Annotated in this window: 53 protein-coding genes and 1 pseudogene; 23 read left to right on the top strand and 31 right to left on the bottom strand. The window is 64.5% G+C overall.

Annotated features, from left to right (window positions below; translation table 11 throughout):
• Positions 1-324 precede the first annotated feature (324 nt).
• From CH266_RS03780 to CH266_RS03770, 3 genes and pseudogenes are all read right to left on the bottom strand, one after another.
• Positions 325-1,722, bottom strand: a pseudogene (locus CH266_RS03780) (LLM class flavin-dependent oxidoreductase); the annotation flags it as partial.
• A gap of 69 nt (positions 1,723-1,791) precedes the next feature.
• Entirely contained in the window at positions 1,792-2,079 is a 288-nt protein-coding gene (locus CH266_RS03775) for a hypothetical protein (RefSeq protein WP_032368847.1), read from the bottom strand.
• A 101-nt stretch (positions 2,080-2,180) separates the two neighbouring features.
• Positions 2,181-4,778, bottom strand: a complete 2,598-nt coding sequence (locus tag CH266_RS03770) for an AMP-binding protein (protein ID WP_080731056.1) — start codon at positions 4,776-4,778, stop codon at positions 2,181-2,183.
• A gap of 134 nt (positions 4,779-4,912) precedes the next feature.
• Between CH266_RS03770 and CH266_RS03765 the strand changes: the two genes are divergently transcribed.
• The 4 genes from CH266_RS03765 (at position 4,913) to CH266_RS03750 (ending at position 9,441) form a co-directional block, all read left to right on the top strand.
• On the top strand, positions 4,913-5,572 hold the full coding sequence (locus tag CH266_RS03765; protein WP_032385566.1) for a response regulator transcription factor: 660 nt from the start codon (positions 4,913-4,915) through the stop codon (positions 5,570-5,572).
• 1 nt (position 5,573) lies between these two features.
• A complete protein-coding gene (locus CH266_RS03760) occupies positions 5,574-6,989 on the top strand; it encodes a sensor histidine kinase (protein ID WP_255175833.1) in 1,416 nt (471 codons plus the stop codon).
• A gap of 123 nt (positions 6,990-7,112) precedes the next feature.
• Positions 7,113-8,477, top strand: coding sequence for an MFS transporter (locus tag CH266_RS03755; protein ID WP_032372988.1), 1,365 nt, complete (start codon positions 7,113-7,115; stop codon positions 8,475-8,477).
• Positions 8,478-8,502: 25 nt separating this feature from the next.
• Positions 8,503-9,441, top strand: coding sequence for a TAXI family TRAP transporter solute-binding subunit (locus CH266_RS03750; RefSeq protein ID WP_081371416.1), 939 nt, complete (start codon positions 8,503-8,505; stop codon positions 9,439-9,441).
• 18 nt (positions 9,442-9,459) lie between these two features.
• Here CH266_RS03750 and araA read toward each other — a convergent pair whose 3' ends face one another.
• The 9 genes from araA to CH266_RS03705 form a co-directional block, all read right to left on the bottom strand.
• Positions 9,460-10,944, bottom strand: coding sequence for an L-arabinose isomerase (gene araA, locus CH266_RS03745; protein WP_176456999.1), 1,485 nt, complete (start codon positions 10,942-10,944; stop codon positions 9,460-9,462).
• Positions 10,945-10,979: 35 nt separating this feature from the next.
• Positions 10,980-11,657: an L-ribulose-5-phosphate 4-epimerase gene (locus CH266_RS03740; protein WP_032401214.1), complete on the bottom strand. Its 678-nt coding sequence runs from the start codon at positions 11,655-11,657 to the stop codon at positions 10,980-10,982.
• Complete coding sequence (gene araB / locus CH266_RS03735) at positions 11,654-13,327, bottom strand: ribulokinase (protein WP_094714747.1); 1,674 nt, start codon at positions 13,325-13,327, stop codon at positions 11,654-11,656. Before araB ends, CH266_RS03740 begins: the two co-directional genes overlap by 4 nt.
• Complete coding sequence (locus tag CH266_RS03730; protein ID WP_255175832.1) at positions 13,317-14,378, bottom strand: LacI family DNA-binding transcriptional regulator; 1,062 nt, start codon at positions 14,376-14,378, stop codon at positions 13,317-13,319. Before CH266_RS03730 ends, araB begins: the two co-directional genes overlap by 11 nt.
• On the bottom strand, positions 14,375-15,400 hold the full coding sequence (gene yjfF / locus CH266_RS03725; RefSeq protein ID WP_080729065.1) for a galactofuranose ABC transporter, permease protein YjfF: 1,026 nt from the start codon (positions 15,398-15,400) through the stop codon (positions 14,375-14,377). The genes CH266_RS03730 and yjfF overlap by 4 nt, the downstream gene beginning before the upstream one ends.
• Positions 15,401-15,408: 8 nt before the next feature.
• Positions 15,409-16,473, bottom strand: coding sequence for an ABC transporter permease (locus tag CH266_RS03720; protein WP_080730100.1), 1,065 nt, complete (start codon positions 16,471-16,473; stop codon positions 15,409-15,411).
• Positions 16,470-18,101, bottom strand: coding sequence for a sugar ABC transporter ATP-binding protein (locus tag CH266_RS03715; protein ID WP_094714746.1), 1,632 nt, complete (start codon positions 18,099-18,101; stop codon positions 16,470-16,472). Before CH266_RS03715 ends, CH266_RS03720 begins: the two co-directional genes overlap by 4 nt.
• Before the next feature lie 10 nt (positions 18,102-18,111).
• The gene (locus CH266_RS03710; protein WP_094714813.1) at positions 18,112-19,110 is read right to left on the bottom strand and encodes an ABC transporter substrate-binding protein; all 999 of its coding nucleotides are present in this window, start codon (positions 19,108-19,110) and stop codon (positions 18,112-18,114) included.
• 116 nt (positions 19,111-19,226) lie between these two features.
• Positions 19,227-20,237: an aldose epimerase family protein gene (locus CH266_RS03705; RefSeq protein WP_176456998.1), complete on the bottom strand. Its 1,011-nt coding sequence runs from the start codon at positions 20,235-20,237 to the stop codon at positions 19,227-19,229.
• 207 nt (positions 20,238-20,444) lie between these two features.
• Here CH266_RS03705 and fdhA point away from each other — a divergent pair, with 207 nt between their 5' ends.
• Together fdhA and CH266_RS03695 are read left to right on the top strand one after the other, a co-directional pair.
• The gene (gene fdhA, locus CH266_RS03700) at positions 20,445-21,662 is read left to right on the top strand and encodes a formaldehyde dehydrogenase, glutathione-independent (protein WP_027496167.1); all 1,218 of its coding nucleotides are present in this window, start codon (positions 20,445-20,447) and stop codon (positions 21,660-21,662) included.
• A 105-nt stretch (positions 21,663-21,767) separates the two neighbouring features.
• Entirely contained in the window at positions 21,768-21,974 is a 207-nt protein-coding gene (locus tag CH266_RS03695; RefSeq protein WP_032368853.1) for a zinc-ribbon domain-containing protein, read from the top strand.
• 56 nt (positions 21,975-22,030) lie between these two features.
• Here the strand turns inward: CH266_RS03695 and CH266_RS03690 are convergent, their stop codons facing one another.
• A complete protein-coding gene (locus tag CH266_RS03690; protein ID WP_094714744.1) occupies positions 22,031-23,188 on the bottom strand; it encodes a beta-ketoacyl synthase N-terminal-like domain-containing protein in 1,158 nt (385 codons plus the stop codon).
• Positions 23,189-23,379: 191 nt separating this feature from the next.
• On the opposite strand from CH266_RS03690, the gene CH266_RS03685 reads away from it, so the two are divergent.
• Positions 23,380-24,987 (top strand): diguanylate cyclase domain-containing protein, encoded by a 1,608-nt coding sequence (locus CH266_RS03685; protein ID WP_032408124.1) that lies wholly within the window; start codon positions 23,380-23,382, stop codon positions 24,985-24,987.
• A 112-nt stretch (positions 24,988-25,099) separates the two neighbouring features.
• On the top strand, positions 25,100-26,002 hold the full coding sequence (locus CH266_RS03680) for an arabinofuranosidase (RefSeq protein ID WP_094714812.1): 903 nt from the start codon (positions 25,100-25,102) through the stop codon (positions 26,000-26,002).
• Between the two features lie 14 nt (positions 26,003-26,016).
• Here CH266_RS03680 and CH266_RS03675 read toward each other — a convergent pair whose 3' ends face one another.
• The 3 genes from CH266_RS03675 to CH266_RS03665 form a co-directional block, all read right to left on the bottom strand.
• Positions 26,017-27,036: a phosphotransferase family protein gene (locus CH266_RS03675; RefSeq protein ID WP_094714743.1), complete on the bottom strand. Its 1,020-nt coding sequence runs from the start codon at positions 27,034-27,036 to the stop codon at positions 26,017-26,019.
• Positions 27,033-28,241 (bottom strand): acyl-CoA dehydrogenase family protein, encoded by a 1,209-nt coding sequence (locus CH266_RS03670; RefSeq protein WP_094714742.1) that lies wholly within the window; start codon positions 28,239-28,241, stop codon positions 27,033-27,035. Before CH266_RS03670 ends, CH266_RS03675 begins: the two co-directional genes overlap by 4 nt.
• An 82-nt stretch (positions 28,242-28,323) precedes the next feature.
• The gene (locus tag CH266_RS03665) at positions 28,324-28,953 is read right to left on the bottom strand and encodes a TetR/AcrR family transcriptional regulator (RefSeq protein ID WP_094714741.1); all 630 of its coding nucleotides are present in this window, start codon (positions 28,951-28,953) and stop codon (positions 28,324-28,326) included.
• 154 nt (positions 28,954-29,107) lie between these two features.
• On the opposite strand from CH266_RS03665, the gene CH266_RS03660 reads away from it, so the two are divergent.
• The 4 genes from CH266_RS03660 to CH266_RS03645 all read left to right on the top strand — a co-directional run bounded on the left by CH266_RS03660 (position 29,108) and on the right by CH266_RS03645 (position 33,295).
• A complete protein-coding gene (locus tag CH266_RS03660; protein WP_094714740.1) occupies positions 29,108-30,745 on the top strand; it encodes a class I adenylate-forming enzyme family protein in 1,638 nt (545 codons plus the stop codon).
• A complete protein-coding gene (locus CH266_RS03655) occupies positions 30,742-32,034 on the top strand; it encodes an MFS transporter (protein WP_094714739.1) in 1,293 nt (430 codons plus the stop codon). The genes CH266_RS03660 and CH266_RS03655 overlap by 4 nt, the downstream gene beginning before the upstream one ends.
• A gap of 70 nt (positions 32,035-32,104) precedes the next feature.
• Positions 32,105-32,440: a DUF2834 domain-containing protein gene (locus CH266_RS03650; protein WP_135046238.1), complete on the top strand. Its 336-nt coding sequence runs from the start codon at positions 32,105-32,107 to the stop codon at positions 32,438-32,440.
• Between the two features lie 30 nt (positions 32,441-32,470).
• Positions 32,471-33,295, top strand: a complete 825-nt coding sequence (locus CH266_RS03645) for a dienelactone hydrolase family protein (RefSeq protein ID WP_094714738.1) — start codon at positions 32,471-32,473, stop codon at positions 33,293-33,295.
• Between the two features lie 41 nt (positions 33,296-33,336).
• Here CH266_RS03645 and CH266_RS03640 read toward each other — a convergent pair whose 3' ends face one another.
• On the bottom strand, positions 33,337-33,702 hold the full coding sequence (locus tag CH266_RS03640; protein WP_094714737.1) for a DUF1330 domain-containing protein: 366 nt from the start codon (positions 33,700-33,702) through the stop codon (positions 33,337-33,339).
• 159 nt (positions 33,703-33,861) lie between these two features.
• On the opposite strand from CH266_RS03640, the gene CH266_RS03635 reads away from it, so the two are divergent.
• Positions 33,862-34,761 (top strand): 3-hydroxyacyl-CoA dehydrogenase, encoded by a 900-nt coding sequence (locus CH266_RS03635; protein ID WP_094714736.1) that lies wholly within the window; start codon positions 33,862-33,864, stop codon positions 34,759-34,761.
• A 113-nt stretch (positions 34,762-34,874) separates the two neighbouring features.
• On the opposite strand, the gene CH266_RS03630 is transcribed toward CH266_RS03635, so the two are convergent.
• A complete protein-coding gene (locus CH266_RS03630) occupies positions 34,875-36,077 on the bottom strand; it encodes a helix-turn-helix domain-containing protein (protein ID WP_143547391.1) in 1,203 nt (400 codons plus the stop codon).
• A gap of 128 nt (positions 36,078-36,205) precedes the next feature.
• Between CH266_RS03630 and CH266_RS03625 the strand changes: the two genes are divergently transcribed.
• The 6 genes from CH266_RS03625 to dctA all read left to right on the top strand — a co-directional run bounded on the left by CH266_RS03625 (position 36,206) and on the right by dctA (position 43,386).
• Positions 36,206-37,870 (top strand): FAD-binding dehydrogenase, encoded by a 1,665-nt coding sequence (locus tag CH266_RS03625; RefSeq protein ID WP_094714811.1) that lies wholly within the window; start codon positions 36,206-36,208, stop codon positions 37,868-37,870.
• Positions 37,867-38,802 carry an MBL fold metallo-hydrolase gene (locus CH266_RS03620; RefSeq protein ID WP_255175831.1) on the top strand — a complete coding sequence of 312 codons (936 nt, stop codon included), beginning with the start codon at positions 37,867-37,869 and terminating at the stop codon, positions 38,800-38,802. Before CH266_RS03625 ends, CH266_RS03620 begins: the two co-directional genes overlap by 4 nt.
• A gap of 114 nt (positions 38,803-38,916) precedes the next feature.
• Positions 38,917-39,963 carry an ABC transporter substrate-binding protein gene (locus tag CH266_RS03615; RefSeq protein ID WP_032388834.1) on the top strand — a complete coding sequence of 349 codons (1,047 nt, stop codon included), beginning with the start codon at positions 38,917-38,919 and terminating at the stop codon, positions 39,961-39,963.
• Between the two features lie 59 nt (positions 39,964-40,022).
• A complete protein-coding gene (locus tag CH266_RS03610; RefSeq protein WP_080729059.1) occupies positions 40,023-41,012 on the top strand; it encodes a FecCD family ABC transporter permease in 990 nt (329 codons plus the stop codon).
• Positions 41,009-41,788 (top strand): ABC transporter ATP-binding protein, encoded by a 780-nt coding sequence (locus CH266_RS03605; RefSeq protein WP_027496184.1) that lies wholly within the window; start codon positions 41,009-41,011, stop codon positions 41,786-41,788. Before CH266_RS03610 ends, CH266_RS03605 begins: the two co-directional genes overlap by 4 nt.
• A 167-nt stretch (positions 41,789-41,955) precedes the next feature.
• On the top strand, positions 41,956-43,386 hold the full coding sequence (gene dctA, locus CH266_RS03600) for a C4-dicarboxylate transporter DctA (RefSeq protein ID WP_052055108.1): 1,431 nt from the start codon (positions 41,956-41,958) through the stop codon (positions 43,384-43,386).
• On the opposite strand, the gene CH266_RS03595 is transcribed toward dctA, so the two are convergent.
• The 7 genes from CH266_RS03595 to CH266_RS03565 all read right to left on the bottom strand — a co-directional run bounded on the left by CH266_RS03595 (position 43,308) and on the right by CH266_RS03565 (position 49,534).
• Entirely contained in the window at positions 43,308-44,588 is a 1,281-nt protein-coding gene (locus CH266_RS03595) for a PP2C family protein-serine/threonine phosphatase (RefSeq protein WP_080730096.1), read from the bottom strand. The genes dctA and CH266_RS03595 overlap by 79 nt on opposite strands.
• Positions 44,589-44,605: 17 nt before the next feature.
• A complete protein-coding gene (locus tag CH266_RS03590; protein ID WP_032368860.1) occupies positions 44,606-45,040 on the bottom strand; it encodes an ATP-binding protein in 435 nt (144 codons plus the stop codon).
• On the bottom strand, positions 45,037-45,426 hold the full coding sequence (locus CH266_RS03585) for an STAS domain-containing protein (RefSeq protein ID WP_027496186.1): 390 nt from the start codon (positions 45,424-45,426) through the stop codon (positions 45,037-45,039). Before CH266_RS03585 ends, CH266_RS03590 begins: the two co-directional genes overlap by 4 nt.
• Before the next feature lie 31 nt (positions 45,427-45,457).
• Entirely contained in the window at positions 45,458-45,808 is a 351-nt protein-coding gene (locus CH266_RS03580) for an STAS domain-containing protein (RefSeq protein WP_141214482.1), read from the bottom strand.
• A gap of 157 nt (positions 45,809-45,965) precedes the next feature.
• On the bottom strand, positions 45,966-47,558 hold the full coding sequence (locus tag CH266_RS03575; protein WP_032388799.1) for a phytoene desaturase family protein: 1,593 nt from the start codon (positions 47,556-47,558) through the stop codon (positions 45,966-45,968).
• On the bottom strand, positions 47,555-48,925 hold the full coding sequence (locus tag CH266_RS03570) for an APC family permease (RefSeq protein WP_094714734.1): 1,371 nt from the start codon (positions 48,923-48,925) through the stop codon (positions 47,555-47,557). Before CH266_RS03570 ends, CH266_RS03575 begins: the two co-directional genes overlap by 4 nt.
• 171 nt (positions 48,926-49,096) lie before the next feature.
• A complete protein-coding gene (locus CH266_RS03565) occupies positions 49,097-49,534 on the bottom strand; it encodes an SRPBCC family protein (protein ID WP_027496188.1) in 438 nt (145 codons plus the stop codon).
• A 238-nt stretch (positions 49,535-49,772) separates the two neighbouring features.
• Here CH266_RS03565 and thiD point away from each other — a divergent pair, with 238 nt between their 5' ends.
• The 3 genes from thiD (at position 49,773) to CH266_RS03550 (ending at position 52,526) form a co-directional block, all read left to right on the top strand.
• Positions 49,773-50,564: a bifunctional hydroxymethylpyrimidine kinase/phosphomethylpyrimidine kinase gene (gene thiD / locus CH266_RS03560; RefSeq protein ID WP_032364704.1), complete on the top strand. Its 792-nt coding sequence runs from the start codon at positions 49,773-49,775 to the stop codon at positions 50,562-50,564.
• 154 nt (positions 50,565-50,718) lie between these two features.
• Positions 50,719-51,024 carry a membrane protein gene (locus CH266_RS03555; RefSeq protein WP_032364705.1) on the top strand — a complete coding sequence of 102 codons (306 nt, stop codon included), beginning with the start codon at positions 50,719-50,721 and terminating at the stop codon, positions 51,022-51,024.
• Complete coding sequence (locus CH266_RS03550) at positions 51,021-52,526, top strand: Mur ligase family protein (RefSeq protein WP_094714733.1); 1,506 nt, start codon at positions 51,021-51,023, stop codon at positions 52,524-52,526. The genes CH266_RS03555 and CH266_RS03550 overlap by 4 nt, the downstream gene beginning before the upstream one ends.
• A gap of 11 nt (positions 52,527-52,537) precedes the next feature.
• Here CH266_RS03550 and CH266_RS03545 read toward each other — a convergent pair whose 3' ends face one another.
• The 6 genes from CH266_RS03545 to CH266_RS03520 form a co-directional block, all read right to left on the bottom strand.
• Positions 52,538-52,753, bottom strand: coding sequence for a hypothetical protein (locus tag CH266_RS03545; RefSeq protein WP_027496191.1), 216 nt, complete (start codon positions 52,751-52,753; stop codon positions 52,538-52,540).
• A 28-nt stretch (positions 52,754-52,781) separates the two neighbouring features.
• Positions 52,782-53,039 (bottom strand): lipopolysaccharide assembly protein LapA domain-containing protein, encoded by a 258-nt coding sequence (locus CH266_RS03540; RefSeq protein ID WP_176456997.1) that lies wholly within the window; start codon positions 53,037-53,039, stop codon positions 52,782-52,784.
• A gap of 88 nt (positions 53,040-53,127) precedes the next feature.
• Complete coding sequence (locus CH266_RS03535; RefSeq protein ID WP_027495724.1) at positions 53,128-53,298, bottom strand: CsbD family protein; 171 nt, start codon at positions 53,296-53,298, stop codon at positions 53,128-53,130.
• A 114-nt stretch (positions 53,299-53,412) separates the two neighbouring features.
• Positions 53,413-54,219, bottom strand: coding sequence for a transglutaminase-like domain-containing protein (locus tag CH266_RS03530; protein WP_094714732.1), 807 nt, complete (start codon positions 54,217-54,219; stop codon positions 53,413-53,415).
• A gap of 84 nt (positions 54,220-54,303) precedes the next feature.
• Positions 54,304-55,323, bottom strand: coding sequence for an LLM class flavin-dependent oxidoreductase (locus CH266_RS03525; protein ID WP_027496194.1), 1,020 nt, complete (start codon positions 55,321-55,323; stop codon positions 54,304-54,306).
• An 80-nt stretch (positions 55,324-55,403) separates the two neighbouring features.
• A complete protein-coding gene (locus CH266_RS03520; protein ID WP_230074079.1) occupies positions 55,404-55,985 on the bottom strand; it encodes a TetR/AcrR family transcriptional regulator in 582 nt (193 codons plus the stop codon).
• 93 nt (positions 55,986-56,078) lie between these two features.
• Here CH266_RS03520 and CH266_RS03515 point away from each other — a divergent pair, with 93 nt between their 5' ends.
• Entirely contained in the window at positions 56,079-57,221 is a 1,143-nt protein-coding gene (locus CH266_RS03515; protein WP_032383940.1) for an acyl-CoA dehydrogenase family protein, read from the top strand.
• Positions 57,222-57,377 lie beyond the last annotated feature (156 nt).

Here is a 57,377-nt window from a genome sequence, read left to right as displayed (position 1 = left end):
GACTGCGAGCAGGTCCACCTGACGGATGGTCGGCGGCTCGGCCAGAAGCTCCTGCTGGCGTTCGCGAAGCGACTTCACGATGCTGCCGTGCAGGTGGTCTTGGCGTCCGTCCTCGTCGGGGAACGTGTCGTAGATCGCGAACGTGTTCTCGCTCAACTTGATTGCATACCAGGTTGTGGTGCCCGGCTCGTCGAGTGCGTGGGTGTGCATCTCGGTGAGCCAGTTTTCCAGGGCGTCTGCCGTGTCGGGTTTGGCGGTGAGGGTGACCAGGAGTCCGACATTGCGGGGTGCGACACGAATGGTCGTCGGCGGGGCCGGACGGGGACCCGTCGTCGCGGCGGGCCGAAATGCCGCGCCGGGATGGTCGTCACGCAGACGCGGCTGCCCCAGCACCAGTTCACGCAGGGAGGTGGCCTCGGTGCGGTTGGTGTCGGGAATCAAGCCGCGGCGACGGAGTTCGGGGGTGATCAATTCACCGAAGTCGCGGAACGTCTCGAAGTTGGTGACGCGAGCGATGTTGAAGCCGTCGACATCGGCGATCTCGATCCACTCCTCGAAGTGATCGACGATCGTCTTCGGTGAGCCCACGATGCTCGCGCTCATGCCGCCCACGCACAGCCACTCCGCCAGTTTGCTTGGTGTCCATACCAATTCGCTGTCGACCCGAGTGAGCATGTCGCTGAACGCACGGATGCCGTCGCCTCGGAACTGGTCCAACGGCTTGTCGGGGTCGGCTCCCGAGAGATCGACTCCGGTCCATCCGCCCCACAGTGCCAGAGCGGCGTCGACCTGGGCGTGCTTCTGAACCTGCAGCAGTTTTTCGTGCGCGGCCTCGTCGGTCTCGGCGACGATGGGGGTGAGCATCATGATGATCTTCAGGCTTCGCGGATCGCGTCCCTGCTCGGCGGCCAACATGCGGTACTGGTCGACGATGGGGCGAACGTCGTGGGGGTTGACTCCGACGAGGAAGACCGCTTCGGCGTGCTTGGCGGCGAACTTGCGCCCCCGGGCCGACGCCCCGGCCTGGAACAAGAACGGCGTGCGTTGCGGGGACGGTTCGCCCAGATGCGCACCGGGAACGGTGAAGTACTTACCGGCATGGTCGATGTCGTGCACCTTGGACGGCTCGGTGTAGACGCCACGAGCGCGGTCGCGCACCACCGCGTCCTCTTCCCACGAGCCCTCCCACAGCTTGTAGCAGACCTCCATGAACTCGTCGGCGATCTCGTACCGTTCGTCGTGCGAGATCTGCTGCGTCAGGCCGAGATTGACTGCTGCGCTCTGCTGGTAGGACGTCACGACGTTCCACGCCACCCGGCCTTTGGTGAGGTGATCGAGTGTCGTCATGGTCTTGGCGAACTTGTACGGCAGCTCGTAGGTGGACGAGACCGTCGCACCGTAACTCAGCGTCTTCGTCGCCGCGGCCATGGCCGAGATCGTCAACAGCGGATCGGCTACTGGCGCCTGTGCAGCGGTACGCAGTGCGGCGTCTCGGTTGCCGCCGTACACGTCGTAGAACCCCAGGACGTTGGCCAGGAAGAGGATGTCGAAACCCGCCGCTTCCAGCGTCTGGGCCAATTTCACCCAGTACTCGATGTCGGTGTAGCGGTGAGTCTGGTCATCGGCGTCGGTCCACATGCCGGGGTTCTGGTGCACCACGCACGCCATGTCGAAAGCGCTCAGTACCAGCTGCTTGCGTGCGGTGTCGGGCCCTGCGTTCATGTTCGGCTCTTTCGATCAGCGGGTCGGAGTACTGGGGTGAACCTGCTGCTCATCGCAGGTCGGTCGACATCAGACCTTGGAGGCGAGCACGTCGAACGACTGCACCGACGGCGCGTGCGCGAGCAGGTCGTCGGACAGTCGGGTGAGCACCGGATGGCCGTCCTGGCCGAGGGGTGGCTGACTCTCGGACGAACCGAAGATCCCGAACTCGGTGTTGGTGATCCGATACGCGTACCACGTCGCGGTCTGCGGATCCCGCGCCACCGATCCGAGTGCTTCGCCCAGGATCGCGGCGACCTCGTCCTGCTTTCCCTCTCGTGCGACCAGGTGGATCAGAGTTCCGTTGTTGAGCGCCATGCGGTGCGACTGTCCTCACTGTTGGGCAGACCGACGTCTACCACGGCTCGAGCATCGTTACCGAAGCTAACCCGTCCGAGTCCGTGCAGCGACGGTTCGAATCACCCTGATTCGAAGCCTGGCCAGCGGTCGCCGAGCGTGCGAAAGCGGCGACTCGAGTCGGCCGATGTCGCGGTGGGGCTCCTCTTGGCCTGTCGAGCGCGGTTCCTGACACGTCTGTGCAGAGCGAGTGCGAGGTCGACCGCCTGCCAGTACAGAATTCCGACGATGATCGACAGAACGAATGCCAGCACGGGGTGGTCGTCGCGGAGTGGCAGGTAGACCTGAAAGTGGGTCAGGTAGATGTAGAGCGAGGCGCTCGCCAACACTCCTGCCACCCGGCTCAACATCATGGGGAATGGAATCGACGACAGCCATACCAACATGCACAGGCCGGCAGTGACGATGACTTCTCGTTGGGTGTCACCGAAGAAAAATCCGGGCACCGTGCCAACGATGGCCGCCGTCACCCACAGCTGCTGCTGGACAGTGTCCGCTTGCGCCGCAGCCCAACCCAAGGCGAACAACCAGAAGACCACCGACGCGGTCAGAATGCGGTTGGGGCTGTCGTCGATGTCGATCAGGCCGTAGCGGGCGACGAGTCCCAGGCCCACGAGTCCCATCGGGAACCAGAACGGGTGACAGCGTTCGAGACGATCGACGAACGGCACGAAAAGCAGAGCAGCTACGGCGAGAACGATGTACACGATCGCTTCGACGAACCAGTACCGCCATTCCGCAGACCACCCGTCCGGGCCGAGGATTCCGTTGAGTAGAAATGCACTGGTGATTCGATAGTCCCCGGTGAGGGCGATGACAGATCCGATCCACAGCATGCTGGGAACGGCTATTCGGGCGACGCTCCTCAGTACACGCCGCAACCGCTCGTTGCGGTCGGCTGCGCCGAGGTGAAAGCGGGCGAAGTTGTAGCCGGCAATTCCGAGTAGTACGTGCGCTCCGCCGAGTACCGCGAACAGGTGAATGTGTGAGCCTACGATCAGAACGATCGCCAGGGCGCGCAGCAGAACGTTCGTCTCCACTCGGCGCCAGCCGCGGCGCCTGCGCGGCCCACGATCCAACTCACGCACCGGTGTGGTGTGCCAGTTCTCGGGGAGATGGCCCAGCATGGCCTCCAGTCGCATGGACATGCGGACGTACGACAAGGAGTCGCCGCCCGAACTCACGAATGTACTGTCGTCGTCCACCTGTGAGCAGTGCAGGATCTCGGCGAACAGCGCCTTCACGTCAGAGGTGGTCGAGACGGCGTCCGACGGGTGCCCGTGCCGGTCCGCGAAGTTCGCAACGGCACGCAGATCGGGTTTGCCGGTGGGCGTTCGCGGCAGTTCGTCGACGAGACACACTCGGACCGCGGCGTCGGGGAGGCTGCTGGTCCGAGCGGCCGTGCGGCGGACCTCGTCGACGTTTCCGCCCTCCACGACGACGACCAGCTCGTCGACACCACCGGTGCAGCACGCCGTCAGCCCGTGCTGTGCGAGTGCGGACTCGACGTGCTGCAGGTCGATACGCAGGCCGAACACCTTCGCGAATCGACTTCGGCGCCCCACCACCTCGTAGAACCCGTCGTCCGTGAGCCGCGCGAGGTCGCCGGTGTGTAGTTCGCCCGCGAGGGTGTCACCGAGGCGGAGGTCGTCGGGACCCTCTGCGTAGCCGAGCATGACGTTCGGCCCGGAGTAGACGAGTTCGCCTGTCCCACTCGGGGAGTCGTCGACTGTCTCCAGGCGAAAGGATCCTCCGGGAATCGGACGGCCGATTGTGTGCGGGTGGGTGGCGGCGAGATCGGATGGCAGATAGGCCATTCGGGCGGTTGCCTCGGTCTGCCCGTACATGACGAACAGGTCCCATCCCCGACGTCGACCCAGCTCGGCATATTTCCGGACGCGATCCGGCGGCATCTTGCCACCGGCCTGCGTGATGTAGCGCAGCTCGGGCAGATCCAGCCCTTCGAACCCCATCCGGTCGAGTAGATCGAAGGTGTACGGCACGCCGGCGAACGTTGTTCCGCGCTGAGTCCGCACGAGGTTCCAGAAGTTGGGATCGGTGACGGAAGAATCGGTCAGAATCAAGGCGGCACCGCGTAGAAGGTGGCTGTGCACGACCGATAACCCGTAGCAGTAGTGCATGGGCAGCGTCGTCACCGCTCGGTCGGTGGCGCGGATGCCGAGATACTCCGCGATCGACTCGGCGTTGGACTGCACGTTTCGGTGCGAGAGTCGGACGAGCTTGGGCGAACCGGTCGAGCCGGACGTGCTGAGCAGCAGCGCGAGGTCGGGGTGCAGGTGATGCCCAGGTTGTCGGTCGTCCTTCTCGATGACGCTGTGGCCGTCGACGGTGCGTACCACCACATCGGGCCGGTAGGCGTCGATCAGCCCGTCGAAGTGGCCGGAACTGTCGCCCGGAGCCAGCAGTACCGGATGCCCGGCCCGCAGCGCCGCCAGATACGTGACGATCACGTCGACGTCGTTGGAACCGGCGATCATCACGAGACAACGCGTCGTCCCGAGTTCCGATACCCGACGCTCGACACGTTCGTCGAGGTCACGGTAGGTAAGCGTCTCGTGTGCCGCGATCAGGGCAGCTTCGTCACCGAAGCGGCCGAGGTCGCGCGCGAAGCGCACACCGGGGCGGTCGAGGTACGTCATCTCGCTGAGCACCGACGGAGTCTATATAAGGAGTGCCGAACCTAACTAGAGGTCCTGTAGTGCTTACATCGCTCGGCATTGTCATGGTCGCTCCACGGGGGCGAGGCGGCCGATCGTGGCCTAATCTCGAGGCGATGCGAATAGCGGTGGTGGAGGACGACGACGGCGTCGGCGACGCGTTGGTGGATGCGCTGACCGAGGTGGGGCACGACCCTGTCCGGATGCGCCGCGGTGCCGACCTGCTGCTCGGGTACCACGGCATGGGTGTCGTTCTCCTCGATCTCGGCTTACCCGACATGGACGGCCTCGAGGCGCTTCGTAAGCTGCGGACCTTGAGTTCGGTGCCCGTGGTGGTGCTGACCGCGCGGGACGACGAGCGGTCGGTGGTCCGAGCTCTGCGCGCGGGCGCGGACGACTACGTCGTCAAGCCCGCTCGATTGGGGGAGTTGCACGCGAGGCTGGAAGTGGCGGCGCGGCGTCGGAGCGCAACGAGTGATGCGGCGGTGGATCGGCTCGAGTTGGGCGACGTGGTCGTCGATCTCGTCGGGCGCAGTGTCGAAGTCGACGGGCGAGACATCGGGCTGACCACCAAAGAGTTCGACCTGCTTGCGCACCTGGCGACCCGACGTGGTGAAGCGGTGAGCCGCGAACAGCTGATGGATGCGATCTGGGGCGATGCGTACGTGGCGATCTCGCGATCGCTCGACGTGCACATGACGACGTTGCGTGCCAAGCTCGGCCGACCCGGGACCATCGCCACGATCCGCGGCTTCGGCTACCGCTGGGACGGCTGACGTGCGGCGCCGGGTTCTCGTGGTGCTGATGGTCTACTCGGCCGTCGTCGTTCTCGCGCTGTCGGTTCCGCTGGGATTGTTGCTGGGGCGCGAACGCGCCCAACGATTCGGTGAGAATCGAGCTGCCGCTGCAACGTACTTCGCGGAACTGAGCTCCCGGGAGGACGAGTCGGGTGATTCTCGAATCCGAGAGTCGGTGCAGCGCTACAACGATCTGTACGGCGAGGGGATCGTGGTGGTCGACCGCACCGGAGCGGTCCGTGCTGCATCGGGTCTGGATACGACGCGCACGGACGTTCAACAGGCGGTGGCCGGTGCCCTGCGCAATCAACGCGGTGGCCTTCCGTCGAGTGTGACGCCGTGGTCGCCGTCGTCGGTACTGGTGGCAGCACCGATCGGTGGGGGAACGCAGGTCGACGGTGCCGTGGTGATTGCAGCCTCCACCGACGCGGCCCGCCGGGATGTGGCGATCGGGTGGGCGGTGATCGCTGTCGGTGCGCTGCTGATCTTGGCCACGGTGGCGCTGATCGCTGCTGCGTTGTCGCGCTGGGTCGTTCGTCCACTGACGTCGTTGTCGATGCGAGTCCAATCGTTCGGCGACGCCTTTCACGATCGCCGGCCTCTCGACGACTCGCCACGTCTCGAGTCGGACGCACACGTCGGTCCGCCCGAGGTTCGAGCGCTCTCGCGTGCGTTCGACGCGATGGCAGACGATGTGGAGAACGCGACCGCTGCGCAGCGTCGTCTGGTGGCCGACACCGCCCATGCATTGCGTAACCCGTTGGCAGCATTACGAATTCGACTGGACGTGTTGGGAATGCGGGTGCCCGAATCGGTCGCCGAAGCGCACCAGCGAACGACACTGGAGGTCGATCGGCTCGACTCCGTCGTCGAGGATCTTCTGGTTCTCGCTGCTGCCGAGACGCCGGTTCTGCATCGCGAGACCGCGTGCGACGTACTGTTCGTGCTCACCGACAGAGTCCGATTCTGGTCGAACGCACTGACAGTGGCCGGGTTGACCGTCCGTGTCGCGGATCCCGACCCGGGAGCCGATCACACTGCTGCGGTACCGGAGGAAGACCTGGTGCGCATGCTCGACGCGATCCTGAGCAACGTGACCAAGTACGCCGGTTCGGGAGCGGATGTCGACATCGACTGCCGAGCCGGCGACGATCACGTCGTGGTGTCGATCACCGACACCGGCCCGGGTGTATCCGCTGCCGAATTACCGATGATCGCGGACCGGTTCTTTCGGGCATCGAGTGCTCACGGGACCGGAACGGGGCTCGGCCTGGCAATAGTCGCGGCCCTGATCGAACGAGTGGGAGGACGCCTCGAGGTCGACGCTCATCGACCGTCCGGTTTGATCGTCCGAATGCTGCTCCCGCGTCACGGCTCGAGCGTGTCCTTGTCCTAAGGGAGTGTTAGGAAACGCGAAACAGCTTGGTTCTCGCTGTGCTGGGGGTCACAGTAGAAGGACTTCGGTTGCCGTCACGCGTTCGGCGACCCACCCGCAAGCTATCTGTGGAAGGACCTGCCCATGGCCAACGAGGCCACTTCGACCGCTGGTTCGTCTCGTGCGAACCCGCCGGTCTCGTCTCCCGCAGCCACCCGCCGCGCCGTCTACAACACACTGCGTGGGTCGTCGGGCAACCTCGTCGAGTGGTACGACGTGTACGTCTACACCGTCTTCGCGACGTATTTCGAAAATCAGTTCTTCGATTCGGCGGACAAGAATTCGACCATCTACGTTTACGGGATCTTCGCGGTCACGTTCCTGATGCGTCCGGTCGGTTCGTGGTTCTTCGGACGCTACGCAGACCGGAACGGTCGCCGAGCTGCACTGACATTCAGTGTCTCGCTGATGGCGGCCTGCTCGATGGTCATCGCGTTCACCCCCGGCCGGGAGAGCATCGGTGTGTGGGCCGCGGTCATTCTGATTCTGTGCCGTCTGGTGCAGGGCTTCGCCACCGGTGGTGAGTACGGAGCGTCGGCGACATACATGTCCGAGGCCGCCACTCGTGAGCGTCGCGGATTCTTCTCCTCGTTCCAGTACGTCACGCTGATCGGTGGCCACGTTCTGGCGCAGGTCACGCTGCTGCTCATGCAGGTCTTCTTCGAGCGGGAGCAGATCGAGGACTTCGGTTGGCGCATAGCGTTCTTCATCGGTGGCGTCGCCGCAGTGGTTGTCTTCTGGCTGCGCCGCAGCATGGACGAGTCCCTGACGAAGGATCAGCTCGAGGCAGTTCGTAGCGGTGCCGATCAGGCGTCCGGATCTCTCAAGGAATTGGTCGGAAAGCATTGGCGCGCTCTGCTGATCTGTTTCATGGTGACCGCCGGTGGCACCATCGCGTTCTACACCTACAGCGTCAACGCACCCTCGATGATCAAGGCAGCGTACGAGGACCGCGGAATGACCGGGACCTGGATCAACCTGTTCGGGCTGATCTTCCTGATGTTGCTGCAGCCCATCGGCGGCTTGATCAGCGACAAGGTGGGACGCAAGCCTCTGCTGGTCTTCTTCGGCGTCGGTGGCGTGCTCTACACCTACGTGCTCATCACGTATCTGCCGTCGGCGACGTCGGTGGTGCAGTCACTGGCGCTGGTCTGCGTCGGCTACGTCATCCTCACCGGCTACACCTCGATCAACGCGATCGTCAAAGCCGAATTGTTCCCCTCACACATCCGCGCCTTGGGAGTCGGCCTCGGTTACGCGCTGGCGAACTCCGCGTTCGGTGGTACCGCTCCGTTGATCTACCAGGCCGCGAAGAACGGTGGGCACGTCGGGTGGTTCATTCTGTACGTGACCGTCGTCATCGGTATCTCGCTCCTGGTGTACATCTTCGTGCTGCGGAACAAGACCGAGACCGTCCTCGACAGGGAGCAGGGCAAGGCCTTCGCCTGACCTATGACGACTTACAGTGAGTGACATGCTCCGGCCCGCTGCGTTGTTCTCTCGAAGAACAGCTCTGCGGGCCGGTGTCGTGTCGCTGACCGCGGCGGCCATGGGAGCCTGCGCCACGGACCCGCCGATGCAACTTCGCCTGGCGGCGGGCGAGGTGGGTGGCTTCTTCTGGGAGTTCTCCGGCCTGCTGTCCGACGCGGCTGCCGGAATGTCGGAGGTCGAGGTAGTGCCGCTCACGACATCCGGTTCTCTCGACAACCTCGACGCCTTGATCTCCGGTCGTGCCGAACTGGCGATGACGCTGATCGACGCCGCATACAGCCACCCGAGTACCGACCTGGCCGCGGTCGGATGTGTCTACGAGAACTACTTTCAGGTCGCTGTGCGGGCCGATTCGACCATCCTCGCAGCGAGCGATCTACGGGGACGACGAGTGAGTACCGGCGCGCCCGGATCGGGGGCGACGGTTCTCTCGCATCGGATCCTCGACGCGGCCGGCGTCTCGGGACCGGATGCAGTTCGTGAAGTTCAATTGTCGATGAAGGCGGCAGCGACCGCGTTGTCCGACAACGAGATCGACGCTGTGATGTGGGCGGGTGGATTGCCGACCCCGGCTTTCGCCGACCCGAGTAGCGAGATCCGGTTGCTCGAATTGGGCAGTCTAGTTCCGAACCTGCGTCGGGCGTTCGGCACCGCGTACGAGGCGGTCCCGGTTCCGGCGAACGTGTACGGCTCGCACCCGGGGGTGACGACCGTCGGAATCCCGAATCTGCTGTTGGCCCACCCCGATGTGCCGAACCGAGTTGTCGCCGCACTGGTGAGCGTTCTGCTCGACCGATCGTCGGCCCTGGTCCCCGGGCAAGCGATCGGCAGCCAATTTCTCGACGCACGCTCACTGGTCATGACGGGCGGTATTCCTCTGCACCCCGGGGCCGAAGAGGAATACCGCGCTCGACACGGTTAGACGGCGGGCACTACCAGCTCACAACCTCGCTGCGAGTCGGTGGTACGCCGCGTTCCATCGGAGAGTCTGCTGGAACCCACGCGTCGTGGTGCCGGAATCGATGGCGAGCAGCTCGACACCGATCATGTCCGAGAATGCCTCCAGCACAGGCAGACCGATGGCGGTACTCAACACCGTGTGGTGGGGTGCGCCTGCGGTCAACCACGATTCGGCCGACACCGACAGTGAGGGCTGCGGTTCCCACACTGCGCATGCCACGGGTAGTTTCGGCAGCGCCTCGTCGGGCTCGACCACGTCGATCACGTTGGCCGTCAATCGGAATCGCTCACCGACGTCGGACAGTCCGACGACGACGCCATGCCCCGGATCGGCCGTGAATCGCAGCCGCACCGGATCCTCGCGGCCGCCGATCGAGAGTGGATGAATTTCCAGTGTCGGACGAGACGTCGTGATGGACGGGCACACCTCCAGCATGTGTGCACCGAGGATCTTCTCCTCACCGGGGACGAGGTGGTAGGTGTAGTCCTCCATGAAGGACGTACCGCCCTCCAGTCCCTCGGCCATGACCTTCATGCCGCGCAACAACATCGACGTCTTCCAGTCGCCCTCGCCGCCGAAGCCGTAACCGTCGGCCATCAGTCGCTGCACCGCCAATCCTGGCAACTGACGCAGGCCGCCGAGGTCCTCGAAATTGGTGGTGAACGCCTTGAACCCGCCGTCGGTGAGGAACTGCCGCATTCCCGCTTCGACGCGTGCGCCGTAGCGGAGGGAGTCGTGACGATCCCCGTCCTTGTCGAGGCTCGGTGAGAGGTCGTAGAGCGACCGATACTCGTCGACTAGTTCCGAGACGTCCGACTCGCTGACGCTGTCGACAACGTCCACGAGATCATTGACGCCGTAGGTGTTCACGGAGACGCCGAAGCGCAGCTGTGCCTCCACCTTGTCGCCTTCGGTCACTGCGACGTCGCGCATGTTGTCGCCGAAGCGGGCCAGTTTCAGCGAACGCAATTCGGCCCGGCCGAGTGCCGCGCGCGCCCACTGTTCCGCCCGCGTCCGTACCGACGGATTGTCGACGTGGCCCGCGATGGTGGTGCGCAGTACGCCGACCCTGGACTCGATGTGCCCGAACTCGCGATCACCGTGCGCAGCCTGGTTCAGATTCATGAACTCCATGTCGATCGTGGACCAGGGCAACGACATTCCGGCCTGCGTGTGCAGGTGCAGCAGTGGAACATCGAGCGCGTCCAGGCCTGCGATCCACATCTTGGCCGGCGAGAAAGTGTGCATCCAGGTGACGACGCCGATGCAGTCCTCGGCGGCGTTGGCCTCCCGCATGCACCGCAGGATCGCGGACGCGTCGAGCAGCACCGGCTTCCAGACGACGGATACCGGTAGTGCGCCGTCGAGTTTGTCTGCGATCTCCCGTGACTGGACTGCTACCTGCTCGAGCGTCTCGGGACCATAGAGGCCTTGGCTGCCGGTGAGAAACCATACTTCGGACATGGAGATGTACCTTCCGTGGAAAAATGTGGCGCTGATCAGCGCTGGCCGTAGACGTTCTGGTAGCGGTCGTAGAGTGCGTCGACCGACGCGCGGGGGATGGGAAGCGGTTGTCCCAGTTGATATGACAGGTGCACCGATCGGGCCACGTCCTCGCACATGACCGCAGCCTTAACCGCAGATCGGGCCGACGGGCCAACCGCGAAGACACCGTGGTTCTGCATGAGTATTGCCGGAGAGCGGCTGTCTGCGAGGGTGTCGACGATGCCGCGCCCGATCGAGTCGTCGCCTATCACGGCGAACGGACCCACCGGAATGTCACCGCCGAATTCGTCGGCGCACATCGTGGTCACGACCGGAATGGGTTCTCCTCGCGCGGCCCACGCCACCGCGTAGGGCGAATGAGTGTGCACCACACCGTTGATGTGGTCGAGGTGCCGATAGACGTATGCCTGCGCCTCGGTGTCCGAGGACGGCGCGTGGTCTCCTTCGACCACTCGACCGTGCAGATCGCACACCACCATGTTGCCCGGTGTCAGGTCGTCGTAGGAGACGCCGCTCGGCTTGATGACCATGAGGTCTCGACCGGGAACGCGCGCGGACACGTTGCCCGCCGTCCACACGACCAGTCCGTAGCGCACCAGTTCCGCATGCAGTGCGCACACGTCCTTGCGAATCTCCTCGACGACCTCGCGAACATCGTCGACAACTGTCATTTCGCTTCCAGCTTCCTCGTCAGGGCTGCGCGACGCAGTGATCGCAGCCGGCGCATCGTCGGTACGTCCCGACCGAAGCGATCGTGCAGTTCCAGGTAGATCTCGTACAGCGAGTCGTATGCCGTCGACCGGGACTCGTCCGGAACGAATGCACCGCGGCGAACCTTGCCCATCGATTTCGACGCCACCGGCACGTCCGGGTAACAGCCTGCGGCCACTGCCGCGTGGATGGCGGAGCCCAAGGCGGGGCCCTGCGCGGACGCGATGACGGACAGCGGCATTCGTAGCACGTCGGCGTAGATCTGCATCAGCAGTGGGTTGCGGGCCAGCCCTCCCGCCACGACGAATTCTTCGACGGGAACGCCGCTGTCGCGGAACGTCTCGACGATGACGCGGGTACCGAACGCCGTTGCCTCGAGCAGTGCGCGGTAGGTGTCCTCGGGCCGCGTCGCGAGCGTCGATCCGATGACCAGGCCGGACAGTTCGTGATCGACCAGGATCGACCGATTGCCGCTGTGCCAGTCGAGCGCGACCAGACCGTGCTCGCCCACCTCTTGGGCCGACGCGAGCCGCGTCAGGTATTCGTGCACGGACTCGCCTGCGGCAGTTGCCGCTTCACTGTAGGACGCGGGAACTCCGGTGCGGGTGAACCACCCGAAGATGTCGCCGACCCCGCTCTGGCCGGCCTCGTACCCGTACGACCCCGCGACGATGCCGCCGTCGACGACGCCGCACATACCCGGAACGTCGTTCAACACGGTCGAACTCATGACGTGGCAGGTGGATGTTCCCATGATGGCGACCATGCGGCCCGATTCGACGGCACCCGCAGCCGGGGCCGTGACGTGCGCATCCACGTTTCCGACCGCGACGGCTATGCCCTCGGGCAATCCCGTCCATGCCGCGGCCTCGGCGGTCAACGTGCCTGCACGCGAGCCCAATTCGCCCAGTGGTTGGTCGAGCTTCTCGGCTACGAACCCACCGAACCCGGGCGCGAGCTCGGTGAGGAAATCGACGGAAGGGTACTTGCCGTCTTGATAGATGCCCTTGTATCCCGCGGTGCAGGCATTACGCACGTAGTTTCCGCACAGTTGCCAGACGATCCAGTCGGCCGCCTCGACCCACCGGTCCATGGCCTCGTAGATCTCGGCGTCCTCCTCGTGAATCTGCAGCGCCTTGGCGAATTCCCATTCCGAGGAGATCAAGCCGCCGTAGCGGGGGAGCCAGCTCTCACCGCGACGGGCGGCCAGTTCGTTGATCCGGTCGGCCTGTCCCTGCGCCGCATGGTGTTTCCACAGTTTGACGTATGCGTGTGGGCGATCGACGAACCGCGGGTCTTCGCTGAGCGGCGTGCCGTCCGCGTAGGTCGGCACCATGGTGCATGCGGTGAAGTCGGTCCCGATGCCCACCACCTGCTCCGGCGCGATGCCCGCGGCGGCCATCGCAGCGGGGACGGCGCGGCGTAGGACGTCGCGATAGTCGTCCGGCACCTGCAGAGCCCACGCGTCGGGAAGTCGCACGGTACTGCCGGGCAGGGTCTCCTCGAGTACGGCGTGGCTGTATTCGTGTACGGCAGATGCAATTTCGGCACCATCGGACACACGGACGACTACGGCACGGCCGGAGAGAGTGCCGTAGTCCACTCCTACCGTGTAGCGGTCATTGGACATGCGATTCTCCTTGTTGCGGTGCAACGGTTGTGGACGGTTTCGGTGCAGTGGTGCTGGACGATCGAACGACGAGTTCAGGATCGATGGACGCCTCGGGTGCGGCAGTGTTGTCCAGTGCCGCGCGCAGGACGTCGATTGCGCGTCTGCCGACTTCGGTGAAGTCCTGGCGGACCGTCGTCAGTGGTGGGATCAGGAAAGCAGCCTCGGGGATGTCGTCGAATCCGACGACGGCGAAGTCCTCGGGCACACGGCGGCCGCTCTCGTGGAAGGCGCGCAGCAAGCCGAGGGCCATCTGGTCGTTGGCGCAGAACGCGGCCGTGACGGTGTGGTCCTCGGCGAGGCGGAGCCCGTTCTCGTAGCCGCTGCGTGCGGACCAGTCGCCGCGGAGGACCGGTGTCCACGCCAGCCCGGCCTCGTCGAGCGCATCCTGCCACCCTTGTTCACGGCCGCGGGATTCGGTCCATCCCTGCGGGCCGGACAGATGCACGATGCGTTGGTGACCTGCCTCGATCAGGTGTCGGGTGGCCAACCGAGCGCCGCCGATCTGATCGATGCCCACAGTCCAGGTCGAGGTGGAGGGGTCACCTTCGACGACCACGACGGGAACGACGGACTCCTCCGATCGAGCCGCCGCCACAGCGTCGTCGGTGGCGGCGATCAACACGATGCCCTCGACGCCCTGGTCGTGCAGGTGATGCAGTGCGCCGACGAGTTCGTCGTGTGTCAGCGTTGCGAGACTGACTGCGCTGACGGAGAATCCGGCATCACGTGCCGCGCTCTGCACGGTGCGATGCGTGGTGCTCGGCCCCCAGAACCCGCCTTTGGAGCCGATAATTCCGATCGACGCGGAGCGTTTGGTGGCCAGTGCCCTGGCGGCACGGTTGGGACGATAGCCCAGTTGGTCGATGGCATTCTGTACCCGGTCGCGGGTTTCGGGGCGTAAGTTGTTCTGACCGTTGATGACCCGCGAGACCGTCTGATGGGATACCCCGGCCAATCGGGCGACGTCGGTCATGACGGGTGCCTTACCGTCGATCCCTGTGTTGGTCACCTCTTTCTCGCCGTCAGCAGACGTTGGGCGAGAACGAACACCAGGAGCAGCACTCCTATCGTGATTCGCGTCCACCACGAGCTCAGGGTTCCGTCGAAGGCGATGAAAGTCTGTATGGCACCGAGGATCAGGACCCCCACCAGCGAGCCGAGGACGTACCCGCGCCCACCGGTGAGCAACGTTCCGCCGATCACCACCGCAGCGATGGCGTCGAGCTCCATGCCGACGGCGTTGAGGCTGTAGCCCGACAGTGCGTAGAAGGAGAACAGTAGGCCGGCGAGCGCCGCGCAGAATCCGCTGATCGTGTAGACGCCGACTTTCACGGCCGCCACCTTGAGCCCCATCAGCAGCGCGGACGCCTCGTTGCCACCGATGCCGTAGACCGAACGTCCGAAACGAGTGCAGGCCAACACGTATGCAGCAATCGCCACCGTGACCAGCGCGATCACCACGCTCCAGGTGATGGTGTAGCCGCCGGGTAGTTCGATGACGGCGAATGCGATGGAGGAGAACGTGTCGTCGGTGATCGGGATCGACTCGACACCGATCATGTAGCACAGGCCCCGGGCGAGGAACATCCCCGCGAGTGTGGCGACGAACGGCTGAATCTGCAGGTAGTGGATGAGGGCACCCATGACGGTGCCGAGCACGGCACCGCACAGCAACACCACGGCCATGACCAGCAGCGGTGGCCAGCCCAATTGCAGTGTGCGCGCGGCGATCATCGTCGACAGTGCGACGACGGACCCAACGGAGAGATCGATTCCGCCGGTGAGGATGACGAAGGTCATCCCTACCGCGAGGACGATGAGGAACGAGTTGTCGATCAGCAGTGACAGGAACACCTGTGGATCGGCGAAGCCGCTGTAGCGGAATTCGCCGAGTCCGAACAGACCGACGAACAGCGCGAACGTGGCGATGACCGGCAGAAACCGAGACGGTGGGGAGTACCGTTTCACGCGGTCCCAGGTCGAGGGCGCGGTGCTCGGTGCTGCCGCGGTAGTCGTGGGGGGAGCAGTCATGAGGTCGCTCACGGTCGTACCGCCTTGGTGGAGTCGGTGCGGAACCACGTCCGCAGTGATGCGCGGGCTCGTGGTGACTGCAACAGGCAGACCACGATGATGACGACCGCTTTGAACAGGTAGTTGGCCTCGGAGGGGATACCGACATTGGTGATGGTGCGCGTGAGTGTGCCGATGAGCAGGGCACCGACGACGGTGCCGGCGATGGAGAATCGACCACCGGTCAGAGCAGTGCCGCCGATGACGACAGCGAGGATGGCGTCGAGCTCGATCCACTGGCCCAGACTGTTCGCGTTCACCGAGTTGGTGTTCGCAGCGATGATCAGACCGGCCATTCCCGAGCACACCGCGGCGAACACGTAGACCGTCCAGACGATCGTCCGCGACTGGACACCGGCCAATCTGCTTGCCTCCGGGTTGATTCCGACGGCTTCGACGAGCATCCCCAGTGCGGTCCGCCGGGTCAACAGTGCGGTTGCTGCCACGACCACGAGAGCGATGATCAGGGCCAGTGGAAGTCCGAGAAGCGTCCCCGACGCGAGCGTGCTGAAAGCCGGGTTGTTGACGGTCGTGATGTTTCCGTCGGTGATCAACATGGCCAGGCCACGACCGGCGACCATCAGAATGAGCGTCGCGATGATGGGTTGAATCCCGAAGACCGACACCAGAAGGCCGTTCCACAGACCCAGCAGCAGACATACTCCCAGTGCCCAGACGACAGCCATGATCATCGTCGTGGTGGCACCCTCGTCCGGTGCCGCGACGATGCGAGTACACGCAACGGCGGCAGCGATGACTGCCACTGCGCCCACGGAGAGGTCGATGCCGCGGGTTGCCACCACCAGCGTCATGCCGACGGCCACCAGAATGAGCGGCGCGGAGTTGCGTGCGATATCGACGATGTTTCCGAACAGGCCACCGTTTTCGATTCGAATGTCGAGGAAGTCCGGTGTCACAACGACATTGACGACGATCAGAGCTATCAGAGCCAGCAGCGGCCAGACGACCGGCTGGGCGAGGGCGGCACGTGCGCGAGCGGGCGCGCCGGCCGATGGTTCGAGGGTTTCGGTCATGATGCGACATTCCTGTCGGTGGTCGAAGTGGCGGCCGCGACGGGTTCGTCGGTGCGCACCCCGGCTGCGATGGTGGCGAGCACGTCGCCGACCGACACACCGTCGTTGATACGTTCGTCGATCTTGCGGTGATCTCGCATGACCACGATGCGGTCACTGAGGCGCAGGATCTCTTCGAGCTCGGCGGAGATGAACACCACCGACATTCCGCGCGCGGCCAGGTCGGCCACCAGGGTTTGGATCTGCGCTTTGGCACCGATGTCGATTCCGCGTGTCGGTTCGTCCAGAATCAGAAGTTCGGGTTCGGTGATGAGCCAGCGGGCGAGGAGCACTTTCTGTTGGTTGCCGCCGGACAGGTTGCGCATCAACGCGTTCGGATCGGCGGGCCTGATGTCGAGTGCAGAGATGTATTCCTTGACGAGCTTGGTGCGGGTGGCACGGGGGATGGGACGAAGCCATCCACGCTTGGCCTGCAGAGCGAGCAGCATGTTGTCGGCCACCGTCAGATCGGCCACCACACCGTCGGCCTTGCGATCCTCGCTGGTGAGGGCGATGCGCTGATCGGCGGCCTGGCGTGGACTGCGAATGCGGTGCTTGGTCGCATGCACTTCGATCGATCCGGAGTCCGATCGATCGGCTCCACCGAGCAGGCGAGCAAGCTCGGTACGGCCGGACCCGAGCAGACCGGCGATGCCGACGACCTGTCCCGCATGAAGACGCAGATCGGTTGCTTCCAGTGCGCCCTTGCGTCCGATGCCCAACACTTCCACGACGGGCGTCTGTTCGTCGGAAACCCTCACCGGCTCGCGGCTGTCGAGTTCGCGCAAGGTGTCCAGTTCCCGACCGATCATCAACTCGACCAACTCGAACTGCGGAGTGTCGGCGACCAGGCGCTCGGAGACGAGCTTTCCGTTGCGCAGGATCGTCATTCGATCGGAGATCCGGTAGATCTGGTCGAGGAAGTGCGACACGAAGACGATCGAGGTTCCGTCTTCCCTCAGCCGTTCGATGACGGAGTACAGGGTTTCGACCTCGTCCTTGTCCAGACTCGAGGTCGGCTCGTCCAGGATGAGGACGCGGGCGTCGACATCGACTGCGCGGGCGATGGCGACGAGCTGTTGCACGGCGATCGGATGGTCCCCGAGGACCGACGACGGCTCGATGTCGAGGCCCAGCCGGTCGAGAGTCGTTCTGGCACGGCGGTTCATCGCTCGCGTGTCGATACCGCCGATGGCCCCCAACAGTTTTCCGGGTAGGCGTCGGGGCTCGCGGCCCAGGAGCATGTTCTCTGCGACAGTCAGATTCGGAAGTAGGTTCACTTCCTGGTAGACGGTGCTGATACCTGCAGCCTGGGCCGCGCTCGGCGTCGCGAACTCGTGTTCGGTTCCGTCGATCGTGACCGTTCCGCTGTCGATCGAGTAGACCCCGGTCAGTGCCTTGATCAACGTCGATTTACCGGCACCGTTCTCACCCATCAGCGAATGCACCTCGCCGGGGAAGAGCCGCAACGACACCCCGTCGAGGGCTCGGACGGCACCGAAGGTGATCGAGATGTCTTTCATCTCCACGAGCGGAGTCGGCTCTGTGCTGGGGATCGGCTCCGCGGTGGGAACGGTGTCGGTATGCATGCGTCGACTCTCAGTACTGGCGGTCGGCGAGTACTGCTGCCGCCTGGTCGGGCGTGAAGGTGGTCTCCTCGGTGACGACCCTCTTGGGAACGTCCTCGCCCTTGACGACCTTGTCCGTGAGCTCCATCAGCTGCGGTCCGAGAAGTGGGTTGCACTCGACGATGAAGTCGATCTTCTTGTCCGCCAGTGCTTGCATTCCGTCCTTGACGGCGTCGACGGTGATGATCTTGATGTCTTTTCCGGGTACCAGCCCGGCTGCTTCGATGGCTTGGATTGCGCCCAGGCCCATGTCGTCGTTCTGGGCGAAGACGACGTCGATCTGGCCTCGGTTGGAGTTGAGGAACGACTCCATCACCTGCTTGCCGCCGTCACGGGTGAAATCGCCGGTCTGTGACGCGGTGATCGCGATGTTCGACTGGCCGCCGATGGCGTCGCGGAATCCCTCGGCCCGGTCGATGGCGGGAGCGGCTCCGGTAGTTCCCTGCAGTTCGACCACGTTGATCTTGCCGTCGCCGGTGGTGTCCGCAGTGGCGCTGTTCTGCACCAGCCAATCGCCTGCCTTCTTGCCCTCCTCGACGAAATCGGAGCCGAGGAAGGTGGCATACAGCGAATCGTCGGTGGTGTCGACGGAGCGGTCGGTGAGGATCACCGGGATGTTCGCGCGCTTGGCTTCCTGGAGGACCGGCTCCCATCCCGTCTCGACGACGGGGCTGAAAGCGATGACGTCGACCTTCTGCTGGATGTAGGTGCGAATCGCCTTGATCTGGTTTTCCTGCTTCTGCTGCGCGTCGGAGAACTTCAACTCCATGCCGGCTGCGCTGGCTGCGTCCTGGATGGAGGTGGTGTTGGCCGTGCGCCATCCGCTCTCGGCACCGACCTGGGAAAAGCCCAATACCGTTGCGCCGTCACCGCCGCCGGACGCGTCGCCGCCTCCGCTACTGCACGCACTCAGGACGATCGCACCACTCAGAATGAGCGCGCTCGCCGCAAAAATTGTCTTCGACGCCATGGTGATCTCCTCAATGTCGCCACTCCACTGTGACGTGTGCAACACAGTGTGAGCGTTAACATCGGGCCGCGTCAAGACTTGAAACGTTTGAATTCCAAAAATTTGTGAGCGTTCACTCAAGCGTGAAGTGCAGAAAATCTCCACTCGATCACGGACCGGTACGTCTGGCCCGGTCGCAGCACCGCAGAGGGAAAGTTCGGGTGATTCGGTGAATCGGGGAACAGCTGGGGTTCGAGTGCGATGCCGTCGCCTTGGCGCAGCATCGAGCCGCGTCGGGACACATCGCTGCCGTTCAGGAAGTTGCCGGTGTACACCTGCACGCCGGGCTGATCGGTCCACAATTCCAGTGTCGTTCGACTGCGCTCGGAGCTCAGGATCGCCGCACGCCGATGCCCCGTACCGTCGACGACGAAGTTGTGGTCCACACCCCGGGCGGTCAGCAACTGCGGATGAGTGGCTCGGGCCAGGTCTCCGACTCGTCCGGGCGTGCGCAGATCCAGCGCGGTGCCGTCGACGGATTCGATGGCACCGGTCGGGATTCCCTCGGTGTCGACCGGGGTGTACGTCGAGGCGAACACCTGCAGGGTGTGATCATCGATGCCATGGCCATCGAGATCGAGATACGCGTGCGACGTCAGGTTCACCACCGTCGGCGCGGTGGTCGTTGCCGTCGACTCCAGCCGCACGCGATCGGTCGTGACGGAGAACTGGGCCCGCGCACGGACTTCGCCCGGGTAGCCCTGATCGCCGTCGGGGCTGATCAACTCGAACTCGACCGAATCCGGCGATCGGCCGACCACGGTCCAGTGTCGTGAGTCGAAGCCGTCGGTTCCGCCGTGCAGGTGGTTGGTGCCGTCGTTGATCGTCAGTTGCACCGCCTGCCCATCGATCTCGAACCGGCCGTCCTTGATCCGGTTCGCGTACCGGCCGACGGTAGAGCCGAAATAGGCAGTGGACGAACGAAGCTCACGCTCGCCCGCCACGCCGACGAGAACGTCGCGGCGCTCGCCGTCTCCTCCGGTCACCGACATTCGTTGCAGGGTCGCGCCGTAGGGGAGTACCTCGACCTCCACCCCGGGCGAACGTCCGATGGTGATGGTCTCGTTGTGATCGTCGTCGGTGGGCACCGGTCGACGATAGCTCCGGGGAGTGAGATCGGTCCCCGGATTGCTTCGTGCGGCGGGCGACGCACCGTGTATTCGTAGGTGCGCATACTATAGTGTGATGCAGGCCACATCACTGCGCGTTGATTGTCTCGATGAGATGAAAAGAGCTATCGCGCAGGCGATCTCGGTCTGTCGAACGCAGCCGGACACCGTCGAACAGGAGAAATCGTGGCAGACAACAGAGCAGTGACGTACGCCGGACCAGGAAAGGTAGAGGTTCAGGACATCGCTTTTCCGGGCCTGGAATTGACCGATGGCCCCGGCGTGAATCCGGCCAATGTCGGCCGCAAATGCGAACACGGCGTGATCCTGAAGGTCGTCTCGACCAACATCTGCGGCAGCGACCAGCACATGGTCCGTGGACGCACGACGGCACCCGAGGGTCTGGTGTTGGGCCACGAGATCACCGGCGAGATCGTCGAGGTCGGACGAGACGTCGAATTCTTGAAGGTCGGCGACATCTGCTCGGTACCGTTCAACATCGCCTGCGGACGGTGCCGAAACTGCAAGGAGCGCAAGACCGGTATCTGCCTCAACGTCAACCCGGATCGACCCGGTTCTGCGTTCGGTTACGTGGACATGGGCGGATGGGTGGGCGGCCAGGCCGAATACGTCATGGCACCGTACGCGGACTTCAATCTGCTGAAGTTCCCCGACCGGGATCAGGCGATGGAGAAGATCCTGGACTTGACCATGCTCTCCGACATCTTTCCGACCGGATATCACGGCGCGGTCACCGCGGGCGTGAAACCCGGTGCGACGGTGTACATCGCGGGTGCGGGCCCGGTCGGTCTGGCGGCCGCGGTCGGCGCACAATTGCTGGGCGCGTCGGTGGTGATCGTCGGCGACATGAACGCCGACAGGCTGGCGCAGGCACGAACGTTCGGCTGCGAGACCGTCGACGTGGGCAAGGGCGCGCCGCAAGATCAGATCGAACAGATCCTCGGTGTCCCGGAGGTCGACGCTGCGGTGGACGCGGTGGGATTCGAGGCTCGCGGACACGGCGGAGACTCGTCCCACGAAGCACCGGCCACGGTGCTCAATTCGCTGATGGACATCACCACCGCGGGCGGTGGCATCGGAATTCCCGGGCTCTACGTCACCGGCGATCCGGGCGGCGTGGACGAGGCCGCACAACGCGGCGCTCTCTCGCTCAGCCTCGGCACCGGTTGGGCGAAGTCGCTCTCGTTCGCCACCGGGCAGTGCCCGGTGATGAGCTATCACCGGGAACTGATGAATGCCATTCTCAAAGAACGAGTGTCGATTGCGAAGGCGGTGAACGCAACGGTCATCACTCTCGACGACGCACCGCGCGGCTACCGTGAATTCGACAGCGGAGTCGCACAGAAATTCGTCATCGACCCGCACGGCATGATCGCGAGCTGACAGTTTTCGGCCCAGCACTCGTTCGAGCCACCGCCTCGGAACGCGAGGGTGGCTCGAACGACTGCTGCGCCGAGTCCGGCAGCCGTTCGAGCCACCTATGCTGGGATGATGTTCCTACTCTTCGGCTTCGGCAGCAAGCGCAAACACGTCGGCCCTGGCGCAACGCGAAACTGCCCGCGGTGCCATAACACGACCCAGTGGGCGAGAATGAAGCAATACCAGCAATTCACGCTGTTCTTCGTCCCGGTTGCGCGGTGGAAACGCGTCGAGTTCGAGGAATGCGGAATCTGTGGGGCCGGGGTGTCGATCTGAACGGGCTCGCGCGCCCGTGACGGTGCGGGCGCGCGAACCATCCGGCAGACCGTCGCTCACGCAGGAGCCAGCACCACCACCGAATTGTGTCCTCCCATTCCCAGTGAGGATTTCATCGTCAGACCTGGCTCGGCCGCGGTGAATCCGTCGAGCAACAGCGGGTGTCCGTCGGAGACCTGTGGGGCCGCAGGAACCAGTCCGCGATCGAATCCCATGACGGCAGAGATGGTTTCGACGGCCGACGCCGCGCCTTGGCAATGCCCGGTGAGCGGCTTTACCGAATACACCTGCGCGTGTGAGCCGAGCACCGTCTCCAGCATCTCCGTTTCCGCGGCATCGCACTGAGCGGTGCCTGGCCCGTGCGCATTGAGGTAGCGCACCTGGCGCGCCGTGGCACCGGCGTCCGTCAAGGCGGCTTCGAAGCAGTCCCGTACCTGTGTCAGGGCCGGGTCGATGGACGTCGCGTGGAACGCGTCGTGAGTCATCGAACCGCCCAGTACCCGCGCGTACGCAGCATCGCTACGGTTGGTGAGTACGAAAGCTGTTGCTGCTTCGCCCATTCCGAACCCACGACTACCTTCCTGGAACGGTCGGCAGCCCTCCTGAGGTTCCACGTCGACCACCCCGACGCCGAGCGCGACGAAATGGTCGATGTTCTCCGGCGTCAGAGACAGGTCGGTGGCGACGAAGACGACGTCGTCGACGAAGCCGGTGTCGAGCCACATCTTGGCGGTGAGAAGGCCGGCGTTGCCCGACGCGCACATGGCCGAGACGTTCATCGCCGGGCCGTGAAATCCGTGCTCCTGCATGAGCAGTGATACCGGGGTCGACGGCATCAGCGTCAGGTAGTCGCGCACCCGCCGCACACCGCCGTCCTCCAGATAGAAGTTGCGCCACTCGTCCACTTCACCCAGGACGACCGCATGCACCAGACCGACCCGCCGACCGGGCCGCCAGCCCCGAGCGAGTGCGTCGTCGATGGCCTCGCGTGCGGCGCCGCGCAGTGCGCGGCCGAAGCGGCTGGTGCCGTCGTCGGTCTGTCCGCCGTCGGGCACTTTCGCAAGCCACACCGGGTTGCGGCCCGGGTGTGACCGGTTGTGGTGCAAGGTGGCGGCAGCCTTACCGCTGGCCAGACCGGTCCACAATGCGGCCGTACCCCAGCCGTAGCCGGACACTGCGCCGATCCCACTGATGCCGATGCCGTGAGATGTCATGATCGATTCCCGTTCCTTCTCGAGTTGTACGAGCCGTTTTCGGCTGGTTCCTCGATTTAGCCCCGCAAACAAGCACTGGGTCCAGTCGGAAAACGGACATAAGCATCGAACCGTGCAGAAGATTCCGGCTCGGCCCACAGAAGTGGTTGAATCGAGTGTCGACAGACCGCCTACGAACGCGAGGACCGCAGATGGCCCCAGGGGAGCGCGACGTCGTCGGCGACCCCGAAGCCGATCCCGGGTCGCCCGGTCTCGCAGATCGTTATCGGGTTCTGATCGAACACTCGCCCGACGCGATCGTCGTCCACCGGCGAGGCAACCTTGTCTACGTCAACCCTGCGGGGCTCCGGTATCTGCGCGCCGACAGTCTCGGTGCGGTGGTGGGCCGTCCGATCACCGACTTCATCGCGGCCGCGTCGATCGGGCCGATGCTCGAGCGCATCGCCGCCCTGGACGTGCACGGAACCGCCAGTTCGGCCTCCGAGGCGGAGGTACTCGCCCTCGATGGATCGACTCTGACCATGGAGGCGGTTTCGGTCCGCACGGTGTGGAACGGAGAACCTGCATTTCAGGTCATCCTTCGCGACCTCACCGAACACAAGGCCGCACAGAAGGCGCTGCACTATCAAGCCGCGTTGGTCGAGCACGTCAGCGACGCCATCGTGGGGGTGTCCTCCGACGGGGTCGTGTCCAGTTGGAATCCTGCCGCGGAGTCGGTCTACGGACGACGCGCAGCAGATGTGCTCGGCCTCTCCGTATCGAATGCAGTGGGGGTGCCCTGCGACCCGGTGGCCATTCTCGCGGCCGGCGGCCGGCTGTGGGACTCGCATCTGCGCGCGGACGGGACGGCGTTGGCGATGGTGGTCTCCGCGGCCCAGATGCCCGACGGGTGGGTGTTGGTCTGCGCCGACCAGAGTGCCGTCCGCCGGGCCGAGGAGCATTACACCGCCGTGGTGGAATCGCTGGAGGCAGGTGTCGTCGTACTCGACCACGCCGGTCGCATCACGTCGGCGAACCTCGCGGCGAAGACGATCCTCGACATCCAGGTGGGATCGGCGACGACGGGACAGTCCGCTGTGCTGCCGTTCCGGGTGTACGGCACCGATCAGCAACCCATTCGGCGACTCGAACACCCCGTGGCCGTCACGGGCAGAACCGGGAAGCCGAGCCAATCGGTGATCGGAGTCGAACGCCGTCGGGACGGACGACATTTCTGGCTGTCTCTGACTGCGACCATGCTCAACTTCGGCGGCCCGTCACCCTCGATCGTGGCAACGTTCGTCGACGTCACCGATGCCTATCGGACGAGCATGAAGCTCGAACACGCGGCAACACACGACGACCTCACCGGGCTTCCCAATCGCCCGCTGATTCTGGCGCGGCTCGACCAGGAGCTGTCCCGGTCGAGTCGGGAGGATGCCATGGCGGTGTTGTTCATCGACCTCGACAACTTCAAGACCATCAACGACCTGCACGGACATACGGTCGGTGATGCCGTACTCGGTATCGTGGCCGCGCGGTTGACGCGGGCTCTGCCCGACGACGCATTCGTCGGACGCATCGGCGGTGACGAATTCGTGGCTGTGGTGCCGTGCTGTGTGGGGTCGGAGGCGGACGACGTCCGGGCGGAACTCGCAACCCCGATCACGACGGCAGACCGAGAACTGACGGTGACCGCCAGTATCGGCTGCGTGACCGTCGGCAGTGGTGATTCTCGCACTGCCTTGGACATTCTCGACGATGCCGACCACGAGATGTATCAGGCCAAGCCGGTGTCTCAGTACTCGGCACAGTCGTAGGGTTCGGTAACGAACAGGCACGACTGTGCACTGTTGTTACTCGTGGGGCTCGTGCGTCGTACATACTTCAGCGGTGATCAGGCCCCTGCGCAAGCACACCCTCGCCATTCCCATGACGCTCGTCGCCGCCGTCGGGCTGTTGTTCGGCGCAGCGGGGTCGGGTAGCGCTGCGCCTGCGGCCACGTACACCATGGTGGCCTTCAGTAACGACAGCGATCGCAACATGGACGTGTACCAGTCCAGCAACGGAACGGACTTCACCACGGTCGAGACCGCCGCGTACACGCCGCCCTCCGGTGTGGTTCGTGACTCCAGCATCTTTCGAGCCGCCGACGGTATGTACTACGTGACATATACGACGGGCGGCGGCGCGGAAATCGGCTTTGCGCGCAGCGCAAATCGGGTGGATTGGGAATTCTTGCAGAACCTTCCGATCCCGTTCTGCTGCCTGCTGCTGCCCGGGACCGGGGCGGGTACCGGCTCGGCGGGGTCCTCGGAACTCCCGTCTCTGTCCCCGTTCACCACCAAGGCGTGGGCACCGGAGTGGTTCGTCGAGGGCGACCGCGTCAGCATCATCGTGTCGTTGTCTGCCGGCGGAGGGTTCGTGCCGTATCTCATGATGGCGACCGATCCCGGCCTGACGACGTGGAGCTCGCCGGTTCCGTTGGTGGGAATCGTCAACGACCACATCGACACCACGGTGGTGAAGGACGGGTCGATCTACCACGCATTCACCAAAGGTGAGAGCAACAAGGTCATCGAACACTGGATCGCGCCCGCTCTGGGTGGTCCCTACGTTCGGGACCTCACCTTCCGCGATTTCGGCCCGTTGAAGGAAGGGCCCGCCGTCGTCGAGTTGCCCGACGGTACCTGGCGGTTGTACTACGACGACTACACGAACCAGAAGTACTTCTACTCCGACAGCGCCGACCTGAGCGGCTGGTCCGCACCTCAGGAGCTTCCGGCACTGTCCGGAATCGTTCGCCACATCGGCATCATGAGAGAAGCTGTGTAGCAACAGTATTGCGGTCAGGCCTCCGACAGTGCTCGGAGGCCGGCCGCGATGAATTCTCCAGTTGCTTCGGCGGCGTTGCGTGCTCCGGCACCGGTATCGGAGCCCGACAGTGCGCGGTGGGTGATGCCCTCACCGATCACACCGAGCTTGAAGTTGGCCAACGCCACGTAGAAGCCCCAGTTGTCCACCTCGCGGCCCGATCGAACGGCGTACTGCTGCACCAGATCCGCCGCCGAGGGGTAGCGGTCGCTCGTCCAGGCTGCGTCGGCACCGAGAACGGCATCGAACACGGGTTGCCGGTACACGCACATCAGCGCGACATCGGTCAACGGATCGCCGAGTGTGGACATCTCCCAGTCCACCACGGCTGCAACAGAACTGACGTCCTGGGCATCGAGGATCGTATTGTCGACTCGGAAATCGCCGTGCACGATGGACGCCGTCGATGTGGTGGGCACCGCGGCTTCGAGGGCGCGGTGGAGTCGGTCGATGTCGGGTAGCTCCCGTGTCTTCACCGTCTGCCACTGACGCGCCCACGTGGCGACCTGGCGAGCAACGAAACCGTTCGGGCGACCGAACTTTTCGAGACCGACGGCCGCAGGATCGACGGCATGCAGCTCGGCGAGCACTCGCACCAATTCGGCGGCGTTGTCGGCGACCTGCTCGTCGGTCAGATCGCGCAGATCCTCGCGCGTGCGCACGACGCGCCCGGGAACGAAACGGACCACCGTCATCGGAGCACCGAGTACGGCACCGTCTCTGTCGAAGGCCACGGTCTCGGCCACCGGCACCGCGGTGGACGCGAGCGCGTCGGTCACTGCCCACTCCCTGGCCATGTCGTGCGCCGACGGCGTCAGGCCACTGGTCGGGGGCCGACGAACCACCCACGTCGAGGTGTCGTCGTAGGCCTTGTACGTCAGGTTGGAGCGACCGCCGCTGATCATCTCGACCGTCAGCTCACCGTCGACATCGATGCCCTCGGACCGCAGGAATCGTTCCAGAGCAACGCGGTTCATGCCCGGTAGGTCGGTCATGACTGCTCCTGTGCGGCGCGCTTCGCGGCCCCGACCGCTCGTTTGGCGATGGCCCAGCGATGCACTTCGGACGGGCCGTCGTAGACCCGGAACGGACGTACTTCGCGCGAGAGCCGTGCCAGTGGCAGATCGTCCGATACCCCGAGCCCACCGCACATCTGAATGCTGCGATCCACGATACGAAAGATTGCCTCGGCGGCGAACGTCTTGGCGATGGAGGTTTCGTTGCTCGCGTGGCCGCCGCGATCCAGCTCGAAGCAGGCCTTGATCAACAGGGCACGGGATGCGGCGATGTCGATCTCGTTGTCGGCGACCATCTTCTGGATCATGCCGAGATCGCCGAGCTTGCCGCCGAACCCTTCGCGCTGAGCCACCTGGGCGACGGCGATGTCGTGCGCCCGTCTCGAGGCTCCGAGCCACCGCATCACGTGGGTCATGCGGGCGGGCCCCAATCGCACCTGGGCGTAGGCGAAGCCCTCGTCGACGGCTCCGAGAACGTTCTCGTCGGGCACGAAGACGTTCTCGAAGAACACCTCGCAGTGCCCGCCGATCATGGCTTTGTCCAGAGTGCCGATATGACGGCCGACCGTGATGCCCGGTGTGTCGGCCGGGGCCAGGAACATCGTGGCTCCGCCTCGGTCACCCGGCTTTCCGGATGTACGGGCCATGATGATGAAGAATCCAGCGCCGTCGGCTCCGGTGATGAACCACTTGTGCCCGTTGATCTTCCATCCACCGTCGGTTCGTTCGGCCGCGGTGGTGAGGGCCGAGGGATCGGAGCCGGCACCCGGTGCCGGCTCGGTCATCGCGAATGCCGATCGTTGGTCGCCGCGGGCAAGAGGGGCAAGGAACTGATCCTTCTGTGCCGGTGATGCGATGTGCGCCAGCATGTGAACGTTGCCCTCGTCGGGCGCGCCGAGATTGAGTGCGATGGGGCCGAACAGGGAGTAGCCCGCCTCCTCGAACACCGGTGCGCGGTCGCTCATCGACAAACCGTGCCCGCCGTATTCGACGGGTGCATGCGGTGCGAACACGCCCGCATCCTTGGCTGCGGACTGCATCTCGACCCGAAGGACGTCGCCGCCTGCATCGGCGATATTGCCCAGAAATCGATCCTCGAGCGGGAGTACGTACTCCCGGGTGAACGTACGCGTTCGGTCGATCAGCTTCTCGACGTCTGCGTCGAAGGTGAGGTCGATGGCCATTGTGCACTCCCTGGTCGATACCGACCGAACACTCGCTCGGTTGCTTGAAGACTGACATATACGCCGGTTCCGGTCAAGGAACTCACGTCCTGTGCGCAGTGCCCCGACCGGTAGCGGCACCGACCGTCCGGCGTGCGATATCGAGGTACACCTCGACCAGTTCGGCCGGCGTCAGCGGACCGTCGGGTCGGTACCAGGTGGCCACCCCGATACACATCGTGGTGACGGCCCGGCCGGCATCCGCCGGGTGCGGGGTGTCGAAGACCCCGGACTCGACTCCTTCTGTGACGATCGCGTCGAGCAACCGCTGCTCTTCGTCGCGCTTGGCGATGTAGGCGGCGCGGTTGGCCGGCTCGAGACTGCGAATCTCGGTGGAGCACACGAACGCGGCATCGCGGCGATGGATGTGGAACAGCAGCAAGGACTCCACGACCGCGTCGAATCGTTCCTTCGGCGACGAACCCGCCCCGCCCATGGCCGATCGAGTTCGGTCCAGCAGTTCGTCCATCGACGCATTCATGATGCCGACCAGGAGGGCCTGCTTCGACGGAAAGTGGTGGTACAGGCCAGGAACCGACAAGCCGGCACCCGCGGCGATCTGCCGCACCGACGTGCCGTGGTAACCCTGCTCGACGAAGATCTGCAGGGCCGACGCCAGCGCTGGGGACAGTGCCGCGCCGTCGTACGTTCGCCAGCCGTCGATGGAGGTCATGCGACCACCGTAGAGGGCAGCGCGAGCAGGGCTGGGGGTTACGCACCGGGTTGACACCAAAGTTGTGATCCGCAACACTATCGAGAAAGCAGGCCGAACGAGTGTTCGGTCGGTCCACGTGGGCCGAAAGTCTGCTCGAGCGGAAGGGCCGTTCATGACCCTCGACAGCGCGACCGGGCCTGCAACTGTTCTCGACGCCTGGCGTAACCGGGTCGCCGACACTCCGGACCGGCCGGCGCTGGCGTACTTCGACGCGGTGCTCACGGTGCGCGAGGTGGACGAGGCGTCCGATGCGCTTGCCGCCGCACTGTTCGATCGAGGAGTGTCACAGGGCGATCGCGTCGGCATCTATCTGCAGAACATTCCGCAGTACGCCTTGACGTTCCTCGCGCTGTGGAAGATCGGGGCGGTCGCGTTGATCCTCAACCCGATGTACCGCAACCGTGAACTTCGCACCTTGATCGACGATGCAGAACCTGTCGCGCTCGTCTGCGACGAACACGATCTCGATTCTGTGGGGGCGACGTTGCGCGGCAGTTCGATTCGACTGCTCGTGAGCACCAGCGGACTGGACCTGCAGACACGCGACGACCCACGAGTCTTTGCGTCGACGTCACGCGTGACACCCCGGCCCGACGACGATCTGATGGGTCTGATCGACCGCTACCGTGGTCGATCTTTCCCCGAGATCGATCCCGAGCCGGACGATCTCGCGCTACTGGCCTACACGTCAGGAACCACGGGTCCGCCGAAAGGCGCGCAGATCTCGCACGCGAACGCCTTCGCGACTGCCCTCGATTTCGGGGAACGGGCCGGTCTCGACGACGGCGACGTCGTGTTTGCCGTCGCGCCGCTGTTTCACATCACCGGCGCAATGCTCGACGCAGCGGTGGCACTGATCCGCGACTGCATGCTCGTGTTCGCGCATCGTTTCGACGCGGCAGTCACTCTCGACGCTGTCGTCGAGCATCGTGTCACCTACACCATCGGTTCGATCACGGTGTTCAACGCGATCTCCGCAACCGAGGGTGCGACGAGGGCCCACTTCGAGTCGGTGAAGGCGTTGTATTCCGGAGGCGCACCTATTCCGCCCGCCACCGTCGCCGCGTTCGAGTCCCAATTCGGTTGCTACATCCACAACGCATACGGGATGACCGAAACCACCGCGGGAGTCATTGCCGTGCCACCCGGCGTGCGCGCGCCGGTGGACGCGGCCAGCGGTTCACTGTCCGTCGGGTTGCCTCTTCCGCGCGTGACGTTACGAACGCTCGACCCATCGGGGGAGCCGACGGCCGCGGGAATCGCAGGGGAACTGGAGATCTCGGGTCCGCAGGTGGTGTCGGGCTACTGGCGCAATCCGGACGCGTCCGAGTCGACGATGCCAGACGGCCGTCTTCGCACGGGAGATGTGGCAATCATCGACGACCACGGCTGGGTGTATCTCGTCGACCGACTCAAGGATCAGATCAACGTGTCGGGATACAAAGTGTGGCCCCGAGAGGTCGAGGACACGCTCTACGAACATTCAGCGGTGTTCGAGGCCGCTGTGGTGGGCAGGCCGGATGACTATCAAGGGGAATCGGTGGTGGCGTACGTGTCACTCCGGCGCGACGCCACCACGACGCCGGATGAACTGATGGCCTTCGCGCGTGAACGACTGGCCGCGTACAAGCGTCCGAAATCCATCCACATCATCGACGAACTTCCCAAAACCCAGACCGGGAAGATTCGACGTGCAGCACTCAAACCTGTTCCTGTGAAAAATAATTCGATCGAAAGTGGCACTCCATGACTGTCGGATCATCGCACGACACCCGCTCGGCACCGGATATTTCCTCACGGAAGAAATCGTTGTTCGCCAGCACGATAGGCAACGTACTCGAATGGTACGAGTGGAGTGCCTATGCAGTGTTCGCGCCGTTCATCGCGGCGGCCATGTTCAGCCAGGCCGATCCCGTCTCGGCATTGCTGTCCACGCTTGCGGTGTTCGCCGTCGGATTCCTGATGCGGCCTCTCGGCGGCATCGTGTTCGGACGAATCGCGGACAAGAAGGGCCGAAAGTTCGTCCTTGTCACCACGATGCTGATGATGGCAACCGGCAGCTTGCTGATCGGCATCATGCCCACCTACGGTGCGATCGGGGCCTGGGCCTCGGTACTGCTGTTGCTCGCACGCGTCATGCAGGGTTTCGCGCACGGCGGCGAGTCGGCAACGGCGTACTCCTACGTCGGCGAGATCGCACCACCGAACCGACGTGGCATGTGGGGCAGCGTCGCGTTCGTCGCCATCTTCGGTGGATCGGCTCTGGCATACACCGTGGGTGGCGTCATCACCTCCACCCTGTCGGACTCTGCTGTCGGGCAATGGGGTTGGCGCATCCCCTTCCTCCTCGGCGCGCTCCTCGCGCTGTTCGCTCTCTACCTGCGCAAGAACATGGACGAGAGCGAGGTGTTCGACTCGGAGCAGAACAAGGTAGAACAAGAACCGATCGCGCGTAAGACCGTCGTCAAAGCGATCGTGTTGATGATCGGAATGACGTCGGGAATCACGGCGGCGCACTACACCTGGACCTCCTACGTCTCGACGTTCGCCATCACGCAGCGCGGGATGAACCCGGACACCGCCTACTGGATGCTCGTCGTCGCGCAGTTGATAGCGCTGGTGTCGCTACCGTTCTTCGGTCGCCTTTCGGATTCGATCGGTCGGCGGCCGATGCTGGCGGCATTCGCAGTGCTGATGTTCGTGCTGCAGATCCCGCTGACGATGCTGATTTCCACGCAGTGGTGGTCATTGCTGCTGCCGTCGACGGTGGCGTTGCTCGTCATCGCCGTCCCGGCCTCGATTCTGTCGTCGACGTTGTCGGAGAGCTTTCCCACCCGACTCCGCACGCAGGCAATCGGATTCGCCTATTCGTTCTCGGTTGCGGTGTTCGGCGGAACCGCACCGTATCTCAACCAGCTGTTCCTCGGCTTGGATCTGGGCTGGGTCTTCGGCGTGTACATCATGCTCCTCGCTGCCCTGACCGGAGTCGCCTGCTTCTACATGAAGGAGACCAAAGGCATCCGGCTCGAAGACGTCTGACTCGGACCGGCCGACTCGGTCGAATCGAACGACACGCCGGTGGTGTTGCGCGGTGCTCTACGTTGAGGTCATGAGAACCGCAGACGCCACTCGTCGACGCCTCCTGCTGCTGCTGACCGTCATCGGCTTCGTCGTCCCCAATGCCTACGTCGTCGGCTACTTTCGCGAGCACGGGGTGAGCGCGGGCAGCGCAGCGAAGTTCTTCTCCGAATGGGTGGCGTCCACGCCGACGCGAGCCCTGACCGCCGACCTCGGTATCACCAGTATCGCTTTCGGAATCTGGTCCAGAGGGGATGCCAAAGATCATGGCGTCAAACACTGGTGGCTGGTTCCCGTCGGTACCGGCTCGGTGGGAATCTGCTTCGCGCTTCCGCTGTACCTGTTGCTGCGTGAGTATTCGCAGTGATGTCGCCGATCGAGAAAGAGGACCGCTTCGATGACAGATGACGCCCTTGCCGACTTCGAGCGAACCGAGTTCACCGCAGACGGGCGCACGGCGCCTGTCTATCGAATCGGCACCGGCCCGGCGGTCATCGTGATGTCCGAAATGCCGGGCATCACGCCGAGAGTGGCGGATTTCGCGCGCACCGTCGCCGGGATCGGATGCACCGCGATCGTGCCGCACCTGTTCGGCGTCGACGGCAAGGATCCTTCGACCGCGCCCCTGGGCGTGCTCGGGACGGTGGCAACGATCTCTCGCGCCATCGTGCCGGCGTGTATCAGTCGAGAATTCACCATCCTGGCCACCGGCAAGTCGTCGCGAGTCGTGGTGTGGCTGCGTGCTCTGGCGGCCGAGGAACACGAGCGGTGCGGCGGACCGGGGGTCGGTGCCATCGGAATGTGCTTCACGGGCGGGTTCGCCCTGGCCATGGCCGCCGACGATCGATTGATCGCGCCGGTGCTGTCGCAACCGTCACTTCCGTTCGCGGCATCGAAGTCACGCAGTCGTTCCATCGACATCAGTGCCGGCGACCTTTCGAAGGTGAAAAGCCGTTGTGCTGCGGGAGATCTCACTGTTCTCGGTATGCGGTTCCAGGGCGACAGGATGTGTCCCCCTGCACGGTTCGAGTTTCTGAGGGAACAACTCGGCGACGCATTCGTCTCCGTGGAATTGCCCGACTCCTCGTTCAATCCGGAAGCCTTCGGACCGCCGCACTCCGTCGTGACGGAAGGACTCATCGACGAGCCGGGTCAGCCGACGCGGCAGGCTCTGGACCAGGTACTCGACCTGTTCCGCAGTAAATTGCTCGCAACGCCGTGAAGCCCCGCGGCGCGAACACGATGCGAAGCCGAAGGTCGAATTCACGACCACGGAATCGTGGCCTGCAGAACCGCCTCCTTCAACGCGGCGGTCCGTAACGCCGTCACCGTCTGATATTCGGGATCGGCCACCATCTCGCTGAACGCCCTACGTGACGGGTACTGGACCAGGAGTCTTGCATCCCAGGCCTGCCCGTCCTCGGCGGCAAGTGCGGTCGAACCGTCGCCCGCGTACAGCACCGTCGCGCCGTAGCGCGGGAGGAAAGTCTCGTCCAGTGCTTTCGCATATTCTGCGTAGGAGTCGCGACCACCCTCGGCGAACCGAAGCAGGTTGAGCATCACCACCGGACCGCCGGGATCTTCTTCGAGGTAGCGCTTCAGGTCTCTTCCGCGGGGATCGACAGCCATCGTTCGAGTATGCGTGAGCCGTCGATCCTGTGGAGTGCGAAGCGCTGTTGTCGGTCGAGTCGATCCGCTGTCGGCCCCCACGAGACGGTGGCTCCGCGCTCAGCGGTAGAACTGGGGGAGCGGGAAACCAGTGACTCGATAGAGGGAAGTGTGTCGTCTATGTCCGATGTTGAGAACGTGACCGTATTCGGAACCGGAGTGCTCGGTTCACAGATCATGATGCAGGCTGCCTACCACGGAAAAACCGTTGTGGGATACGACATTTCCGACGAACTTCTGGCCAAGCTGCCGGACCGCTGGGAATGGATGCGCGGATACTACAAGCGTGACCTGAAGACTTTCGACGAGGCGCGCTTCGACAAGGCCATCGAATCCATCACGACCACCACCAGCGTCGCGGAGGCTGTTTCGGATGCCGACCTGGTGATCGAAGCAGTTCCGGAGGATCTCGACCTGAAGAAGAAGGTCTGGTCGGATATCGGCGCGTCCGCCCCGCCGAAAACTGTCTTCGTGACCAACTCGTCGTCGCTACTGCCCAGCAGTTTCGCCGAGGCCACCGGGCGGCCGGAAAAGTTTCTCGCATTGCACTTCGCCAATCTCGTGTGGCGATACAACACCGGTGAGGTGATGGCAACTGCTGCAACAGATCCTGTCTACTTCGATGTCGTCCTGAGCTTTGCTTCGGAGATCGGTCTCGTTCCCGTTCCGGTCCGAAAGGAAATTCCGGGATACGTGCTGAACAGTCTTCTGATCCCGCTGCTGCAAGCGGGAGCCAACCTCTACGTCGGCGGGGTTGCCAATCCGGCGGACATCGACAACGTGTGGCGCATAGCCACCGGGGCACCCGCCGGTCCGTTCCAGATATACGACACTGTCGGCTTCAACGTCGCAGCACATATCGCGCGCGCACACGGTGGCGAGGATCAGGTCAAATTTGCCGACATACTGCAAAAGGGTATCGACGCGGGAAAGACCGGTCTCGGGGACGGTGAAGGCTTTTACACGTACGACTCCGACGGCCGGCGACTCGACGCTGTCGAGTCGTGGAACATCAACTGAATCGCTCGATCCCGCCTGTCGGTGATCCTGGGATCGACGACTCGGGCTCGACTGATCGGTCATGGGCGCGTGTGCGCATGACCACCGACGACGCCGAATTCAGCCGAGCCGGGTCAACCGAGTTGGCGTAGTTGTATCGCGGTGTCCAGCGCCAACCGATGCCACGCCGAACGCGGATCCCGTCCGGTCAGTTCCTGAGCGCGGCGCAGTCGATAGCGCAAAGTCTGCGGGTGCACCTGCAGTCGGGCGGCTGCAGCCGTTGCTGTGCCGGTGGAGATGAAGGCCGAAAGGCCCTGCAGGATATGCTCGTTCGCTGCCTCGGTCAGCGGGCCGAGCACGCTACGCACCACCTCGCTCGTGTCGGCGGTCGGGCGCGCTGTCAACAGTGCCAACAGCTGACCGTCGCCCTGATCGAGCAGTGCCCGGCCGTCGAACGCGTGATCCGGTGCGGTCTCGAGCGCTTCCGAGGCGAGTCGCCACGAACTGCTGATATCGGTAACGGTCGATCTCTCCACGAGGCATCCGCGCAGCCGCAGATCCCGACACGCGAGGTCGACCTCGGCGCGATGGATCGACGGCGGCAGCAGCGCGATCGCGCGTTGTTCGCGCCGAGTGCACAAGTGTGTTCGTTGATCCGCCGTTGTGGTGCGGTCCGGAGGGACGAGGCCCATCGCAAGCACCAGAGACTCGACGGTGTCGTCGGACATGGGTCGGCCCGGATCGGTGGACTGCACCACGAGCAGGTTCGGGTGCGTCGGCAGCTTCAGGTCGAGTTCGCGAGTACGGTCCGACACCGCCCCGGGTGAGTTGTGTCTGGCAGCCAGCAAGTCGTCGAGCAACGCGGCGTGCGCCTGCGCACGGTTGGATGTGAGCTGTTCGCGCGCAATGACATACGCACCGATGATCTCCTCGGATATGGCGTCGATCGCGTCGAGCACGCCCAGGCCGAGTTCGGCGATGTCCGGCGGGTCGAGTGCTTCCAGATACTCCGTCGTCACGTGCCGAACGAACACGCTCGACGCGACTCGATACGCGCGCAGCACATCGGCCAGCGGCCGCCCGTCTGCCGCGCGTGCGGAACCTATGGCTCGGAATCTCTTGTGGTCGCGGTCGTCGATCGTCCGATCGCCGTGCGCCCACAGGGCCATCAGCCGCCTCAGTGACCAATACGCGATGGCCTCGACATCGGCCAATTGTGGACCCTGCAGTGACTGGTAGACCGGGATCGCGTCGCGAATCGCGTGTACTGCGGATGCGACGACGGGGCCCAGATCCGATTCGATCTTCGCGACCACGGCGACCCGCGCCGGGTACATCGATCTACCTCGCACTCTTTATCAGCACCTGATAAACCCTATACTCATTCGACTCGATTTCCTTGAGTTCCGACGCCGACGACAGCACAGTCGAGGGAGACACCCGGGTCGAGCAGAAGAGTGGGGCAATGGACGCAGACGTGATCGTGGTGGGGGCCGGCTTGGCCGGACTGGTGGCAACCGCCGAACTGGCCGACGCGGGAAAGCGCGTGCTGCTCCTCGACCAGGAACCCGAGCAGAACCTGGGTGGTCAGGCCTTCTGGTCCCTCGGCGGACTGTTCATGGTCGACACGCCCGAACAGCGTCGAATGGGCATCAAGGATTCGGCGGATCTGGCGTGGCAGGACTGGCTCGGCACAGCGACGTTCGATCGCGGCATCGACGACCCTGCAGGGGAAGACTACTGGGGTCATCGGTGGGCCAGGGCATACCTCGATTTCGCGGCAGGTGAGAAGCGGTCGTGGCTCCACGCTCAGGGAATGCGATGGGTCCCCATCGTCGGATGGGCCGAGCGCGGCGGCTACCTGGCCGAGGGGCACGGAAATTCGGTTCCGCGATTCCACCTGACGTGGGGCACCGGGCCGGGTGTCGTCGCGCCGTTCGAGCGTCGCGTACGTGAGGCTGCCGACAAAGGGTTGGTGCGCTTCGGTTTTCGGCATCGGGTCGACGGATTCGTCGTCGACGGGGGAGCGGTGGTCGGAGTTCGCGGTGCGATGCTCGAAGCCAGTGCCGCGGAGCGAGGGGCAGGAAGTACCCGCGTCGAAGTGGGTGAGTTCGAGCTCCGCGCCGGAGCCGTGCTGGTGACGGCAGGAGGAATCGGGGCCAATCACGATCTGGTGCGCGAGAATTGGCCGGCGCGGCTCGGGACGCCGCCGAAGTCGTTGATCTCCGGAGTGCCCGAACACGTCGACGGCCGAATGCTCGGCATCACCGAGAAGGCCGGCGGCCGCCTGGTCAACAAGGACCGAATGTGGCACTACACCGAAGGCATCAAGAACTGGAACCCGATCTGGAAGAACCACGGCATCAGAGTCATTCCGGGCCCGTCGTCGATGTGGTTCGACGCCCGTGGGCAACGGTTTCCGGTTCCGAACTTCCCCGGATTCGATACTCTGGGAACGCTGAAAGCGATCCAGGACAGCGGTTTCGAGTACTCGTGGTTCGTACTGACCCAGAAGATCATCGAGAAGGAATTCGCGTTGTCCGGGTCGGAACAGAACCCGGACATCACCGGCAAGAACCTCAAGCTCGTTCTCGGGCGGGTATTGCCCGGTGCCAGCGAACCGGTGGAGGCATTCAAGAAGAACGGCGAGGACTTCGTCGTCGCCGATTCTCTCGAAGAATTGGTCCGGGGCATGAACCGAATCACCGGCGAGGACTTGATCGACGGTGTCGACCTCAGGCGTCAGATCGAGTCGCGAGACCGTGAGGTGGACAATCCTTTCACCAAGGATCTGCAGATCTCTGCCATCCACAATTCCCGGCGCTCGCGCGGTGAACGCATCGCGCGGACCGCTGCACCTCACAAGATTCTCGATCCCAAGTCGGGTCCGCTGATCGCGGTGCGGTTGAACATTATCACTCGGAAGACGTTGGGCGGCATTCAAACCGATCTCGACGGTCGTGTTCTCGACTCGATGGGTAATGCCATCGAGGGGCTGTGGGCTGCCGGTGAGATCGCCGGATTCGGCGGCGGCGGTGTGCACGGCTACCGGTCCTTGGAAGGAACCTTCCTCGGTGGATGCATCTTCGGCGGACGACAGGCAGGGCGAGCCCTGGCGGCGCAGGCGTGAGAGCGCCGCGTTCGCTCGGTAGACCCCCACTGCCCGATGCGGCCGAGATCGCCACCACAGCATCCGCGAATCCCCGATCCCCGGTCTCGGTCTCGTTTCTCGGGGTGAGCACGATGCTGTTCGACGACGGCGAGTCGGCGATCCTGACCGACGGCTTCTTCTCGCGTCCGTCCCTACCGAAAACCCTTCTGCTGCCTCTACGTTCGGACGGCCCGAGAATAGACAGTGCGTTGGGTAGAGCCGGCATCGGGACGCTCGACGCGGTGGTGTGCGCCCATTCTCATTTCGATCATGCCCTCGACTCCGCAGCGGTGGCGCTGCGCACCGGCGCGGCGCTGGTCGGTGGTTCCTCGACTGCACAGATCGGGCGGGGCGCGCAGATGCCCGAGGGTCGCATCACCGTCGTCGCCGACGGTTCCGCGGTCGAACTGGGTCATTTCACTGTCACGTTCGTCGAGTCGGTTCACTCGTATCCGGACCGAGCTCACGGGACGATCGACCGGCCACTGCGGCAGCCTGCTCGGGTGCGAGCGTTCCGGTGCGGTGAGGCGTGGTCGATGGCAGTCGAGCACCGTCCGAGCGGCAGGCGGGCTCTCGTTCACAGCAGCGCCGGGTTCCGAGCGGGCATGCTCGACGGCCTTTCCGCCGAGGTGGTGTACCTGTCCATCGGTCAGCTGGGGCGCCGAACACGCGAGTACATCGATGAGTATTGGCGGGAGACGGTGTTGTCGGTGGGGGCTCGGCGCGTCGTGCTGACGCATTGGGACGACTTCTTCCGGCCCCTCGACAGGCCGTTGCGGCCGCTGCCCTACGCCTTCGACGACATGCGCACCTCGCTCGACGTATTGACCGCCTGTGCACGCAGAGATGGGGTCGACCTGCAGTTGCCGACGCTGTGGCGGCGTGCGGACCCCTGGGCAGACATGGTCTGAGGCACCGAACGGGAGCGACCGAAATGCGCGGCGGTCGTCGAGCAAGATAGGGCAGGGTATCCTCTCCTCTTGTTCGTCCTCCCGCTCAGTACGTCGAGAAAGTTCGGTCACCCCGTGAAAAAAAGTACGAGGCGCGTCGCTGCCCTCTCGTCGCTGGTTCTTGCTGCAGGTCTGATCACCGCATGTGGTGAGTCCGAGGAGGTGTCGCAGACCGCGGCCACGGGCGGCGACGGCAAGACCGTCTACCCGCTCGTACTCGACAACTGTGGCCAGTCGGTGACCGTCGACGCTCCGCCGCAGCGAGTGGTGTCTCTCGATCAGGATTCCACCGAGATCCTGCTGTCGCTCGGTCTGCAGGATCGCATGGTCGGGACAGCGTCGTGGACGGATCCGATCCGCGAGAATCTCGCCGAGGCGAACGCATCCGTTCCGCGGTTGGCAGACAACGCGCCGACCTACGAGGTGGTGCTCGACACCGACCCGGATTTCGTGACCGCGTCGTTCGGCCGCCATTACAAGCAGGGCGGTGTCGCAGACCGTAGCCGCTTCGCCGAATCGAACATCGAGACGTATCTCGCACCCACCGACTGTGACAACGGCCTGAGCGTCAACGGTGGCAATCCCCGGACGACCCCGTTGACCATGGACGCGCTGTATCAGACCATTCGCGAAACGGCCGAGGTGTTCGACGTCCAGGAACGCGGTGAGAGCTTGATCAGCGAACTGCAAGGCCGTCTGGACGCGGCCACATCGGGCAACGACAAGACCGGTGAGAGCATCGCGTTCTGGTTCGCAGACACCAAGAGCCCGTACTTCGCCGGCCGCTCCGGAGCGCCTGCCCTCCTCGCCGATCAGGTCGGTGCCACCAACGTCTACTCCGATCTGCAGGACGACTGGGAAGCGGTCGGGTGGGAAACAGTGGTGGACCGCGATCCGTCCGTGCTGGTGCTCGGAGACCTACTCCGCAATCGGTTCCCCGGGGACAAGCTGGAGGACAAGATTGCGTTCCTCGAATCGGACCCGGTCACCAGCACGATGGACGCGGTGAAGAACAAGCGGTACATCTCGCTGCACGGCGCCGAGATGAACCCCTCGATTCGGCTGGTCGACGCCGTCGAGAAGCTGACCGCAGGACTGAACCAGATCGGGCCTCGGTCCTGAGCGCCACCACGGTCGAGCCGAGCGTCTCGGCGAAACGACAGATCGGCCTGCCCGCCGTCATGATCGGCGGGGTTCTTCTTCTGGTCGTCTCCGTGGCGATCGCGATGACACTCGGGCCGGCGCAGATCTCGCTGGTCAACGTGCGTGACGTCGTGCTCAACCACCTGGGACTGGCGGACATCCCCGTCCGGGTGTCCAAGAACGCGATCGTGTGGGAAGAGCGGCTCCCGCGCAGCCTCGTGGCAGCTGCGTGCGGCAGCGGCCTCGGGATCTGCGGGGTCATCATGCAGTCGCTGCTCCGCAATCCGCTCGCCGACCCGTTCGTGCTCGGCATCAGTTCCGGCGCGTCGACGGGAGCGGTGCTGGTCGGGATCCTCGGAGTCGGTGGGGCCGCGCTCGGACTGTCCGGTGGCGCGTTCATCGGGGCACTGGTGGCATTCGGACTGGTGCTGCTTCTCGCTCAACTCTCCGGCGGCAACAACGACCGCGTGATTCTGGCCGGAGTGGCGTCGACCCAGTTGTTCTCGGCATTGACATCGTTGGTGATCTTCGCGTTCGCCGATTCCGACGAGACCCGCGGCGTCATGTTCTGGCTGCTGGGCTCGCTCGAGGGTGTTCGCTGGGACGACGTGATTCTGTGCGCCGCAGTCGTCGCGGTCGGGACAGCCGTCTGCTTCTACTACGCATTCGTGCTCGACGCGTTCTCGTTCGGCAACGAGGTGGCGTCCTCGCTGGGCATCCCGGTACGCAAGGCTCGCATCGCACTTCTGGTCGTGACCGCCCTCATCACGGCCACCTTGGTGAGTGTGGCAGGGGCGATCGGATTCCTCGGGCTCGTGTTACCGCATGCAGCGCGGTTCCTCGTCGGCTCGAGGCACGGTCGGCTCGTGCCGGTCACGGCGTTGATCGGGGCGGTCTTCATGGTCTGGGTGGACGCGGTGTCACGCGTCGCGTTCGCGCCGACGCCGCTGCCGGTCGGCGTGGGCACCGCACTGGTGGGCGTCCCGGCATTCATCGCCATCCTGTCCAGACGGAAGAAGGCGTCATGACACTCTCGGCAACCGATGTCACGTGGCGTCGCGGCGGTGCGCTGGTCGTCGACGGGGTGTCCCTCGAGCCCGGCCCGGGCGATACCGTCGGGCTGCTCGGGCCCAACGGATCCGGCAAGTCCTCGCTGCTGCATCTGATGAACGGTGCCGTCAGGCCGACGTCGGGCGTGGTGACCCTCGACGGAACCGAGCTGTCCGCGATGCGGCGGAAGGACGTCGCGAAGATCGTGGCCGTGGTGAGTCAGCACGCCGACACCGACTTCGACATCACCGTCGCCGACGTCGTACGGCTCGGCCGCATTCCCCATCGAGGAGCGTTCGGCGGAGACGCAGCTGCAGATGCGGCGGCCGTGGATTCTGCACTGCGGCATACGGGTCTGGCAGGAAAGGCTCATTGTCTGTGGCATCAGCTGTCCGGCGGAGAACGGCAGCGCGCGCAGATCGCGCGCGCCCTGGCTCAGGAGCCGCGGGAACTGCTGCTCGACGAACCGACCAACCATCTCGACATCCATCATCAGCTCGAATTGCTGGCGCTGGTCGCACGGTTACCCATCACGAGCGTCATCGCACTGCACGATCTGAACCTGGCGGCGATGTTCTGCACGCAACTCGTGGTGTTGTCCGAGGGCCGGGTGGTGGCAGCAGGCGCACCCGCCGACGTACTCACCGAGGAGTTGATCGCGCGGGTGTACCGCGTGCGTGCCCATGTGACCCTCGATGGACCGAACAACAGTCCGTCGATCCGATTCGAGCCCGGCCTCGGGGCGCACGTGTAACTCGACCTGCCGATCGAGTCGACTGGTTTCACCATCGACCATCACCATCGACCATCACCGTCAACATCGCCGAAACATTTCTCGCGCACGATGGTCGCGCCGAAACATGGTGCGATGCGACGGAGATGTCGCCGAGCACGACGGAAACTCGATCGAACGGTGAGCGCATGACAGAACGACCGACCGCAACGGACCGGGAAGCCGAACCCGGTGTACGCCGAAAGCCTTGGTATGCATCGCTTTTCGTGCAGTTACTGATCGGCATAGTCGGAGGCATTGCGATCGGGTGGCTCTGGCCGGGCCTGGGTGCGGACCTCAAACCACTGGCCGACGGCTTCATCAAGCTCATCAAGATGCTGATCGCCCCGATCATCTTCTGCACCGTCGTCATCGGCATCGCCCATGTGGGCGACCTCAAGTCCGTCGGCCGCATCGGCGTCAAGGCCCTGGTCTACTTCGAGCTGATCACGACGTTCGCGCTCGTGTTCGGTCTGGTGGTCGGCAACATCGTCAAGCCGGGCTCCGGGTTCTCCATCGACCCGCAGACCTTGGCCACCGGTGCCGAGGCCGTCGACCAGAAGACCGGCAGCGGCGAGTTGCCGCACACCGTGGACTTCTTGCTGAACATCATTCCGACCTCTGTGGTGTCGGCATTCGCGGAGAACGCGCTACTGCAGGTGCTGTTCTTCGCCGTGCTGTTCGGCTTGGCCTTGGCGAAGTTCGGTGAGAAGGGCCCGCCGATCGTGCTCGAACTCGTCGATCACATCAGCCACATCTTCTTCACGATCATCGGTTGGATCATGCGCCTGGCACCCATCGGTGCCTTCGGGGCGATGGCATACATCGTCGGCCAGTACGGCATTTCGTCGCTCGGTAGCTACGGGAAACTGATCGCGTGCTGCTACCTGGCTGCCGTGTTGTTCATTCTCGTTCTCGCGGCCGTCGCGCGGTACTTCGCCGGAGTCAACCTCTGGAAGTTCTTGCGGTACATCAAGGACGAGTTGTTCCTCGCCCTCGGAACGGCGTCGACGGAGGTGGTACTGCCGCGCATCATGGTCAAGCTGACCGAGGCAGGGTGCTCCCGCACGACCACCGGTCTGGTGGTTCCGACGGGATATTCGTTCAACCTCGACGGAGCAACCCTCTATCTGTCGATCTGCATTCTCTTTCTCGCGCAGGCTCTCGGCGTCGACCTGACACTCGGAGAGCAGATCGCTGCGGTGTTGATCCTGATGTTGACCTCCAAAGGCATGGCCGGAGTACCGGGTTCGTCGTTCCTCGCATTGTCGGCGACCGTTGCGGCCATCGGGCACGGGTCCATCCCGGTTGCGGCCGTGGCGTTGCTGCTCGGTGCCGACCGGATCATGGACTCCATGCGGGTATCGGTGAACCTTCTCGGCAACTGCGTCGCGACATTCGTCGTGGCGAACTGGGAGGGCCAACTCGACAAAGAGCGAATGCGCAGAGTGCTCGACGGTGAGGAGGTACCGCCGTTGGAGGCGATCGAGGAGTCGAAGGACTACGAACCGGTCGGATCCGAGCCGGAATCGGTAGCGATCGGGGGAACCTCGAAGGCGAGCAACGCCACGTCGTCCTGAAGCCCGTCACCGAACGAGGCCAACAATTCGGTCAGATCGTCGACGATCTTCGCCGCGGAGGTCCGGCCTCGTTCGGCGGCGAATGCGTGCAGACTGCCGTCGTCGTCGAAACGAGTTCGGCCCGGGCCGACGATCGCCTCGGTCAGCCCGTCGGTGTAGAACGCCAACACGTCACCGGGCTGCATCGTCACCGTCGCCGAGGCGAAGTGCGGTTCGGTGAGGGCTCCGACCAACTGCCCCCCGGTGGTGTCCACGAACTCGACGACGCCATCGTGCGCGATACGAAGAGCCGGCGGGTGGCCTCCGCTGGCGAGGTGCACCACGGCACCGTCGGGTCCCGGCGCGACGGTACCGAAGACCACGGTGCAGAAACGCGGATCGTCGCCGTGAAACTCGTGGTGGAGCACCGTGTTGAGGTTCTCGAGTACGGCGATCGGATCCCGATCGAAGACCGCTGCGGCCCGCAGCGTGTATCGAGTCAGGGACGTGACGGCAGCCGCGCCCGCTCCTTTTCCGCTCACGTCGCCGAGGAAGAAACCCCACGTCGCGTTGTCGAGGGGAAACACGTCGTAGAAATCGCCGCCCACTTCGTCGATGGACGCAGGGTGGTAATGGGCCGCCACCTGCATGCCCGTCGGCGCGGACAGGATCGGCGGCAACAGTGTGCGTTGCAGAGTCGACGCCAGAATCTGTACCTGAGTCTTCTCTGCTTCCGCCAACTTGCGGGCTTCCTCCGACGCGCCCAATGCATCCTGAGATCGGTCGAGAGCTGCTTCGGCGTCGTCCTGAGCTGCCTCGGCATATATCCGCGCATCCATCAGGTGCTGCTCGCGGACTCGGCGCTCGGTCTCGTTGTGCAGCGTCATGGTCACCGTCGTCGCACCGGACACCGCTCGCAAACTGTTGGCGAGCATCGACACCGCCGTCTGCGAGCCCGATGCGGGTGCGCCGGTGAGTTGCGCCGTCACTCCGATGGGCGAGTCGGAGTCGGACGACGTGGCTGCCGCGAGCAGTTCGCGCAAAACCGGTGCGAACTCGGGGCTGAAAAGATCCGTGACTGCGGTGCCGACCAGATCGTCCCGACTCAGTGCCGTGATGCGAGCGGCCGCCGCGTTGGCGTAAAGGATGTCGCCGGACGCAACGTCGATCGAAAAAACCCCGCACGGTGCGGAGTCGAGTAGTTCGGCAGCCGAGGCGGTCATGGCTTCTCCTACCAAGATTACGAGGGGCGGCCGGTTGATTCGGCCGTGACTGGGTTCCGCCACACTGCGGTGACCACGGTGCCCAGACCTGGACGGTGGTCGACGGTGAGGTCGTCGGACACTGCCTCGGCGAGCTGAAGCCCGTGGCTTCGTGTGGTCGTCGGTGCCGGCGGACGCCACGTGCCGGTGTCCGAGACGGTGACGGTCAGTGTCTCGCGTTCGTACGCTGCCGTGATCGTCATCGTCCCCGGTTCGGGCGCGGAGCTGTAGGCGTGTTCGACGACGTTGGCCAGGGCTTCGTAGGCCCCGAGAGCGATGTCGTCCACGAGAGTCCGATGCACTCCCAGGTCGAGCGCCCAACCCTGGAGTCGGCGCCGAGCGGCGCTGGCAGCAGCAGCCTCAGCGGTCGCAGTGTGACTCCACCGACTGGCGGGCTGCGAGTGGGACGTCATCGGCCACCCTCACTGTCGACCGCGCTCGACTGCACGTGCGCCACAGCCTCGGGAACGGTGGTGAAGGTGGCCATCACCCGGTCGATTCCGCTGAGTTGAACCGGGCGAACGACCACCCCGTCGACGGCGACCAGTGCCATCCTTGACGATTCGGGCAGCCGGTCGGACACTCGGACCAACACGGTGATGGCGCTCGACGACAGAAAGCTCACATCGGTCATGTCGACTACCAGTCCGCGTTCCGCGGCGTCGGCCGCAGGGAACGCAGCGGCGGACAAGTGGGGGATGGTATCCAGGTCGAGTTCGCCTCTGACTGTGATGACGGTTGTCGCGTCGTGCACATCCGAAACGATCTCGAACTGTCCTCCGGTCGGGTCGTCAGACATACGGCCGAGGTTACCTGTCATCGTGTCCGATTCACGATCCAGGCGCGTCGACGAACAGGTCGCCTGCACCCAGTACGTCGAGGACCATGCGCACCGAACGGGCCGGCGCGTGGATGACGATCTTGCCCGGGTGGGTGTAGGTCGCGTCGACGATGGCATTCGCGACTCCCGAGTAGACGAACGACACCTCGGACAGGTCGATCGTGACCACGGAGGAAACGGCGGCCAGGCGATCGAGGCCGTGGACGAACTCGGCCCGGGTCGACATGTCGAGTTCACCGAAGGCGCGCAGGATGTTGTTCCCGTCGGAACGGACGATGGTGTCGAGTCGGAACTCGGCTTCGTCGTCGCGAACGGCGTTGTCCATGGTGGCAATGCTCATCGACATGTCGAGACCTCTTCCGGAGAAGTGCGCGGCCGGCTGGTGTCTCCGCCTGCTCGCTGGTTTGTTGTGTAGTCAACGATGCCAGTGCGAGATGTCGGACGGTGATGTCGACGATCTCGAGTCGGTAACGAAAGATCTCGTTTCGATAACGCCGTCATCGGGTCAGGAATTCGATCAGTGCACTGGTGACCTTCTTTCGCGCCCATCCGCTCGCCCCGCGCTGGCCGAGTGCGGCCCGAGCGGCGTTGGCCCCGGCCGCACCGTGGACTCCGCCCCCGGGGTGGGCGGACGCGGACCCGAGGAACAATCCTTCCACCGGGGTCTCCGCGCGCCCCAATCCTGGCGTGGGACGAAAGATCAACTGCTGCTGCAGTTGTGCGGTACCGCCGTTGACCGCACCGCCGTGCAGGTTGGCATCGGCGCCGTGCAGATCACTCGGTCTCTGCACCACCCGTCCCACCACCGAATCGGCGAATCCCGGGGCATGCTGTTCCAACACCTGATCGACGCGGTCGGCGACGGTCTCGGCGGCCGAGTCGTCGACGACGCCGCGCGGCAGATGTGTGTAGGCCCAAGCGCTTTCGGTGCCCTCGGGCGATCTGGACCGGTCCGCTGTGGTCATCTGGCCGAACAACATGAACGGGCTCTGCGGGAGAACCCCGGTCGTGAGATCGGCCGCCCAATGGACCAGGCCGTTGTCGTCCGCACCGAGGTGGACGGTGCCTGCGTCGGCCAAAGATGCTGAGCGCCAAGGTATTCGACGGTCGAGAGCGTAGTTGAGCTTGACCACCGGGGTGTCCCACTCGAACGTACGTAAGTCGTCGTGCACGCGACGCGGGACCGCATCGAAGGGCAGCAACGACCCGTACAGCGCGGGGGCCGACACGTCGGCAACGATCGCTCGACGAGCGCGGAACGTCTCGCCACCTGTCGTGTGCACGGCGCGTGCACGACCGCCCCGCACGTCGATGGACTCGACGGGTCGACTGCACGTCAGCACAGCACCCGAAGCCTGAGCCCGGCGAATCAACGCGTCGGTCAATGCCGACGATCCACCTACGGGTGCCGGATACCCGACGTCCTGCGCGAGCATCGTCAGCAGATATCCCATCATTCCGCTCACCGGCGCGTCGGTGGGAACGTCGCCGTGCATCGCATTGCCCAGGAGCAGGCACCGCGCGGCCTCGCTGTGGAACAGCTCGTGGGCCATCACCCGTGCAGGCAACGCAGCGAACCGGACGAAGCGCAGTGTCTCGGAGACGCCGAGAGTGCGCGCCAATCGTGCTGCCGGCAGTACCGGTGGAAACGGCCCGAAGAGCGAACCGAGCAGGGGAGTGCGAATACGTTCCCACTGCTCGAACAGGCGCAGCCACGTGTCACCGTCGCGTACGTCGTGCTCACGCAACAGAGCAGCGGTCGCCTCGACGTCGTGATGGACGACCGGAGCGTCGGTGTCCTCCGGGGATCGCGCGTGGCCGTAGACCGTCGGCGAGTGAGACCACGTCAGTCCGTGACGCTCGAGCTCGAGTGCTGTCATGGCGGGCGAGGACACAGCCAGCGGATAGAACGCGCTGAACAGGTCGCTGGTGAATCCAGGAACCAGTTCGGCACTGCGGACGGCGCCTCCGGGTAGTTCGGCCGCCTCGAGAATCACGACGTCCCACCCCGCGTCGGCCATCGCCGCGGCGGCGACCAATCCGTTGTGACCGCTACCTATGACGACTGCGTCGACCTCTGTGGTGGTCATCGGGTGATGCTCCTGGGTTCGGTCGCGGTCTTGTTGCTCACAACCCTACCGACGTAGTACAGCGCGATTCCGACCGCGAGCAGCAGCCCGGCGCGGAGCCACGTGGCCGCGGACTGCTGAGTGAGCAGCACGGCACACGTGATCAACGCCAGGACGGGAAGCGCCGTCGGCGTTCGGAAGTGGTCGGTGTCGGATCGGTCTCGACGCAGCACGAGCACAGCAATGTTGGTACTGATGAAGACGAACAACAGAAGCAGCACCACCGTTTCGGCGAGTGCGGCCACGGAGCCGGTGGTGCACAACACCATTGCGACCACAGTGGTCGCGACAATGGCCGCCCACGGAGTCTTGCGGCCGGGCAGCACCTTGGCCAGGGCGACCGGAAGCAATCCGTCGCGGGCCATGCCGAAGGTCAGTCTCGACGCCATGATCATCGTCAGCAAGGCGCCGTTGGCGACGGCCACAAGAGCGACCAGACTGAAGACCCACGGTGGGATTCCGGCGTCGGCGGCGTCGACGACCTCGAGCAGCGGACCGGTGGACTGGGCCAGCGTATCCGCCGGAACGACCGTCGAGACTGCGAGACCGACCAGCACATAGACCACTCCGGCCGTCGTGACGGCTCCGAGCAGAGCCCGGGGATACACCCGCCGCACATCCTCGACCTCCTCGGCGATGTTGGCCGAAGTCTCGAACCCCACGAACGAGTAGAAGGCGAGCAGAGCCGCCCCCAGCACTGCCAGCGTCGGCGTGGTGTCGTCGGTGAATTCGAGCACCCGTGACGGCGCGCCGTCGCCGCGGCTCAGAACGAGCCCGGCCAGGGCGATGATCACGACGAGACCGGACACCTCGATCACCGTCATACCGAGGTTGGCCCGAAGAGATTCGGTGATCCCGCGGGCATTGAGAAGTCCGACGAGAAGTAGGAAGACGACCGCCGCAGGCACGGCGGGCACATCGAGGAACACTGCGAGATAGTCGCCCGAGAAGGCCAGCGCCAGACCTCCCGCGCTCGTCACGCCAGCCGCGAGCATCGAGAATCCGACGAGGAACGACACTATCGGTCGCCCGAAGGCTCGCTGCGCGAACACCGCCGCCCCGCCTGCTCGCGGGTACTTGGTCACCAATTCGGCGTATGACGCCGCAGTGAGCAAGGCCATCAGGAGAGCGAGCAGCATCGGCAGCCAGATCGCTCCGCCGACCTCACCCGCGATTTCCCCGAAGAGAGCGTAGATCCCGGCACCCAGCACGTCACCGAGAATGAAGACGAACAACAACTTGCCCGAGATCGCCCGGCGCAGTGGCGTCGACGACCCGTCGGACTCGGAGCCGTCCGGGTGGACGCTCGGACTGTGGTCGGACGCCATCAGTGCCGGTTCCCGCTTCGGGGGCCGGTGCTGGAGACAGATCGAATCGATCGACGAAGTGGGAGAGTCATGTGAATCGCATGCCCGCTGCATTCGGTCTTCAATCGTGTTCGGCCGTTCCGTTGCGGCACAGAGGTTTCGGTGATCGGGCCGTGCCCGACCGGGCAGGTTCTACGGGTTCGATGCGCGCTCCGCCAACAGTGCGAGACGCCTGAGTGCCTCGGAATTTCGGGGGTGAGACAGCGCATGTTGAACCCGGTTGGGCACGAGCTCGAACGGCGGTGTGCTCGCGTGCTCGATCATTTCGATCGTGCAGCCGGTCGCGGTCGGGTGCAGCCGGACGGTGATGGAGGCGCGTCCGAACGGCATGGCCCGGGCTTCCAGCTGTAATTCGCGGTTCTCGTGAACGGCGACCGAGCGCGTGACGTCGCTGAGCACGAGCGGCCAGGCCCCGACCGAATGGTGGATGACACTGCCGGGAGCAGGCCACGCCGCGTCGACCGCTCTGATTCGGGATGCACCGACCACCCACATTGCGTAGGACCAGCCATCGGCAAGAACGTTCCACACGTCCTCGCATCGAGCTGTGGTGTCGCGTTTCGTCGTCACGCTCGGACCTCCGTCGTCATCTCGGTACGCCGCTACGCCGAACGAAAAGCGTTGGTATGCCGCCGTTCTCGGGGCACACGTACGGCGGTTGCGCAGTGGGGGACCGGCCTGGACTCGACTCGGATATCGGTGACGCTACCTGCCGCTGAGCCGGGGCACAACGCGGCAGCGGGCCCGGCGCACGCGGCTTCTCGACCACCCCGGCGCGGTATGGGGCGTCGGTTGCCATAATGGGTCGATGTCGACAATCGCTTACGTGATCGCAGGTTCGGAAGCCACCGGCGGGGCCGGTCTGCAAGCAGATCTCAAGACGTTCGAGCGGTTGGGGGTCTACGGGGTCGGCACCATCACGTGCATCGTGTCCTTCGATCCGAAGGCCGAATGGGGCCACCGCTTCGTGCCGATCGACAGTTCGGTGATCGCAGATCAAATCGAAGTGGCCACCGCCGCTCACGATCTCGATGTCGTCAAGATCGGCATGCTGGGCACCCCCGCCACCGTCGCCACGGTCGCGGAATCACTGCGCCTGCAGCCGTGGCGTCATGTGGTGGTCGATCCCGTGCTGATCTGCAAGGGCCAGGAACCCGGTGCGGCTCTCGACACCGACAATGCGCTCCGTCGCGACATTCTTCCGCTGGCCACCGTCATCACACCCAACCTGTTCGAGGCAACGACGTTGTCCGGAATGGACTCCATCGACACCGTCGAGGATCTCGGTGAGGCAGCCAAGAGGATCGCCGACCTCGGCCCCCAGTACGTCGTGGTCAAGGGTGGTGCCGGCCTACCCGGAGACGAAGCCGTCGACGTCGTGTTCGACGGACAGGACCTCACCGTCCTGCGCGCCCCGAAGATCGGCGACGAGAGGGTGTCCGGCGCAGGATGCGTGTTCGCAGCTGCCATCACCGCCGAGCTGGCCAAGGGATCCGGCGTGCTCGACGCAGTGGCCACGGCAAAGGACTTCGCGCATGCCGGCATCGTCGGCCGGTTGTCGAGTCACGCTCCGTTCGCTGCCGTCGCCTGGCAGAACTGAGCCCGCCGGCCCGGATATCGATCACGGGTCTACCTCGAGTGCTGCGAGGCTTCATGTTTGGACGGGTTCGCCGCGGGGACACTGACGTAATCGACGTGTTCCTGCAGGCCCGGAATGCGTCGCCGGTGAAGCGAACAGCAGTCGAGGAGACACCATGGCCCAACATGACCCCGCCGACTCCGGTGCCGAAGCGAACGACGACGACCGCACGATGCGCGGGCACGCCGGGGAAGCGATCGTCGACGCGCGCAACTGGCCCGGCTACATCTGTATCGGTCTCGCGCTGGTCAGCCTCGGACTGACCTTGACCGCGGCCGGCTACGGGTTCGAGGGGTGGGCGTGGACGGGCGCGGTCCTCGCGCCCGTTCTGCTCGTCGCAGGCACGGTTCTGGTGTTGCTCGAGCGTCGCAGGGTCAAGGCACAGGAAGGTAAGAATCTGACCGACCCTGCGGGGCATTGATCGAGCCCGATCTCGGCAGGGGTGGCACGTCGTCGATCGGCGTCGGCGTGGAACTGAACGAGCTGGCACTCTCGATCGGCGCTGCGCCGCCGATTCGTTCCGTGCGAGTGACCGGGGCAAGCGACGACTCGCGAACGGTTCGTCCCGGTGACCTGTACGTGGCTTTGCCCGGCCGCCGAGCGCACGGCCTCGACTTCGAGCTCGAGGCCAAGGCCCGAGGGGCAGTGGCGGCGTTGTCGGACCGGGCCTCGACGGTTCTGCCGACACTCGTCGTGCCGAACCCGCGCCGCCGGGTCGGGGAGGTGTGCGCTCGAATTCATCGGTTCGCGCACCGAGACCTGGATCTGTACGGGGTCACCGGGACCAACGGCAAGACGAGCACCACCCTGCTGCTCGGAGCCGGGCTCGCTGCGGCGGGCGACTCCGTGGCGACTATGACCGGAATCGGTTTGGCGGGCCCGCGCGGCGCGGAAGAATCGGCCAGAACCACACCCGAGGCCCCCACCGTGCATCGGACTCTGCGCCGTTTCCGGGACGAGGGTGCTACGGCGGTTGCCCTCGAGGTGTCCTCTCACGCCGTCACCGAGCACCGCGTCGACGGCCTCCGTTTCGCGGTGATGGGGTTCCTCAATCTCACGCCGGATCACCTGGATTACCACGGAGACATGGACAGTTACTTCGCCGCGAAGGCCGAACTGTTCTCGGCGCACCGATCGACACGCGCTGTGGTCAACGTCGGCGATCCGCACGGCAAAATCCTGGCGGGACGCCTCGATATTCCCTGTTGGACGTGGTCCACGGCCGATCGCGATGCCGATGTTCGCGGCGAGAACATCGAGTGCACCGACGTCGGAACGTCCCTGACAGCGCGAACCCCGATGGGCGATGTCGAAATCCGCCTACCTCTGCTAGGTCCGCACCAGGCCGAGAACGCTCTGGCCGCACTGACCATGGCGTTGGCGGCCGGCCGCGACATCGCAGCAGTCGCGGCAGGACTCGAACGCCTCGACGCCGTTCCCGGCCGCCTCGAACGTGTAGACGTCGGACAGCCTTTCCTGGCCGTCGTGGACTACATGCACAACACCGCAGGTCAGCGGGCGCTGCTGCCGTTCGTCCGCAGCGTGGTCTCGGGTCGACTGATCGTCGTCGTCGGGGCGACGGGCGAACGTGACCCGGGTAAGCGCTTCCCGCTCGGGCGAACGGCAGCCACGTTGGCAGATGTGGTGATCGTCAGCGATGAAAGTCCGCTGTCGGAGGACCCGGGCACCATCCGAGCCGCAGTGGAAGAGGGCGCTCGGGCTGCACGCTCAGCGGTGGTGGTAGTGGAAGCCGACCGACGTCGTGCCGTGGAGCACGCTGTCGCCATTGCTCAGCCCGGGGATGCCGTGGTCGTGGCTGGACGGGGCTGCGATGCCGAACAGGTGTACGGCGACCACATCGTGCGATTCGACGACCGTGAGGTGTTGCGTGACGTCCTCGCCGCCCACGTGGCGCGGAGTTGAACGCGCTACCGCTACTGCGCCGCGGACGTACGTTTCCGAGCGGATTTGTCTGCTCGACGCTGCGCGAACCTGCCGGCGGACTTCAGGGCCTTGGATACGACATTGGCTCTGCCCGTTCGCTTTTCGAGGCTCACGCCGGCAAATGCCAGGAGCCGGGCAGCAATGGGCAAGCCGATCGCGACGACAAGGTAGCGGTAGAGATACTTGCGGGCCAGCAGCGGGATCATGCGGGAAGTCCTGTCGTGGGGGAGGTTGTCAGCGGACGGCCCGTCGAACCTTGAATGCTGCTGTTGCCGTCAGCGCGATGATCGCTCCGACGACGGCTGCACCGAGCATTGCGACGCCCTGCCCGAGATCGAAGTTCCAGCCGAGGAAGTTGATCGTGCTGTGAACGGTGTTCTGCAGCACGAAGATGACCAGTGCTGCAACGAGCACGACCGTGACGAGGAGGGCCAACTTCGAGGCGAATCCGCCGCGGCGCTTGGTAGTTGTGGTGTCCGATGTTGCAATCATGAGGGTTCCGTTCTGTGAAGTGGAAGGTGAGCAGAAACCGAGTGCCGCCGATCGCGGTGACCGGCGGCACTCGATGCGGGGCTGCTGGTTACTTGAAGGTGTCCTTGATGTTTTCGCCGACCTTCTTGACGCCGGCCGAACCCTGATCCTTCTTGCCCTCGGCTTCGAGGTCCTTGTTGTTGGTTGCGTCGCCGACAACTTCCTTCGCCTTGCCGATGGCGTCTTCTGCTGCGTTCTTGGCCTTGTCGATGAAGCTCATGGTGTGCACCTTTCGGGTGGCTGTGATTGTTGGTAACGGATAGATAGTCGGTTTTCGAGGCCGAAAGCAAACGTCGCAGGAAAGTGATCTGCATCACTCGAGCGACCGCGGCGGTCAGGTGAGGGAGACCAGCTCGGTGATGTCGTCGTGCGGGAGTTCGCCGTCGACCACGGCTGTGACGACGGAGCTGTTCAGCGTGATGGCACCCTTGTGGTTGTCCAGGAATGCGGTATCGGCGGCATCGCGGCCTACCGAAATGCGAACCAGAGTGGACCGCGGTGCCAGGCACGTGGCGTCGACGACACGCCACTGGCCGCCGACGAACGCCTCGGCGACGGCATGGAAATCCATCGGATCGCATCCGGGCGCGTACACGGCCACGAGGCGGGCAGGAACATTGACAGCGCGCAGCATCGCGACGACCAGATGCGAGTAGTCGCGGCACACTCCCTGGCCTGCGAGCAGCGTGTCGACGGCTCCGTCGATCGGATCACTGCTTCCTGGAACGTAATTCAGGCGTGCGCCCACCCAGGCGGAGATCTTGGCCAGCAGTTCCTCGGAATCGGCGTAGTCGCCGAATTCTGTTGCGGCGAAACCGTAGAACTTGTCTGCTTCGGCGTAGCGGCTGGGCCGAAGGTAGAGCGACATGTCGTAGTCGGTGACGGGGGCCGGGGTGGTGTTGCCCAGGATGGTGGCGTCGTACGAGACCTGCAAGTTGCCGACGTCGGCGGGCATGACGTGAATGCGGTTGCCGTGCGGTCCGCTGATCTCCTTCGCCTCGACGGGATTACCGTCGAGAACGAAGGAGAGCGATTCGGTGACCGTCGTACCGGGGTGCGGTGCGATGGCGATCTGGAATTCGAGCGTGGTGGCGGCGGTGATGTCTACATCGAGGCGCGCGGATACGTCGCGTTTGAGCATGAGGACTCCTGGCAGGTGGGGGCGGGTGAACCTGCTGCCAGTACCCGTATCCGCCGAAACCAATCGCCCCTGGTCACCGAGTGATCAACGCCACCCCAGTGCGGGGGCCACGTCGCGCAGCAGCGTCTCCAGAACGTGTGCGCAGTACTCCACACCCAACTGGTTCGGGACGGTGAGCAGCAGAGTATCCGCGGCGGCGATCGCCTCGTCCGCTGCCAGTTCTTCGATCAGCCGATCGGGCTCACCCGCGTAGGTCTTGCCGAAACGAGCCTTGCCGCCGTCGAGGTAGCCGACTTGGTCGTCGCCGCTGCCCTCTCGGCCGAAGTAGGCGCGGTCGAGATCGTTGACGATCGGAAAGATGCTGCGGCTCACGGATGTTCGAGGAGCGAAGTCGTGGCCCGCGTCGCTCCACGTCTTGTGGAAGCGTTCGATCTGTTCGGCTTGCAACTGATGGAAAGGCACCCCGGTGTCTTCGCTGAGAAGTGTGGAGCTCATCAGATTCATGCCCTGGCGCGCCGTCCACTCGGCCGTCTCGCGGGTGCCTGCGCCCCACCAGATTCGTTGGCGCAGACCCGGTGCGTGAGGTTCGAGGCGCAGCAGGCCAGGCGGGTTGGGGAACATCGGCCGCGGGTTCGGCTGAGCGAAGCCCTTGCCTTCCAGCAGATCGAGGTAGATGCGGGTGTGCTCGCGAGCCATGTCCGCATGGTCGGAGCCCTCCGCGGGGGAGTATCCGAAGTGGCGGTACCCCTCGATGACCTGCTCGGGCGATCCCCGACTCACGCCGAGTTGCAACCGCCCGCCCGAGATGAGGTCGGCAGAGCCGGAATCCTCGGCCATGTAGAAGGGATTCTCGTACCGCATGTCGATGACGCCGGTACCGATTTCGATGGTGCTCGTCCTGGCTCCGACGGCGGCGAGCAGCGGAAACGGCGACGAGAGCTGGTTGGCGAAGTGATGGACGCGGTAGTACGCACCATCGGCTCCGAGTTCCTCGGCCGCGACCGCGAGGTCGATCGACTGCAACAGCACATCCGATGCCGATCGGGTCTGCGACTGCGGGGACGGTGACCAGTGTCCGAAGGACAGAAATCCGATCTTCTTCATCGTGTGCTCTTTCGTTGAAGGATCAACTATGTTCCTACGACTCAGCGCACAGCCGGGTCGATTCATTCCCGGTGCCGGAACTACGCCCCGATACCCGCCGTCAACAACTTCGCCAGTTCGAGGTAGGCGTCGCCGTCACTCAGACCGGTCAGGCGGAACACCTCGCGCGTCTGGATGCGCACCATGACCGAGGATGCGACGTCACCGACGAATGCCGCATGGACGTCGCGTACCTCGCCACTGGCCACACCCTCGCTGATCAGCTCCTGGACCCGTCGTGCCGCGATTGCGGTGTTGCGTTCGTACACCGAACGGGCCGATTCGAGCGACGCGAGATCGGTCATGAATTGCTCGGACGCAGATTCCAGAGCGGCACCGACTGCGGTGAGATACGTGGTGATGCGGTTGCGGGTTCCGTCGACCTCGGCGACCGCATTCTCGACCTGGGTGGTCATGGACTTGAAGTAGTGCACGGTTGCGCCGCCCACCAACTGATCCTTGCTCGACGCCAACGTGTACAAGGTGGATTTGGAGCAGCGGAGGCGAGCCGCGATGGTGTCGAGCGTCAGGTGAGCGAACCCCTCGGCCAGGAACAGGCTGACGAGTTGGTCGAACAATTCCGAACGGCGAGCCGTGGCATGCGAGGTCACGGGTGCGTTCACATCCAGGATGGTACTGCATCGTCTTGTGCAGTACTGTGCATCAGTACTGCGGATCATTCTTCAGTACTGATGCCGAACATCCCGGAGGTTCTAGTGCCCGTCGCTCGTCTGTTGCCCACCGCCGAAGCGCGCGACCTTCTCGCGCTGACCCGCGATGTGGCAGACAAGGTGCTCGACCCGATCGTCGACGAACACGAGCGCAACGAGACCTATCCGACGGGAGTGTTCGCCACTCTCGGCGAAGCCGGACTGTTGAGCCTGCCGTACGCGGAGGAATGGGGCGGCGGAGGTCAGCCGTACGAGGTGTACCTCCAAGTACTCGAGGAATTGGCATCACGATGGGCGGCCGTTGCAGTCGCGGTGAGCGTGCACGGTTTGGCCTGCTATCCCGTAATGGCGTTCGGTACCGATCAGCAGAAGGCCGACAAGCTTCCCGACATGCTCGGCGGGTCGCAGATCGGTGCCTATTCGCTGTCCGAGGCGCAGGCCGGTTCCGACGCAGCGGCCCTGAGTTGCAAGGCGAGCGCGGCTGACGGTGGGTACACGGTCAACGGGTCCAAAGCATGGATCACCCACGGCGGTGTTGCTGATTTCTACAACCTGTTCGCCCGCACCGGCGAAGGCTCCAAAGGGATCTCGTGTTTTCTCGTTCCCGACGGGACCGAAGGCCTCAGTTTCGGCAAGCCCGAGGAGAAGATGGGGTTGCATGCGATCCCGACCACGTCGGCGCACTACGACAACGTGCACGTTCCCACCGAATGGCGCATCGGAGCGGAAGGCCAAGGACTGCAGATCGCCTTCAGTGCGCTGGACGCCGGAAGGCTCGGAATCGCCGCTGTCGCAGTCGGAATCGCCCAGGCTGCACTCGACGATGCCGTGAAGTACGCGCAGGAACGCACTGCGTTCGGCAAGAAGATCATCGACCATCAGGGTCTGGGGTTCGTTCTGGCGGACATGGCCGCCGCAGTCGACTCCGCACGCGCGACCTATCTCGACGCGGCTCGCCGTCGGGACGCCGGACTTCCTTACTCCCGCAACGCTTCTGTGGCCAAGCTGATCGCTACCGATGCGGCCATGAAGGTGACGACCGACGCCGTGCAGGTGTTCGGCGGGTACGGCTACACCAGAGACTTCCGCGTCGAGCGCTACATGCGCGACGCCAAGATCACGCAGATCTTCGAGGGCACCAACCAGATTCAGCGTCTCGTCATCGCCCGATCACTCGCGACCAACTGACCATCCGCACCTTGCTTTCCACACACACGTAGGGGACATCTGCATGACGACAACCGAACCCGATATCCATACCACTGCGGGTAAATTGGCCGATCTTCGTAAACGTCTGGGGGCTGCGGAGATGCCGTCGGGTGAGGCGGCGGTGGAGCGGGTCCA

Source organism: Rhodococcus sp. 06-1474-1B (assembly GCF_002258885.1).
Lineage (GTDB): Bacteria > Actinomycetota > Actinomycetes > Mycobacteriales > Mycobacteriaceae > Rhodococcoides > Rhodococcoides fascians.
Note: the sequence above shows the minus strand (reverse complement) of the source record. Positions and strands in the feature narration are given on the sequence as shown.

Bases quoted from the DNA above. Each gene is read 5' to 3' on its own strand.
- CH266_RS03775 (WP_032368847.1), bottom strand. From the start codon at position 2,079: ATGGCGCTCAACAACGGAACTCTGATCCACCTGGTCGCACGAGAGGGA.
- CH266_RS03770 (WP_080731056.1), bottom strand. From the start codon at position 4,778: ATGACGTACCTCGACCGCCCCGGTGTGCGCTTCGCGCGCGACCTCGGC.
- CH266_RS03765 (WP_032385566.1), top strand. From the start codon at position 4,913: ATGCGAATAGCGGTGGTGGAGGACGACGACGGCGTCGGCGACGCGTTG.
- CH266_RS03755 (WP_032372988.1), top strand. From the start codon at position 7,113: ATGGCCAACGAGGCCACTTCGACCGCTGGTTCGTCTCGTGCGAACCCG.
- CH266_RS03750 (WP_081371416.1), top strand. From the start codon at position 8,503: ATGCTCCGGCCCGCTGCGTTGTTCTCTCGAAGAACAGCTCTGCGGGCC.
- araA (WP_176456999.1), bottom strand. From the start codon at position 10,944: ATGTCCGAAGTATGGTTTCTCACCGGCAGCCAAGGCCTCTATGGTCCC.
- CH266_RS03740 (WP_032401214.1), bottom strand. From the start codon at position 11,657: ATGACAGTTGTCGACGATGTTCGCGAGGTCGTCGAGGAGATTCGCAAG.
- araB (WP_094714747.1), bottom strand. From the start codon at position 13,327: ATGTCCAATGACCGCTACACGGTAGGAGTGGACTACGGCACTCTCTCC.
- yjfF (WP_080729065.1), bottom strand. From the start codon at position 15,400: ATGACTGCTCCCCCCACGACTACCGCGGCAGCACCGAGCACCGCGCCC.
- CH266_RS03720 (WP_080730100.1), bottom strand. From the start codon at position 16,473: ATGACCGAAACCCTCGAACCATCGGCCGGCGCGCCCGCTCGCGCACGT.
- CH266_RS03715 (WP_094714746.1), bottom strand. From the start codon at position 18,101: ATGCATACCGACACCGTTCCCACCGCGGAGCCGATCCCCAGCACAGAG.
- CH266_RS03710 (WP_094714813.1), bottom strand. From the start codon at position 19,110: ATGGCGTCGAAGACAATTTTTGCGGCGAGCGCGCTCATTCTGAGTGGT.
- CH266_RS03695 (WP_032368853.1), top strand. From the start codon at position 21,768: ATGATGTTCCTACTCTTCGGCTTCGGCAGCAAGCGCAAACACGTCGGC.
- CH266_RS03690 (WP_094714744.1), bottom strand. From the start codon at position 23,188: ATGACATCTCACGGCATCGGCATCAGTGGGATCGGCGCAGTGTCCGGC.
- CH266_RS03685 (WP_032408124.1), top strand. From the start codon at position 23,380: ATGGCCCCAGGGGAGCGCGACGTCGTCGGCGACCCCGAAGCCGATCCC.
- CH266_RS03680 (WP_094714812.1), top strand. From the start codon at position 25,100: ATGACGCTCGTCGCCGCCGTCGGGCTGTTGTTCGGCGCAGCGGGGTCG.
- CH266_RS03675 (WP_094714743.1), bottom strand. From the start codon at position 27,036: ATGACCGACCTACCGGGCATGAACCGCGTTGCTCTGGAACGATTCCTG.
- CH266_RS03670 (WP_094714742.1), bottom strand. From the start codon at position 28,241: ATGGCCATCGACCTCACCTTCGACGCAGACGTCGAGAAGCTGATCGAC.
- CH266_RS03665 (WP_094714741.1), bottom strand. From the start codon at position 28,953: ATGACCTCCATCGACGGCTGGCGAACGTACGACGGCGCGGCACTGTCC.
- CH266_RS03660 (WP_094714740.1), top strand. From the start codon at position 29,108: ATGACCCTCGACAGCGCGACCGGGCCTGCAACTGTTCTCGACGCCTGG.
- CH266_RS03655 (WP_094714739.1), top strand. From the start codon at position 30,742: ATGACTGTCGGATCATCGCACGACACCCGCTCGGCACCGGATATTTCC.
- CH266_RS03650 (WP_135046238.1), top strand. From the start codon at position 32,105: ATGAGAACCGCAGACGCCACTCGTCGACGCCTCCTGCTGCTGCTGACC.
- CH266_RS03645 (WP_094714738.1), top strand. From the start codon at position 32,471: ATGACAGATGACGCCCTTGCCGACTTCGAGCGAACCGAGTTCACCGCA.
- CH266_RS03640 (WP_094714737.1), bottom strand. From the start codon at position 33,702: ATGGCTGTCGATCCCCGCGGAAGAGACCTGAAGCGCTACCTCGAAGAA.
- CH266_RS03635 (WP_094714736.1), top strand. From the start codon at position 33,862: ATGTCCGATGTTGAGAACGTGACCGTATTCGGAACCGGAGTGCTCGGT.
- CH266_RS03630 (WP_143547391.1), bottom strand. From the start codon at position 36,077: ATGTACCCGGCGCGGGTCGCCGTGGTCGCGAAGATCGAATCGGATCTG.
- CH266_RS03625 (WP_094714811.1), top strand. From the start codon at position 36,206: ATGGACGCAGACGTGATCGTGGTGGGGGCCGGCTTGGCCGGACTGGTG.
- CH266_RS03610 (WP_080729059.1), top strand. From the start codon at position 40,023: ATGATCGGCGGGGTTCTTCTTCTGGTCGTCTCCGTGGCGATCGCGATG.
- CH266_RS03605 (WP_027496184.1), top strand. From the start codon at position 41,009: ATGACACTCTCGGCAACCGATGTCACGTGGCGTCGCGGCGGTGCGCTG.
- dctA (WP_052055108.1), top strand. From the start codon at position 41,956: ATGACAGAACGACCGACCGCAACGGACCGGGAAGCCGAACCCGGTGTA.
- CH266_RS03595 (WP_080730096.1), bottom strand. From the start codon at position 44,588: ATGACCGCCTCGGCTGCCGAACTACTCGACTCCGCACCGTGCGGGGTT.
- CH266_RS03590 (WP_032368860.1), bottom strand. From the start codon at position 45,040: ATGACGTCCCACTCGCAGCCCGCCAGTCGGTGGAGTCACACTGCGACC.
- CH266_RS03585 (WP_027496186.1), bottom strand. From the start codon at position 45,426: ATGTCTGACGACCCGACCGGAGGACAGTTCGAGATCGTTTCGGATGTG.
- CH266_RS03580 (WP_141214482.1), bottom strand. From the start codon at position 45,808: ATGAGCATTGCCACCATGGACAACGCCGTTCGCGACGACGAAGCCGAG.
- CH266_RS03575 (WP_032388799.1), bottom strand. From the start codon at position 47,558: ATGACCACCACAGAGGTCGACGCAGTCGTCATAGGTAGCGGTCACAAC.
- CH266_RS03570 (WP_094714734.1), bottom strand. From the start codon at position 48,925: ATGGCGTCCGACCACAGTCCGAGCGTCCACCCGGACGGCTCCGAGTCC.
- thiD (WP_032364704.1), top strand. From the start codon at position 49,773: ATGTCGACAATCGCTTACGTGATCGCAGGTTCGGAAGCCACCGGCGGG.
- CH266_RS03555 (WP_032364705.1), top strand. From the start codon at position 50,719: ATGGCCCAACATGACCCCGCCGACTCCGGTGCCGAAGCGAACGACGAC.
- CH266_RS03545 (WP_027496191.1), bottom strand. From the start codon at position 52,753: ATGATCCCGCTGCTGGCCCGCAAGTATCTCTACCGCTACCTTGTCGTC.
- CH266_RS03540 (WP_176456997.1), bottom strand. From the start codon at position 53,039: ATGATTGCAACATCGGACACCACAACTACCAAGCGCCGCGGCGGATTC.
- CH266_RS03535 (WP_027495724.1), bottom strand. From the start codon at position 53,298: ATGAGCTTCATCGACAAGGCCAAGAACGCAGCAGAAGACGCCATCGGC.
- CH266_RS03530 (WP_094714732.1), bottom strand. From the start codon at position 54,219: ATGCTCAAACGCGACGTATCCGCGCGCCTCGATGTAGACATCACCGCC.
- CH266_RS03525 (WP_027496194.1), bottom strand. From the start codon at position 55,323: ATGAAGAAGATCGGATTTCTGTCCTTCGGACACTGGTCACCGTCCCCG.